This window comes from Pseudophaeobacter sp. 1A16562 (assembly GCF_041008785.1).
GTDB lineage: Bacteria > Pseudomonadota > Alphaproteobacteria > Rhodobacterales > Rhodobacteraceae > Phycobacter > Phycobacter gallaeciensis_A.
Genome location: NZ_JAXGFT010000003.1, coordinates 228830 through 286221, shown reverse-complemented (window position 1 = coordinate 286221; position 57392 = coordinate 228830). Strand labels below are relative to the sequence as shown.

General features: G+C 64.6%; 50 protein-coding genes (2 of these 50 running past the window's edge). 28 read left to right on the top strand and 22 right to left on the bottom strand.

The window, feature by feature from the left end:
• The 8 genes from SM764_RS05735 to SM764_RS05700 form a co-directional block, all read right to left on the bottom strand.
• Positions 1-689: the start of a CocE/NonD family hydrolase gene (locus SM764_RS05735; protein WP_369001249.1), read on the bottom strand. 1297 nt of this gene lie to the left of the window's left edge; 689 of the gene's 1986 nt are visible here — the first part of the coding sequence; the start codon lies at positions 687-689; the stop codon falls past the left edge of the window.
• A 51-nt stretch (positions 690-740) separates the two neighbouring features.
• Positions 741-1844, bottom strand: a complete 1104-nt coding sequence (locus SM764_RS05730; protein ID WP_369001248.1) for a CaiB/BaiF CoA transferase family protein — start codon at positions 1842-1844, stop codon at positions 741-743.
• Between the two features lie 104 nt (positions 1845-1948).
• Positions 1949-2950 (bottom strand): energy transducer TonB, encoded by a 1002-nt coding sequence (locus SM764_RS05725; protein WP_369001247.1) that lies wholly within the window; start codon positions 2948-2950, stop codon positions 1949-1951.
• Entirely contained in the window at positions 2947-3336 is a 390-nt protein-coding gene (locus SM764_RS05720) for an ExbD/TolR family protein (RefSeq protein ID WP_368947809.1), read from the bottom strand. Before SM764_RS05720 ends, SM764_RS05725 begins: the two co-directional genes overlap by 4 nt.
• Entirely contained in the window at positions 3336-3719 is a 384-nt protein-coding gene (locus SM764_RS05715) for an ExbD/TolR family protein (RefSeq protein ID WP_274831591.1), read from the bottom strand. Before SM764_RS05715 ends, SM764_RS05720 begins: the two co-directional genes overlap by 1 nt.
• The gene (locus SM764_RS05710; protein WP_369001246.1) at positions 3709-4359 is read right to left on the bottom strand and encodes a MotA/TolQ/ExbB proton channel family protein; all 651 of its coding nucleotides are present in this window, start codon (positions 4357-4359) and stop codon (positions 3709-3711) included. The genes SM764_RS05715 and SM764_RS05710 overlap by 11 nt, the downstream gene beginning before the upstream one ends.
• Positions 4356-4784: a hypothetical protein gene (locus SM764_RS05705; protein WP_369001245.1), complete on the bottom strand. Its 429-nt coding sequence runs from the start codon at positions 4782-4784 to the stop codon at positions 4356-4358. Before SM764_RS05705 ends, SM764_RS05710 begins: the two co-directional genes overlap by 4 nt.
• 26 nt (positions 4785-4810) lie before the next feature.
• Positions 4811-6841, bottom strand: coding sequence for a TonB-dependent receptor domain-containing protein (locus tag SM764_RS05700; RefSeq protein WP_369001244.1), 2031 nt, complete (start codon positions 6839-6841; stop codon positions 4811-4813).
• A 244-nt stretch (positions 6842-7085) separates the two neighbouring features.
• Between SM764_RS05700 and SM764_RS05695 the strand changes: the two genes are divergently transcribed.
• The 4 genes from SM764_RS05695 to SM764_RS05680 are packed head-to-tail and all read left to right on the top strand — an operon-like array spanning position 7086 to position 10929.
• The gene (locus tag SM764_RS05695) at positions 7086-8156 is read left to right on the top strand and encodes a hemin-degrading factor (protein ID WP_369001243.1); all 1071 of its coding nucleotides are present in this window, start codon (positions 7086-7088) and stop codon (positions 8154-8156) included.
• On the top strand, positions 8156-9028 hold the full coding sequence (locus tag SM764_RS05690) for a heme/hemin ABC transporter substrate-binding protein (protein ID WP_369001242.1): 873 nt from the start codon (positions 8156-8158) through the stop codon (positions 9026-9028). Before SM764_RS05695 ends, SM764_RS05690 begins: the two co-directional genes overlap by 1 nt.
• Complete coding sequence (locus SM764_RS05685; protein ID WP_369001241.1) at positions 9025-10128, top strand: FecCD family ABC transporter permease; 1104 nt, start codon at positions 9025-9027, stop codon at positions 10126-10128. Before SM764_RS05690 ends, SM764_RS05685 begins: the two co-directional genes overlap by 4 nt.
• A gap of 12 nt (positions 10129-10140) precedes the next feature.
• Positions 10141-10929, top strand: a complete 789-nt coding sequence (locus SM764_RS05680) for a heme ABC transporter ATP-binding protein (RefSeq protein WP_369001240.1) — start codon at positions 10141-10143, stop codon at positions 10927-10929.
• A 24-nt stretch (positions 10930-10953) separates the two neighbouring features.
• Here SM764_RS05680 and urtE read toward each other — a convergent pair whose 3' ends face one another.
• From urtE to urtA, 5 genes are all read right to left on the bottom strand, one after another.
• On the bottom strand, positions 10954-11649 hold the full coding sequence (urtE, locus tag SM764_RS05675) for an urea ABC transporter ATP-binding subunit UrtE (RefSeq protein WP_274829482.1): 696 nt from the start codon (positions 11647-11649) through the stop codon (positions 10954-10956).
• Between the two features lie 3 nt (positions 11650-11652).
• Positions 11653-12393, bottom strand: coding sequence for an urea ABC transporter ATP-binding protein UrtD (gene urtD, locus SM764_RS05670; protein WP_274829481.1), 741 nt, complete (start codon positions 12391-12393; stop codon positions 11653-11655).
• Entirely contained in the window at positions 12390-13556 is a 1167-nt protein-coding gene (urtC, locus tag SM764_RS05665) for an urea ABC transporter permease subunit UrtC (RefSeq protein ID WP_369001239.1), read from the bottom strand. The genes urtD and urtC overlap by 4 nt, the downstream gene beginning before the upstream one ends.
• A gap of 3 nt (positions 13557-13559) precedes the next feature.
• Positions 13560-15524, bottom strand: coding sequence for an urea ABC transporter permease subunit UrtB (gene urtB, locus SM764_RS05660; RefSeq protein ID WP_369001238.1), 1965 nt, complete (start codon positions 15522-15524; stop codon positions 13560-13562).
• 126 nt (positions 15525-15650) lie between these two features.
• The gene (urtA, locus tag SM764_RS05655; protein ID WP_369001237.1) at positions 15651-16931 is read right to left on the bottom strand and encodes an urea ABC transporter substrate-binding protein; all 1281 of its coding nucleotides are present in this window, start codon (positions 16929-16931) and stop codon (positions 15651-15653) included.
• A gap of 393 nt (positions 16932-17324) precedes the next feature.
• Between urtA and SM764_RS05650 the strand changes: the two genes are divergently transcribed.
• The 15 genes from SM764_RS05650 to SM764_RS05580 all read left to right on the top strand — a co-directional run bounded on the left by SM764_RS05650 (position 17325) and on the right by SM764_RS05580 (position 30989).
• Complete coding sequence (locus SM764_RS05650; protein ID WP_369001236.1) at positions 17325-18179, top strand: urease accessory protein UreD; 855 nt, start codon at positions 17325-17327, stop codon at positions 18177-18179.
• An 18-nt stretch (positions 18180-18197) separates the two neighbouring features.
• Positions 18198-18500, top strand: a complete 303-nt coding sequence (locus SM764_RS05645) for an urease subunit gamma (protein ID WP_065272254.1) — start codon at positions 18198-18200, stop codon at positions 18498-18500.
• Between the two features lie 20 nt (positions 18501-18520).
• Positions 18521-18694 carry a hypothetical protein gene (locus tag SM764_RS05640; RefSeq protein ID WP_165832673.1) on the top strand — a complete coding sequence of 58 codons (174 nt, stop codon included), beginning with the start codon at positions 18521-18523 and terminating at the stop codon, positions 18692-18694.
• On the top strand, positions 18691-18996 hold the full coding sequence (locus SM764_RS05635; protein WP_274831600.1) for an urease subunit beta: 306 nt from the start codon (positions 18691-18693) through the stop codon (positions 18994-18996). The genes SM764_RS05640 and SM764_RS05635 overlap by 4 nt, the downstream gene beginning before the upstream one ends.
• 236 nt (positions 18997-19232) lie before the next feature.
• Positions 19233-20969, top strand: coding sequence for an urease subunit alpha (gene ureC / locus SM764_RS05630; protein WP_369001235.1), 1737 nt, complete (start codon positions 19233-19235; stop codon positions 20967-20969).
• A 142-nt stretch (positions 20970-21111) separates the two neighbouring features.
• The gene (locus tag SM764_RS05625) at positions 21112-21345 is read left to right on the top strand and encodes a hypothetical protein (protein ID WP_274829475.1); all 234 of its coding nucleotides are present in this window, start codon (positions 21112-21114) and stop codon (positions 21343-21345) included.
• Positions 21346-21388: 43 nt separating this feature from the next.
• Complete coding sequence (gene ureE / locus SM764_RS05620; protein WP_369001234.1) at positions 21389-21991, top strand: urease accessory protein UreE; 603 nt, start codon at positions 21389-21391, stop codon at positions 21989-21991.
• Positions 21981-22628 (top strand): urease accessory protein UreF, encoded by a 648-nt coding sequence (locus tag SM764_RS05615; protein ID WP_274829473.1) that lies wholly within the window; start codon positions 21981-21983, stop codon positions 22626-22628. Before ureE ends, SM764_RS05615 begins: the two co-directional genes overlap by 11 nt.
• The gene (gene ureG / locus SM764_RS05610) at positions 22625-23266 is read left to right on the top strand and encodes an urease accessory protein UreG (RefSeq protein ID WP_065272248.1); all 642 of its coding nucleotides are present in this window, start codon (positions 22625-22627) and stop codon (positions 23264-23266) included. Before SM764_RS05615 ends, ureG begins: the two co-directional genes overlap by 4 nt.
• A 359-nt stretch (positions 23267-23625) precedes the next feature.
• On the top strand, positions 23626-25230 hold the full coding sequence (gene pgi / locus SM764_RS05605) for a glucose-6-phosphate isomerase (protein ID WP_369001233.1): 1605 nt from the start codon (positions 23626-23628) through the stop codon (positions 25228-25230).
• Positions 25231-25278: 48 nt separating this feature from the next.
• Entirely contained in the window at positions 25279-26727 is a 1449-nt protein-coding gene (gene zwf, locus SM764_RS05600; RefSeq protein ID WP_274837946.1) for a glucose-6-phosphate dehydrogenase, read from the top strand.
• 60 nt (positions 26728-26787) lie between these two features.
• Positions 26788-28596, top strand: coding sequence for a phosphogluconate dehydratase (edd, locus tag SM764_RS05595; protein WP_369001232.1), 1809 nt, complete (start codon positions 26788-26790; stop codon positions 28594-28596).
• A 4-nt stretch (positions 28597-28600) separates the two neighbouring features.
• Positions 28601-29248, top strand: coding sequence for a bifunctional 4-hydroxy-2-oxoglutarate aldolase/2-dehydro-3-deoxy-phosphogluconate aldolase (locus SM764_RS05590; protein ID WP_274867769.1), 648 nt, complete (start codon positions 28601-28603; stop codon positions 29246-29248).
• A gap of 191 nt (positions 29249-29439) precedes the next feature.
• Positions 29440-30264 (top strand): sulfite exporter TauE/SafE family protein, encoded by an 825-nt coding sequence (locus SM764_RS05585; RefSeq protein WP_274831608.1) that lies wholly within the window; start codon positions 29440-29442, stop codon positions 30262-30264.
• A 29-nt stretch (positions 30265-30293) separates the two neighbouring features.
• Complete coding sequence (locus SM764_RS05580; RefSeq protein WP_369001231.1) at positions 30294-30989, top strand: FadR/GntR family transcriptional regulator; 696 nt, start codon at positions 30294-30296, stop codon at positions 30987-30989.
• Between the two features lie 10 nt (positions 30990-30999).
• Here SM764_RS05580 and SM764_RS05575 read toward each other — a convergent pair whose 3' ends face one another.
• The 4 genes from SM764_RS05575 to SM764_RS05560 form a co-directional block, all read right to left on the bottom strand.
• Positions 31000-32031, bottom strand: a complete 1032-nt coding sequence (locus SM764_RS05575; RefSeq protein WP_369001230.1) for an aminoglycoside phosphotransferase family protein — start codon at positions 32029-32031, stop codon at positions 31000-31002.
• Positions 32032-32129: 98 nt separating this feature from the next.
• Complete coding sequence (locus tag SM764_RS05570) at positions 32130-32357, bottom strand: DUF2798 domain-containing protein (protein WP_065272240.1); 228 nt, start codon at positions 32355-32357, stop codon at positions 32130-32132.
• Between the two features lie 119 nt (positions 32358-32476).
• Complete coding sequence (locus SM764_RS05565) at positions 32477-33229, bottom strand: hydroxypyruvate isomerase family protein (protein ID WP_274867774.1); 753 nt, start codon at positions 33227-33229, stop codon at positions 32477-32479.
• Between the two features lie 196 nt (positions 33230-33425).
• Entirely contained in the window at positions 33426-34010 is a 585-nt protein-coding gene (locus tag SM764_RS05560; protein ID WP_274829464.1) for a DUF1285 domain-containing protein, read from the bottom strand.
• 64 nt (positions 34011-34074) lie between these two features.
• On the opposite strand from SM764_RS05560, the gene SM764_RS05555 reads away from it, so the two are divergent.
• The 4 genes from SM764_RS05555 to SM764_RS05540 are packed head-to-tail and all read left to right on the top strand — an operon-like array spanning position 34075 to position 40833.
• Complete coding sequence (locus tag SM764_RS05555) at positions 34075-35082, top strand: AAA family ATPase (RefSeq protein WP_274829463.1); 1008 nt, start codon at positions 34075-34077, stop codon at positions 35080-35082.
• Positions 35079-35990, top strand: a complete 912-nt coding sequence (locus tag SM764_RS05550) for a DUF58 domain-containing protein (protein WP_369001229.1) — start codon at positions 35079-35081, stop codon at positions 35988-35990. The genes SM764_RS05555 and SM764_RS05550 overlap by 4 nt, the downstream gene beginning before the upstream one ends.
• Positions 35987-38770, top strand: a complete 2784-nt coding sequence (locus tag SM764_RS05545; protein ID WP_369001228.1) for a DUF4159 domain-containing protein — start codon at positions 35987-35989, stop codon at positions 38768-38770. Before SM764_RS05550 ends, SM764_RS05545 begins: the two co-directional genes overlap by 4 nt.
• Before the next feature lie 11 nt (positions 38771-38781).
• Complete coding sequence (locus SM764_RS05540) at positions 38782-40833, top strand: hypothetical protein (RefSeq protein WP_369001227.1); 2052 nt, start codon at positions 38782-38784, stop codon at positions 40831-40833.
• Positions 40834-40853: 20 nt separating this feature from the next.
• Here the strand turns inward: SM764_RS05540 and pbpC are convergent, their stop codons facing one another.
• Entirely contained in the window at positions 40854-42881 is a 2028-nt protein-coding gene (gene pbpC / locus SM764_RS05535) for a penicillin-binding protein 1C (protein ID WP_490363070.1), read from the bottom strand.
• A gap of 89 nt (positions 42882-42970) precedes the next feature.
• A complete protein-coding gene (locus SM764_RS05530; protein WP_369001226.1) occupies positions 42971-48412 on the bottom strand; it encodes an alpha-2-macroglobulin family protein in 5442 nt (1813 codons plus the stop codon).
• Positions 48413-48556: 144 nt separating this feature from the next.
• On the opposite strand from SM764_RS05530, the gene SM764_RS05525 reads away from it, so the two are divergent.
• Positions 48557-50851, top strand: a complete 2295-nt coding sequence (locus SM764_RS05525) for a response regulator (RefSeq protein WP_368947831.1) — start codon at positions 48557-48559, stop codon at positions 50849-50851.
• Positions 50852-50932: 81 nt separating this feature from the next.
• Here SM764_RS05525 and yaaA read toward each other — a convergent pair whose 3' ends face one another.
• From yaaA to SM764_RS05510, 3 genes are all read right to left on the bottom strand, one after another.
• On the bottom strand, positions 50933-51694 hold the full coding sequence (gene yaaA, locus SM764_RS05520; protein WP_274831616.1) for a peroxide stress protein YaaA: 762 nt from the start codon (positions 51692-51694) through the stop codon (positions 50933-50935).
• Between the two features lie 30 nt (positions 51695-51724).
• On the bottom strand, positions 51725-53785 hold the full coding sequence (recQ, locus tag SM764_RS05515) for a DNA helicase RecQ (RefSeq protein WP_369001225.1): 2061 nt from the start codon (positions 53783-53785) through the stop codon (positions 51725-51727).
• A gap of 159 nt (positions 53786-53944) precedes the next feature.
• Entirely contained in the window at positions 53945-54232 is a 288-nt protein-coding gene (locus SM764_RS05510) for a YggT family protein (RefSeq protein WP_065272230.1), read from the bottom strand.
• Positions 54233-54362: 130 nt separating this feature from the next.
• Between SM764_RS05510 and SM764_RS05505 the strand changes: the two genes are divergently transcribed.
• The 4 genes in view from SM764_RS05505 to SM764_RS05490 are tightly spaced (at most 51 nt apart) and all read left to right on the top strand, a layout consistent with a single transcriptional unit that may run on beyond the window.
• Positions 54363-54923: an acyl-CoA thioesterase gene (locus SM764_RS05505; RefSeq protein ID WP_274831618.1), complete on the top strand. Its 561-nt coding sequence runs from the start codon at positions 54363-54365 to the stop codon at positions 54921-54923.
• 51 nt (positions 54924-54974) lie between these two features.
• Positions 54975-56339, top strand: a complete 1365-nt coding sequence (locus SM764_RS05500; protein WP_065273671.1) for an MFS transporter — start codon at positions 54975-54977, stop codon at positions 56337-56339.
• 5 nt (positions 56340-56344) lie between these two features.
• Positions 56345-57205, top strand: coding sequence for a penicillin-insensitive murein endopeptidase (gene mepA / locus SM764_RS05495; protein ID WP_274831758.1), 861 nt, complete (start codon positions 56345-56347; stop codon positions 57203-57205).
• Positions 57178-57392, top strand: partial view of an esterase-like activity of phytase family protein gene (locus SM764_RS05490; RefSeq protein WP_369001224.1) — the 5' portion only. 709 nt of this gene lie beyond the right edge of the window; the window shows 215 of its 924 coding nt (coding positions 1-215); the start codon lies at positions 57178-57180; its stop codon lies off the right edge, out of view. The genes mepA and SM764_RS05490 overlap by 28 nt, the downstream gene beginning before the upstream one ends.

Sequence of the window (57392 nt, the reverse complement as noted above, 5' to 3'; positions counted from 1 at the left end):
AGCACCGGCGCGGTGATCGCCGACCAGTCCTCGCAGACCGAGCCGTGTTTCCAGAAATCATCGCGGGCGGGATGGCGCAGCCAGTCGGCGGACATGAAAGGCAGCTTCTCGATCCGCTCCAGCCAGGCCGCGCGCCAGTCGGGGCGCAGATCGGGGTCCAGCGGCCGCGTCATATAGGCGAACATCTGGCTGCCCCAGTTGGCATTATCACTGAGCAGACATCCCCCCATGTAGTGGATGTCATCGGCATAGCGGTCTGCGGTGGACGCGACCGAGACCACTGCCTGCAATTCGGGTGGGCGGCGATAGGCCAGCTGCAAGCCGTTGAACCCACCCCAGGAGATGCCGATCATCCCGACCTTACCCGTGCTCCAGGGTTGCGCCGCGATCCAGGCGAGGACCGCCTCGCCGTCGCTCAGCTCCTGTTCGGAATATTCATCGTCGAACAGCCCCTCGCTGTCGCCGCTGCCCGCAATATCGACGCGGATGCAGGCGTAGCCTTCTCCGGCAAAAACGGTGTGGGTGGTTTCGTCCCGGGGCGCGGTGCCGTCGCGTTTGCGATAGGGCAGGTATTCCAGGATCGCCGGGAACGGCCCCTCCCCTTCGGGCAACCAGATCCGCGCCGCCAGACGACGCCCGTCAGCCATCGGAATCCAGGTGTTTTCAATCAGGGTAAAGGGCACGGGCATAGGGGCATCCAATCTTAAAAAAGTTTGGCGCCACCCTGCCTTCGCGCGTCCTTATTTGGCAAGCTTTGGCGCGGATTTTTCCAGCGCCAGTTCGGCATCCGAGAATTTCCAAGGGCCCCGCACGCCGGGCACCCCTTCGGGCGCGATCTGCATACCACGATGCTGGATCTGCGGATCGTCAAAGGCCTGCCCGATGGTGTTGATCGGCCCAGCCGGAACCGTCGCCGCCTCCAGCGTCGCCAGAAGGTCGGCCTGGCTCCATTGCATCAGGGCCGCCTCCAACAGCGCGGTCAGCTCCTGACGGTTCGCCACCCGCAACTGATTGGTCAGGAACCGCGGATCGACCTTCAGATCCCGCAGGCCCAGCGCATCACACAGCCGCTGGAACTGGCCGTCGTTGCCCACCGCCAAAATGATATGGCCATCCTTCACCGCCATCACCTGATAAGGCGCAATATTCGGGTGATCATTGCCCAGCCGCGTCGGGCTGGTGCCGGTGGCGAGATAGTTCATCGCCTGATTGGCCAGCATCGCCGTAGCGCAATCCAAGAGCGACATATCCAGATGCTGCCCCCGACCGGTGGTGTGGCGCTGCTCGACCGCTGCAAGGATCCCGATGGTGCCGTAAAGCCCGGTCACGATATCGGTGATGGCAACGCCCACCTTTTGCGGCTGCCCCTCGGGATCGCCAGTAATCGACATCAGCCCCGACATACCCTGAAGGAGGAAGTCATAGCCCGCGCGGGAGGCATAGGGGCCGTCCTGCCCGAAACCGGTGACCGAGCAATAGATCAGCCGCGGGTTCACCTGTTTCAGGCTGTCGTAATCCAGACCGTATTTCTTGAGACCGCCAACCTTGAAATTCTCGATCAGGATGTCGGCGTCCTTGATCAGCTCGATGACCGTCTGGCGGCCTTCCTCGGTGCGGAAATCTGCGGTGACACAATCCTTGCCGCGGTTGGCCGCATAGTAATAGGCCGCCGTCTTGTCCTCATCCCGCTCGATGAACGGAGGGCCCCAGTGGCGGGTGTCATCGCCTGCTTCGCTTTCGACCTTGATCACCTCGGCGCCCAGATCCGCCAGAGACTGGCCAATCCACGGTCCGGCCAGAATACGGGCGAGTTCAACCACTTTGAGGCCTGAAAGCGGGGTCATGGCGGCTCCTGTTCTTGTCGCTGTTGCGCCTGTGTAGCCCAGCCCTCCGGAGGCAGCAATCGGCGCCGGGGTGTTTTGATCAAATCCCCCCCCGCGCTCCTTTGTCACTTGCCCTTGATCCGCACCATAAAACTGGTGCGCGCACCCGCAGGCGGCTGCGGAAAGGGCGCCGCCCGGCGCACCTGCGCCAGCGCGATATCGTCAAGCCGCCCCGAGCCGGAACTGCGAGCAATCGCGACCTGTGCCAGCGCGCCGCTGGGCGCGATCCGGAAGGCGACGACCGCCTCGCCCCGCACATTGGCGCGGCGCTTGGCCCGCTCGATCCGGCGCAAGATCTGCCCGGGATAGTTGCTCGTCGCCGCATTGCCCTGCTGTCGGGCCTTGCTGCCCGCCTGGCGCGATTGCCCGCCCGGCTGTTTCGCAGCGCCCTCTGCGACACCGCGGGTCGCGTTGGCACTGCTGTTGCCGCGCGGTTGCGCGCTTGGCGTTGTCGGCTCAGGAGGGGTGCGCACCGGCTCTGCCTTTGCCACCTGCGGAGGGCGCAGCGGGCGGGACCTTGGCTTCAGCGACTGTTCGACCGGAGGCGCCTGCTCCATAGGAGGCTGTGATGCCTCAGCCTGTTCAACCGGTTCCTGTTCAACAGCTTCCATAGGTTTTGCCGCCTGCTGCACCGCTGGCTGGGTGGGTGGCAGCGCAGTCGTCGGCGGTGTCGGTGTTACAGCCTTGAGCGGTATGGGATCGCTATGGACCTGCGGCGGCGTGACCTCGATGCCGGGTGTCTGCGCGGCGGTGACAACAGGGACAACAACAGGCTCTAACACTGGGGATTGTGCCTGTGGCTGCACCTGTGGCGTCTCCACCGGCTGGGCCGCCTCGGGCGTCTGTTGCGCGGCGCGGGGCTGCTCCGGCATCACGGCGGCGGGCTGCGGTGCCTCCACCCCCACGGCGAGATTGGCAAAGGCGCTGCCTTCGGCAGCCAGCGCGGTTTCACCGCCCGCCTGCTCCACCGGTGCGGTATCGGTGAACACCACCGCACCAGCATGGGCCACAGCGGCCATGGTCAGCGCCAGAAGCGCGGCGAAGCGGGACTGGGGCACCCGGCTCATTGCAGGGCCCGTTCCGACATCAGGATGACGCGCTTGGCGCCTGCCGCCCGCAGATCATTGCCGATGGTCACCAGCTTCTTCGCCGGTAGGTCCCGGTCCGGCACCACCCGCAGCGCGGCGCGCTGTTCCTCGGGCAGCTCAGCAACAAATGATGCCGCATCTGCTACCGGAGCGCTCCGATAGCTAAGCCGCCCGTCGGCGTGGATCACCAATGTATCCGGCGGCGCGCTGCCCTCCAGATCGGCGGTCTTGATCAGCGTTAGATCGCGGTCCAGCGGCGGCGCCAGGGTGCCTGCGATCATGAAGAAGACCAGCATCAGAAAGACGATATTGATCAGCGCGATGGTCGGCTCGCGCTCGCTCGGGATATGCCGCGTGATCCGCATCAGCCCAGCACCACCGTCTGCAGTCCCTCGACCTGCCGCAGGGCGGTCAGAAGATCCACCAGCCGCTGCGCGCTGGCCGTGTCATCGGGGCTGATCAGCACCAGATGGCCGCCGCCGTCCTGCGGCTGCAGCCGCACCAGATCGGCAATGCGAGCCAGATCCGCCTGTTGTCCGTTCAACATCAGACGTTCGGCGCCAAGGGTCACAAACAGCTTCTGCCGGTCCTGGGTCTTGGCACCCTGCCCGGCCGCCATCAGCTCCACCTCGCCGTATTTGGAGAAGGTCGAAGTCAGCATGAAGAACAGCAGCAGCAGAAAGATCACGTCGATGAGCGAGGTCATCGAAAGACGTCTGCGCCGTTGTCCCTGCAGTTTAACCGCCATGAGAGGCCTCAGCCTGTTCGGCGGGGCAGAACAGCACCCGCAGGGCACGGTTGGCAAAGACCCGTTCGCGCTGCATCCGCGCCGTCAGCCAGCTCAGGACCAGCGAGGTCGGCATCGCCACGGCAAGCCCCGCCGCTGTGGTCAGAAGCGCCACCCAGATGCCACCGGCCAGCAGCGCCGGATCCACCGATGAGCCTGCGGTCTGCAGTTTCTGAAAGGCTTCGATCATGCCGATCACGGTGCCGAAAAGCCCCATCAGCGGCGCCAGTTGCGACACCATATCAAGCGCCCCAAGCCCCCGTTCGAGCCGGGCAAAGCAATCCTCTGCCTCGGCATCGGCACGGTCGGACAGGGCCGCATCCGCCGCAGTTCCGGGACCGGCGGCCAGCGCGAGGCGGAACACCGGCGCGAGATAGGATCGGCTGCTTTCCAGCTGCCGCAGGGCGCCGTCGCGATCGCCATGGTCCCAGGCGGTGACAGCGGCGGACAGATGGGCGTGGCGGCCCACCCGCGCAGTGCGGTATTGCCAGATTTTGTAGAGCACCAGCGCCGCTGTCAGCACCGACACGCAGAGCAGCAGAAGAACCACCGGTCCGCCCAGATCCAGAACCCCAAGCAGCGCATCGTGAAGCCACATCATCCCAGCAACTCCAGATCGGTGCGGCTGCTGAGCGTGATGCCCCTACTGCAGGCGGCCTCTGGCAAATCAGCCCCGCCGGTGCAGGTGGTGGCGCCGTTGATCAGCACCCGACTGATGCCGTCGCAGGCATAGGGAAACTGGAACTGGCGCACCCGCATCCGTCCTGCCGGCAGGTCCTGGAAATCCAGCAGCGTCAGCCGTGCCACCTGTCCTTTTGCATCGAACAGAACGGTCTCATAAACCGCCTGACCGATGTCCTGCGCATGGGTGTTCTGCGCCACAAATGACAGAAGGCAGGCCTCACCGACCTGCTCTGCCGTGCTCAGCTCGATCGACACGGCCGGGTCTGCGGCCCGTGCCATGCTGCCCAGCCCCGCCAGCAGAACTGCTGCCGGGGCCACCCATTTCCTGTTTACGCGTACCATATGGAACCTCTTCAATCTCCGTTGGGTCAGAAGGTTTTCGCCAGGGTCAGCTTGATGTTGCGCCCCGGTGCGGTGCGGGTCGCCAGCGCGGGCGTATAGACACTGTCAAAGGCGTTTTCGATGCCAAGCCGCACCTCGGCGCCGCTCAGCGCGCCTGTCTGCACCCGGTAGGTGGCGCGCAGGTTGCTGACGCCATAGCCCTTGATCAGATCGCCGTTGTAGTCGGTGAAGGATTTGCTGCCGACCAGCTCCCAGCTCAGATCCCAGGCCTCGCCGATCCGCTTACCCAGGGTCAGGCGGGCGCTGTCCGCAGGGGTGTTGCGCCAAACGCCGCTGGCCCCGCCCGCCGAAACCGCGGTGTATTCGCCGACCGCCGCGTTGAAATCGGCATAAAAGCCGTTTTCCATGCTGTAGGTGGCTTCGATCTCGATGCCTTCGCTGTTCACTTCGCGGATCGGGTTGAAATTGCTGTCCACATAAGAGGTGATGTCCCAGAGCTTGCCCTTGAACAGGTTCACCTTGGCCTGCAGGGCATCGCCCGCCGTAAACACGCCGCTGGAGGTATAGGAGGCGCCCAATTCAAAGGTATGGGACCGCTCCGGCTGGGTCATGTAGCGCGGCGAGCCAAGATCATCGATGATCGGCAGGTTCTCGGTATAGGCGCCGCTGCCAAACAGGGCCCAGCCCGAAGCGAATTCATAGCGCGCCGACAGCCCGCCCATCAGCGCCGAGTTGTCATAGGCCGAGGATCCGTCGTGGGCCTCGATATCCTGGGTTTCAAACCGCATGGCCGGGGTTATGGTCCAGTGATCGCCGATGCCGATGTCATCCACCGCGAACAAGGCCAGACGCCGGTCGGTGCCGCCGGGGGCCGAAGGTGCGTTCAGGCGCTCGCGCTGCATCACCTCAACCCCAAGCCGCAGATCGTGTGTCGCCATGCCGGTCACGAAATACATGCTGTTCTTCGCGGTCAGCTTGGTGATCTCGTAATCCTGATCCGCATCGGCCAGGGCAATGACGCCTGGCCCCGACGAGGTGCCCTCCAGCGGGCTGGAACCGGGCACATAGGCGGTATCGATGTGCTGTGTCGAGCGAGTCAGGTTAACGTCCAGATCGATCAGGTCATTGCCAACCGGGTTCCAGCGATAGCGCAGCCCGGCGACCTCGTTGCTGACCTTGCGGTCGACGTTGCCAAAGGAGCCGCCGGTGGTGCCGAAAGTATCGTAGGGGACGTCTTTTTCATCCGTTTCGGAATAGTTGTAGGAGGCAGTGATCGAGTGATCGTTATTGTCGCCAAAGCTGTATTTCACCTTGCCCAGATACGAGGGCATGCGGCTCTCGGTATTGGGCACGACCTGCCCGTTTCCGTCCTTGTAGGCGTCGACATCGCGCAGGGTGTAATTGAACAGGACCTCCAGCCGTTCAGTGGGCTGCCAGGCCAGAGTGGAGGACGTCACGAACCCCTTTGCATTGCTCGAGGCGCCGATGGTCTGGCGAAACCGTAGACCGATCTCACCGCCGGTGAAATCCGCCGCATCCTTTGTATCAAGCTGTACCACGCCGCCGATAATGCCCGAGCCGTATTCGAAACTGCCGATGGTGCCCCGGATCACCGACACGCGTTTGTAGAGCTCGGGATCGGTGAACAGCTGCGTGCCGATCCGGTAGAGCTCCTCTGACCCGGTAGAGGCGCCGTCGATCATGATCTGCACCTTCTGATCGGTGCCATAGCTGCTGGTGGCGCCAAAGCCGCGGATATTCAGGCCCGAGCCCTGCGGGCGGCTGCCGTTCACTAGCGTCACACCGGGCACCGAATCGATCAGCTCGGCCACGGATCCGGCCTGCCGGTCATCCAGCTCTTCCTGCGTGATTACCGTCTGCGGCGTCGCGGTTGCGGTCTGCACCTCGCGCTTGCCCTGCCCCAGTTCAACAGTGCCGAGAAACCCCTCGCCCTGCAGATCCAGCGGCAGATCCTGCGCCTGCGCGCCCGCGTTCATTGTCAGCCCCAGCACTGACACCGTCCCCAACAGCCGCATAGACATACGCTGTTTGCCCATCACATTTTCCTTCGCATCTATTCGTATTCGAACCGAAGGCTTGCGTGGGGGCTGGCACGGTATTTCAGGATTGATCTTTGGCGAAATTCAAAATTCCGCTTGAGCCTGTTAGTAAAGATGATAAAAACAGTCAACATAAATTCCGACCCGCTGATCCCTCAGCCGCCAGCGTGATCTGCCCCGACCGGCAGCCACAGCCAGCCCTTTCCAAACGATATGCAGACCGCCTCCGAAAGGGCCCGACATGACCACTCCGACTCCTGTCTCCGCAGAGCAGATCCGCGCCGAACGTGCTGACCATGCGCAGCTGCGCGACCGCGATTTTGCCGACAAGTTCAACATCACCGAGGCGCAGCTTGTCGCCGCCTTCAGTGGCGCGGGTGTGACCCGCATTGAAGCAAACCCCGATGTCGTCTTTCCCCGGCTGGAAGAGCTGGGCGAGGTCATGGCGCTGACCCGAAACGATTCCTGCGTGATCGAAAAGGTCGGGCGTTACAGCCACTATCAGGGTGGCGTTCACGCCTCTCTGGTGCTGACCGAGGAAATCGACCTGCGCCTGTTCCCGCGCCATTTCGTCACTGCCTTTGCGGTCGAACGGGACGGCAAGAACGGCACCGCCCGCTCGCTGCAGTTCTTTGATGCCGCCGGTGACGCGGTGCACAAGATCCACTTGCGCGAAGCCTCCGACCTGGCGGCCTGGGACCGGATCGTCGCCGATCTGGCGCTGCCGGAACAATCCGACACGCTGGAAGTCACGCCCCGTACCCCGCCCGAGGGCGCCAAATCAGACCCGGACAAGGTCGAGGTCCTGCGCGCCGAATGGGCCAAGATGACCGACACCCACCAGTTCCTGCGCCTGTGCTCAAAGCTGAAGATGAACCGTCTGGGTGCCTATCGCATCGCCGGGGAGCCTCTGGCCCGCAAGCTGCCGACAGACACCGTCACCCCGATGCTGGAGGCCGTGCGCGAGCAGGAAATCGAAGTGATGATCTTTGTCGGCAACCGCGGCTGCATCGAAATCCACGGCGGCCCGGTCCGGAATCTGCGCGAAATGGGGCCCTGGCAGAACATCCTCGACCCCGGTTTCGACCTGCACCTGCGCCTTGATCACGTGGCCGAGGTTTGGGCCGTCAACAAGCCGACCAAGCGGGGCGATGCAGTGTCTTATGAGGCCTTTGATGCCGATGGCACCATCCTGTTCCAGGTCTTTGGCCGCCGCACCGACGACAACGACAGCCGCCCGGCATGGGATGCAATTGTTGCCGCGCTTCCCTCGCTGGAGGCTGAAACCCGGGCCGAGCCGGAGACCGTGTGATGTCTCTGCTCTCCCGTCTTTCCAAAGGCGCTGGCCTGTTCCTGCTCGGCACTCTTGCCGGGCAGATGGCCCTTGCCGCCCCGGCAGAGCGCGTTGTCAGCGTCGGCGGATCGGTCACCGAGATCGTCTATGCTCTGGGTGAAGGCCATCGTCTGGTGGCCCGCGACAGCACCTCCAGCTACCCGGCAGAGGCCGAGGCGCTGCCCAATATCGGTTATGCCCGTGCCCTGTCGCCGGAAGGTGTCCTGTCGGTATCGCCCGATCTGATCATCGCCAGCGCCGGGGCCGGTCCGGTGGAAACGCTGGATGTGCTGAAACAGGCCGACATCGCCTATGCCGAGGTGCCCGAGGTCTACTCACCTGCTGGCGTGATCACGAAGATCGAAACCGTGGCCGCCGCCCTTGGCGCCGAGGACAAGGCCAAGGCCCTGCTGGGTGACATTGCCCCCGATCTGGAGGCGGCCCATTCAGAGGCGCAGGCGCGCGCAGGCGATGCGCCGGTGCGGGTGCTGTTCGTGCTGTCCACGCAAGGCGGGCGGATCATGGCCGGAGGTCGCAACACCGCCGCCGATGGCATCATCCGCCTGTCGGGCGGCATCAACGCCATCGACGCCTTCGAGGGCTACAAACCGATGACGGATGAAGCGGTTTCCGCCACCGCCCCGGATGTGATTTTGGCAATGGACCGGGGCGGCGACCACGGCGTCGCGATGGAGCAGCTAGCCAGCCTGCCTGCGCTGATCCCCACACCAGCGGCACAGAACGGACGGCTGGTGCGCATGGACGGGCAGTCCTTGCTGGGGTTTGGCCCGCGCACCGCTGACACGATCCGGACCCTGTCAGAAGCCTTCTACGAGGGTCACGCGGAATGAGCCTGGCAGCAGAGGCGACAACCCAGAACCGAGGTCAGGCTCAGGGTCGGTCCACCGGGGCGCCGGTGGACCGTCGCCATCAGGCCCGGCGGCTGACGCTGGCGCTCGCGGCTCTGCTGCTGATCACTTCGGTGAGTTCTCTGACCTTTGGCGCGGCGGGCACTTCGGTCTGGTCCGCCCTTGGCGATCTGATCGCGGGGCGCGAGCTGTCACAACTCGACCGGATCATCCTTTTCGACATCCGCCTGCCGCGCCTGTGCCTTGGCATCCTTGTGGGGGCGGCGCTAGCGGTCTCGGGCGCGGTGATGCAGGGGCTGTTCCGCAACCCATTGGCCGATCCCGGTATCGTCGGCGTCAGCGCCGGAGCGGGTCTGGCCGCGATCACCGCCATCGTGCTGGGCAGCCTGCTGCCAGCCGCCTTGCGCGACACATTGGGCAACGGCCTTGTGCCGGTCGCGGCCTTCTTTGGCGGCTGGGGATCGACGCTGATCCTCTATCGCACTGCCACGCGCGGCGGGCAGACCTCGGTTGCGACCATGCTGCTGGCCGGTATCGCCCTTGGCGCGCTGGCCGGGGCGCTGTCGGGCATTCTTGTCTACATGGCCGATGACAACCAACTGCGTGATCTGACCTTCTGGGGCATGGGGTCGCTCGCGGGCGCCACCTGGACCAAGGTTCTCGCCGCCCTGCCGGTGATCGGACTCTCCCTGTGTGCCGCGCCCTTCCTTGCGCGCGGTCTCAACGGGCTGGCGCTGGGAGAGGCCGCCGCCGGGCACATCGGCATCCCTGTGCAGCGGGTGAAGAATATCGCGATCATGGCTGTCGCCGGCGCCACCGGCGCTGCTGTGGCGGTCTCGGGTGGTATCGGCTTCATCGGCATCGTAGTGCCGCATCTGCTGCGCCTTGCCACCGGGCCGGATCACCATCCGCTTTTGCCCAATGCCGCCCTTCTGGGGGCCACGCTTCTATTGGCCGCTGACATGATCGCCCGAGTGATCATTGCCCCGGCAGAGCTACCCATCGGAATCGTCACCGCCGTCCTGGGCGCGCCGGTCTTCCTTTGGATCCTCCTGAAACGTCGCGCGGGTCTGGGACTTTGATTGGACAGAGACATGCAAGCCTTTGACATCACCGTAAAGCTGGGAAACCGAACCGTCCTGCACAGGGTGGATTTTGCCGCTGAACCGGGACGCGTCACCGCCATCGTCGGCCCCAATGGCTCAGGCAAGACCACGCTCTTGCGCGCCATGACCGGCGAGGTCGCGCATACGGGCCGGGTGCTGCTGAACGGGCAGGACACCGCAACGCTCAAACCCTGGGAACTGGCCGCGATCCGCGCGGTGCAGCCGCAAAGCACCAGCATCGCCTTTCCCTTTACCGTGCTGGAGATCGTGCGGCTGGGCCTAAGCGCCGGTCTGTCGGCGGGCGAAACCGACCTGCCGATGCAGGCGCTGGAAGCGGTGGATCTGGGAGGGTTTGCCGGGCGGTATTACCAGGACCTGTCAGGGGGCGAGCAGCAGCGGGTGCAACTGGCCCGGGTTCTGACGCAGGTCTGGCAGCCAGTGGTCGATGGCTCCCCGCGCTGGCTGATCCTGGATGAACCGGTGGCGAGCCTCGATATCGGCCATCAGTTCACGGTGATGGATCTGGCGCGGCGCTATGCGGCGCAGGGCGGCGGCGTGGTTGCGGTGATGCATGATCTGAACCTCACCGCCATGTTCGCCGATCATGTTGTTCTGATGCAGGCGGGCCGCATCGCGGCCACGGGTTCCCCGGCAGAAGTGTTGACGGATCAGGCGCTGGCCGAGGTTTACGGCTGCCCGGTGCCGGTCAATACCACCCCGCCGGGCGGCATGCCCTTCCTGCTGCCACAGGCGCGAAAGGCGCCGGTTTTCGCCTGAGAGCAAGGCCCTGCCAAAATCAGGTCAGACCGAAACCCCCTCCAGCAGGGCGTCACGCTCGACCGCGCCCTTGCGGCCCTCCAGCACCACTTCACCCCGGCGCAGGACCACGAAGCGGTCGGCCAGCTCATAGGCGAAATCGAAGAACTGCTCGACCAGGATGATCGCCATGTCACCCTGCCCGCGCAGCAGTTTGATGACCTCGCCGATCTGCTTGATGATATTGGGCTGGATGCCCTCGGTCGGCTCGTCCAGCACCAGAAGCTTGGGCTTGGTGATCAGGGCGCGGGCAATGGCCAGCTGCTGTTGCTGCCCGCCGGACAGGTCACCGCCGCGCCGGGCGAGGAAATCCTTCAGGATCGGGAACAGCTCGTAAATGTGGTCAGGGATGAAATGTTCTTCCTTCGGCAGGCAGGCAAATCCCGTCTCCAAATTCTCCTTCACCGTCAAGAGCGGGAAGATATCGCGGCCCTGCGGAACATAGGCGATGCCCGCACGCGCCAGCTGATGCGCGGGCACCACGCCGATCTCCTGCCCGTCAAACGTCATGCTGCCACCCGACCGCGGGTGGGTGCCGGTGACCGCCTTCATCAGGCTGGTTTTGCCGACGCCATTACAGCCCATCACGCAGGTCACCTCGCCTAGGTCGGCCTGCATGGAAATGCCGTTCAGGATCCGGCTGCGGCCATAGTGGAGGGTGATATCTTTCAGATCCAGCATCGCTCAGCGCCCCAGATAAACATCGATGACTTCGGGATCGGAGGTCACGTGATCCAATCCCCCTTCTGCCAGCACCGCGCCCTCGTGCAGCACCGTGACCTTGCAATTGAGGCGCCGCACGAACTCCATATCGTGTTCGACGACGACCACCGCGCGGGTCTTGGCCGCCTCCACCAGCAGGTCGGTGGTATGTTCGCGCTCCTCGGGCGTCATGCCCGCCGCAGGTTCATCCACCAACAAAAGCCGCGGCTCCTGCGCCAGAAGCATGCCGATCTCGAGCCACTGCTTCTGGCCGTGGGACAGCTCTCCGGCGATCCGGTCCAGCTGGTCCGCAAGGCCAACCTCTGCCGCCAGTTCCTCGACCCGCGCAGTGTCGGCGTCTGAGGCGCGAAACAGCAAGACGGCGATCACCCAGCGGTCCTTTTTCAGGGCCATCATCAGGTTGTCGCGCACCGACTGGTCCTCGAACACCGTGGGTTTCTGGAACTTGCGCCCGATCCCCTGCCGCGCGATCTGCGCCTCGTCCATATCGAGAAGGGACAGGGATTTCTCGCCCCAGATCACTCGGCCCTCGTCTGGGCGTGTCTTGCCGGTGACGATATCCATGAAGGTGGTCTTGCCAGCGCCGTTGGGACCGATCACCGCGCGCAGCTCGGCCTCGGCGATCTGGAACGACAGGTTGTTGATCGCCTTGAACCCGTCAAAGCTGACGGAGACGCCGGAGACTTCGAGAAGCGTGCTCATGTCCGGTCCTTTCGCTGCAAGAGGTCAAAGAGGCCACCGATGCCCTTGGGGGCGAACAGCGTCACCAGGACGAAGGAGAGGCCGAGGATCACCTGCCACCAGTCGACCCATTTGATGGTGTAAAAGCCGAGCGGGATGTCAGGCGCCTGACCACCGGTGAACCATGTGGACACCAGCGAAACAAAGGCCGCACCGATCACCGCACCATATAGCCGCCCGCGCCCGCCGATGGCGACCCAGACCGCCAGGTAGATCGAGGCAACGGGCGCCATTTCCGCCGGGTTGATGATCCCCGCCTGCGGATAATAAAGCGCGCCCGCGATGGCGGCGATACAGGCAGTCAGGGTAAAGACCGCCAGCTTGAAAGTTTCCACCGGGTAGCCAAGGAAACGCACGCGGGCCTCGTTGTCGCGGATGCCGCGAATGACCGATCCGAACTTGCCCGACACCACCCAGGCCGCCAGCATATAGCCAAGGCCCAAGGCAAGCGCCGAGGCCCAGAAGAACCACATCGAGACCGCCGACTGCGGAGCCTCCACCCCCGGCAGGTTTTGCAGGCCCGACAGACCATTGTTGCCGCGCAGGCCGGAATCGTTCTGAAAGAGGTAAAGCGCCAAGGCCAGCGTCATCGCCTGCGTCAGGATCGAGAGATAGACGCCTGTGACCCGGCTGCGGAAGGCGAGCCAGCCAAAGATGGCCGCCAGAATGCCCGGCACCAGCACCACCAGCATCAGTTGCAGCACCAGACTGTCGGCGAACATCCAGACCATGGGGAATTCGCTGCTGCCGACCACGCCGAAGATCTGGCTGCCGATGCCATCGACCACCTCGGCCTCGGTCGGGGGGATGTCGCCCTGCGCCAATGCCTCGGTGACGATCAGGCGGGTGCGTTCATACATCAGCCACATGCCGATCATGTAGCCGCCAAGCCCGAAGAAGGCGAAATGGCCCAGCGAAAGGATACCGGTGTAGCCCCAGATCAGATCCATCGCGATGGCGATCAGACACAGGCACAGGGTCTTGCCCAGTGTTTTCACAAAACTCGTCGGGATCAGCCCGGCCCCTGGCCCTTCGGCAAACACAGTCACCAAGAGGGTGAACAGCGCAAGGAGAGACAGGAAGACCAGAACGGATGGGTTCTTTGCAATGAATGACTGTCGCATGGATCAATCCCCCGCCGCGCGGCCCTTGAGGGCGATGATCCCTCTGGGGCGGAACTGAATGAAGATGATGATGAAGATGATCATGTAGGTCTGCGCCGCCAGCGTGTTCGAGGGGTTCAACCACTCGATCCCCTTTTGCAGGGAACCGATCATCGCCGCCCCGGCCAGGGTGCCGAAGATATTGCCGACACCGCCCACGACCACGGTCATGAAGCTTTGCACGATGTAATCCTGTCCAAGTTCCGAGGTGACCTTGGCAAAGAGACCAATGGCAACGCCCGCGATCCCGGCAATGCCCGATCCCAGACCAAAGGTCAGCATGTTCACGCGTCCCGGATTGATCCCCATGGAGGACGCCATGCGCGGGTTCTGCGTCACCGCGCGGGTCTCAAGCCCCAGCCGCGTGCGCCGCATGATGAAGAGGAACAGCGCCAGAAAGATCAGCGCCAGTACGAAGATTGCGATGCGGATATAGCTGATCGACACCACGTCGTTGATCATCCAGGCCCCATCTAGCCAACCGGGCGCCGTCAGCGGGCGGGCCTGCGTGCCAAAAATGTTCTTGGCAAGCTGCTGCAGCGCGATGGAAATCCCGAAGGTCGCCAGCAGGGTCTCAAGCGGGCGGTTGTAGAGATGCCGGATCACCAGCCGCTCCATCGCGACACCGGCGGCAAATGTCACCGCAAAAGCCAGCGGGATGGCGACAAGGATCGAAACCGTATGATTGGGAATGATCTGCTGCACCACATAGCCGGTGTAGGCGCCCATCATGATGAATTCGCCATGGGCCATGTTGATGACCCCCATCAGGCCGAATGTGATGGCAAGGCCGATCGCCGCCAGGAAATAGATCGAGGCGAGCGAGACCGCATCCAGCCCCAGATCCACCGCCTGATTGAGCGCAACCTTGGTGCCGATACTCTCAAGCGCCTGTTCGGCGGCATCGGTCACGGCGGCAGAGGGCTCGGCGTAGGTTTCAAAGAACACATAATGGCTGAGGGCGATGGTAATCGCCTCTTCGCCCACGAAAGGGTCCACCTTCCCGTCCGAGGCGAGGCTGTCGTATACCTTTTGCCGGATCATCTCGTTTGAAAGCTGCGCCAGCGGCACGCCCGCGACGCGTCCACCCTCGATATGCTCGGCGAGGGTCTGGCGCAGGGCATCGGCAGTGGTGCGCGCGGGCACGTGGCCAGCGGCAACCAACATGTCATAGGCGTCGTTGCGAGATATGCCATCTTCGCCGGGCGTCAGGGTGCGGGCGATATTGCGGTCCTCGGGCAACCCCTCGGCAACCTCCACAGTAACCGCCACCAGCGGATTGAGGGCGGCACGCACATCGACGCTGAGATCGTTTGAGACACCTTTGATCGCGTGGATCCGCTCTGCCTCATCGGCACCATAGGCGATGGTCAAAAGCCGCTCCAGCCGGGTCTTGCGGGCCTTCAGCACCGGATCCTCCTCCCCCGGGATCGAGGCGCGCAGCGGCGCCAGCAGATCGGCGCCGGGGGCGCGTTCGATGGCCAGCAGCCCCTCGGCTCGGGTGGCAGGGTCAGGGTCGCTCAGCTGGAACTGCACCAGCGCGGTGGCGATCAGCGCCCGCACGCCACTGTTGGGTTTCAGCTGTTTCAATTCTTTCTTGGGATATTCTCCGGCAAGAGTGCCGTCATCCGGGCTGCTGAGGGCATAGGTCCGTTTGGCGACTTCCTCGCCCACAAAGAACAGACCGTCCTCCTTGCGCTGCCAGATGTCCTTGTTCTGCCAGGCCTCCAGAAACCCGCGGGCCTGCGGCAGGCCACTGTCGGCGATCGCGGTGATCACCGGTCCGATGGAGGTGCGGGAACTTTTCTCGATCAGCGCCCGGTTTTCCTGCAGCAGCTGCTGCAGCGGCCCGTCCCCCGCCGGGGTCTGGGCAAGGGCGATCTGACACGCGCAGAACAGCGCGAGGCACGCAAAGAATAGTCGTTTCATATCGTTGAGATCCGCTCTGAAAGATCCGCCTTGCGTGACCCACATGGGCAGGCCGCGCGGCGTGTCTGCCGAGGCGGGAACCCAACAAGGGCCCCCGCCGCGACTCTGTCTTCAAGGGTAAGAAGATCAGTAGTTCGAAAGCGTCTGAACGCAGGTCTCGGTTTCGGTGTTGTACATACCGCAGCCCAGATCTTTCCAGTCGGACTTCAGAACCGCCGATTCCGGCAGGAAGTCGGTCCATGCATCGCCCGGCACCGGATCGGTGGCGGAAATGATGTCGAACTGGCCGTCCTCCTGGATTTCACCGATCAGCACCGGCTTGGCCAGATGGTGGTTCGGCAGCATCACGGCGGTGCCGCCGGTCAGGTTCGGGAATTCCTGCCCGTACATGGCGGCGCGCACGGCATCGACATCAGCGCTGCCTGCTTCGGTCACGGCGTTCGCCCACATGTTAAAGCCGATATAATGCGCTTCCATCGGGTCATTGGTGACGCGCTCTTCGCCCATCAGCTCTTTCCACTTGGCGACGAAGGCTTCGTTGGCTTCGGTGTCTGCCGACTGGAAGTAGTTCCAGGCCGCAAGGTGGCCGACCAGGTTCGAGGTATCCAGACCCGAGAGTTCTTCCTCACCCACCGAGAAGGCCACGACCGGGATGTCATCGGCGGAAATGCCTGCTGCTGCCAGTTCCTTGTAGAAGCCGATGTTGGCGTCGCCGTTGATGGTGGAGATCACACCGACCTTCTTACCGTCGGCGCCAAGCGCCACCACGTCGGCGACGATCTTGGACCAGTCGGAATGACCAAAGGGCGTGTAGTTCACGAAGATATCGCTGTCGGCGATGCCTTTGCCCTTGAGATAGCTTTCAAGGATGTTGTTGGTCGTGCGCGGGTAGACATAGTCGGTGCCCAGCAGCGCGAATTTCTCGACGCCCAGTTCCTCAAGGAAATAATCCGTGGCCGGGATCGCCTGCTGGTTCGGCGCAGCGCCGGTGTAGAAGACGTTTTTCGAGCTTTCCTCGCCCTCGTACTGGACGGGGTAGAACAGAAGGCCGTTCAGCTCTTCGATAACCGGCAGCACCGATTTCCGGCTCACGGAGGTCCAGTTGCCAAAAATCACGTCCACATTATGCACGGTCAGCAGCTCACGCGCCTTTTCGGCAAACAGCGGCCAGTCGGAAGCGGGGTCAACAACGACCGCTTCCAGCTCGCAGCCCAGAAGGCCGCCTTTTTCGTTTTGATCGGCCACCAGCATCAGCATGGTGTCCTTCAGCGTGGTTTCGGAAATCGCCATGGTGCCGGACAGCGAGTGCAGAACGCCCACCTTGATGGTGCAATCCTCGGCAAGACCGGCGCTTGCGCTCAGGCCCAGTGCCAGCACGCTGGCCGCAGTTTTATTCAAGAAACTCATACTTCCCTCCAGACAGGGTCAGGCCCGTGCCATCTCTTCCCTTGCGAAAGAAGGGCGGCAGCACTAGGTCAGCCCCGCAACTGTTGTTGCAAATCGTGTGGCGGTCTAACCGAGGTCCAATTCGTATGGCCGCCACACTCCCACAGCCGATGCAGGTCTTGCGCCTCGGCCTCACTCAGGCTTCTGCACCGCGGCAAACTTGGCAAACGCTAGCCGCGGCGCATCCCTGCGGAATCCCCAAATGCACAAAAAGCAGGCGACCTTTTGCGGGATCGCCCATTTTTTGATCCTGAATGCTGGCGCTCCGCCCTTTTAGCGCCTGCAAAATGGTCATTGCGCCCAGCAAAGCGCACTCTTTGGGGCAGACGACAGCGTTCCGCCATGCGTCAGGGAGTGTCAAAGATCACCGAGGCCGCCATCATATCGCGCCAGACCGCCACCCCGGTTCCGACCGCACAACCGCGCGCCGTGGGCCGCGCGCGGGTCTCGGTCCACCACAAGGACGGCGCGGTGCGCCTGAAGGATCTGCATCAGGCCGGGGCGATGAAGCTGCTGTTTCCACAGGGCCGCCCGCACCCCGAGGCGGTGATGGTCAATACGGCAGGCGGAATCACCGGCGGTGATCGGTTTTCGGTTGCGGCCGCCGCGCTGGACAACAGCCGCCTAACGGTCACCACCCAGGCCGCCGAACGCGCCTATCGCGCCCAGCCGGACGAGACCGGACGCATGGAGACCCGGCTTGAGGTCGCTGCAGGCGCCCGCCTCAACTGGCTGCCGCAGGAAACCATTTTGTTCAACGGCAGCCGCTTTGCCCGCCGCCTGCGCGTGGATCTGGCCGCCGACGCCCGCTTTTTGATGGTCGAACCCGTGGTGTTTGGCCGTCTCGCCATGGGCGAGGCGCTGACCTCGGCCCGGTTCAGCGACCGGGTAGAGATCCACCGCGACGGTCAGATGATCTTTTATGACGGGGTCGAGCTGCGCGATGACATCGCCGCCACCCTGGACCGCCCTGCCGTGGCCGGGGGCGCCCGCGCCATGGCAGCGCTGGTCCTGGCCCATCCCCGCGCCGAAAGCTGGCTGGAGCCGCTGCGCGCGATGCTGCCGGGCACCGGTGGCGTGTCGCTGCTGGCCAAGGATCTGCTGGTCCTGCGGCTGCTGGCAGCGGATGGCTTCGACCTGCGCCAAACCCTTGTTCCCATTCTGGACCGCTTGCTGCCCGATGGCCTGCCGCGTGCCTGGAGACTGTGACAGAGAGACTGTGAGCCGATGAACCTGACCCCCCGTGAAAAAGACAAGCTGCTGGTGGCCATGGCCGCCGAAGTTGCCCGCAAGCGCCTGGCGCGCGGCGTCAAGCTGAACCACCCCGAAGCCATCGCCCTGATCACCGATGCGGTGGTCGAAGGGGCCCGCGACGGGCGCCCGGTCGCCGAGATGATGGAGGCCGGCGCCGCCGTCGTCTCACGCGATCAATGCATGGAGGGCGTGCCCGAGATGATTCACGAGGTTCAGGTCGAAGCAACCTTTCCCGATGGCACCAAGCTGGTGACCGTCCACAACCCGATCCGATAACACCCGACAGGAGAAACAGCATGAAACACCTGCCCGCTCTCGCATCCGCCATCGCGCTCACCGCTGGTCCGGCTCTGGCCCATGGCGGGGCACACCTGCATCCGCACGGCTCGGAAAGCTGGCTGCCCGTGATCCTGGCCGCACTCACCGTTGGCGGCGCTGCCGCTCTGGCCTACGTGCGGTCGCGCAAATGATCCCCGGTGAGCTGTTTCCTGCAGCGGGGGAGCTGACCCTGAACGATGGCACCGAAGCGGTGACGCTGATGGTTGCCAATACCGGGGACCGCCCGGTGCAGGTCGGCAGCCACTACCATTTCGCCGAAACCAATCCAGCGCTGGACTTTGACCGCGCCGCTGCCCGGGGCATGCGTCTGGATATCGCTGCCGGCACCGCCGTGCGGTTCGAGCCGGGCCAGCGCCGCGATGTGGCACTGATCCCGATCAGCGGTGCGCGCCGGATCTATGGTTTCAACCAAGAGATCATGGGGGATCTGTGATGCAGGAGGAAGGGCCTCGGCTGAACTTGGGTGGGCGCTGCTTCACCCGCATCTTCCCGCTCCCGCGCGTCAGACCGCAGGTCTCGCGTTGTCCGAAACGTCGCAAACGCGCCCTCCCGTGGGGAGGGTCGGGCGCGGCCCGGCCTTGCGACCGGGCAGTCCCGTCAGCTCCTGAGATACGAGATTAACCGAGTCACCGCAGCGCGTGACCACCCGACCGGATAGGAACACCCATCATGCCCGCAAAACTTTCCCGCGCCGATTATGCCGCCATGTATGGCCCCACCACCGGGGACCGGCTGCGGCTGGCAGATACCGACCTGATCATCGAGGTAGAGCGTGACCTGATCACCGAAAGCGCGGGCGAGAATGCGCCGCGCTATGGGGAAGAGGTGAAATTCGGCGGCGGCAAGGTGATCCGCGACGGCATGGGACAATCCCAGGCCACCCGCGCGGCGGGCGCCGTGGACACGGTGATCACCAATGCGCTGATCGTCGATCACACCGGCATCTACAAGGCAGACGTCGGCCTGCGGGACGGGCGTATTCACAAGATCGGCAAGGCCGGCAATCCGGACACCCAGCCCGGCGTCGATATCATCGTCGGCCCCGGCACCGAGGTGATCGCAGGCGAAGGGCGGATCCTGACGGCGGGCGGTTTTGACAGCCACATCCATTACATCTGCCCGCAGCAGATCGAGGACGCGCTGCATTCCGGCCTCACCACCATGCTCGGCGGCGGCACCGGGCCGGCCCACGGGACATTGGCCACCACCTGCACCCCCGGTGCCTGGCACCTGGGCCGCATGATGCAGGCCGCGGATGCCTTTCCGATGAACCTGGCCTTTGCGGGCAAGGGCAACGCCTCGCAGCCCACGGCGCTGGAAGAACAGGTGCTGGCCGGGGCCTGCGCCCTGAAACTGCACGAAGACTGGGGCACCACGCCGGCCGCCATCGATTGCTGCCTTGGCGTGGCAGATGCCATGGATGTGCAGGTGATGATCCACACCGATACGCTGAATGAGTCCGGTTTCGTCGAACATACCGTCGCCGCCATGAAGGGCCGTACGATCCACGCCTTCCACACTGAAGGCGCCGGCGGTGGCCATGCGCCGGATATCATCAAGATCTGCGGCGAAGAGCATGTGCTGCCCTCTTCGACCAATCCGACGCGACCCTTCACCGTCAATACCATCGAAGAACACCTCGACATGCTGATGGTCTGTCACCACCTCGACAAATCCATCCCCGAAGACGTCGCCTTTGCCGAAAGCCGCATCCGCCGCGAGACTATCGCCGCCGAGGATATCCTGCACGACATGGGCGCCTTTTCGATCATCGCCTCCGACAGCCAGGCCATGGGCCGGGTGGGCGAGGTGCTAATCCGCACCTGGCAGACCGCCGACAAGATGAAGAAGCAGCGCGGCCGCCTGCCCGAGGAGACCGGCGACAACGATAATTTCCGCGTCCGCCGCTATATCGCCAAATACACCATCAACCCGGCCATCGCCCATGGGATCAGCCACGAAATCGGCAGCATCGAGGAAGGCAAGCGCGCCGATCTGGTGCTGTGGAACCCAGCGTTCTTTGGGGTGAAGCCTGAGATGGTACTGATGGCAGGCACCATCGTCTGCGCCCAGATGGGCGATCCCAACGCCTCGATCCCGACACCGCAGCCGGTCTATTCGCGGCCCATGTGGGGCGCCTATGGGCGGTCGGTGGAAAACTCCGCCGTGACCTTTGTGTCCGAAGCCGCCCAGGCCAGCGGGCTGCGCGAAAAGCTGGGACTGGCAAAGCAGACCGTTGCCGTCACCGGCACCCGCGATATCGGCAAATCCGATCTGCGGCTCAACGCGGCCACGCCAAAGATCGAGGTGAACCCGGAGACCTACGAAGTGCGCGCCGACGGCGAATTGCTGACCTGCGCCCCCGCAACCGAGCTGCCGATGGCACAACGCTACTTTTTGTACTAAGGAGCGCAAAAAATGAGCATTTTCAGAACGTTGCACAGAGCGCATGGCAGCCATTCCAACTGGGGCCTAGCTAGGTCAGCATTCATGCCCTACCTTGGGTGTCACTGGGAGGAGATCACAACTCAAAAAGGAGTGACCTCCAATGGCATATGCCGCACAACACACCACCGCCTCCGCCAGCGAGAAATCCGTTCTGGCGATTCTGGCAGCACCCTTCGTCGCCTTTGGTCGCGTGATGATCGCGCTGGGCGAAGCCAACACCCGCAGCCAGAAAGTTCAGCGCCTGATGGCCATGAGCGATGCAGAGCTGGCAGAGCGTGGCCTGACCCGCGACAAGATCGTTCATCACGTCTTCTCGGACGTCTACTACATCTGATTCCCGGTACCGCCGGTCTCCAATCGCCGCGCCGGGGGCTGTCATGACCGCCCCCGCGCAGCTGCCCAGCCTGATCGCCCGCCAGTATCACGGTCACAGCCATCAGCCAGAGCCCCGGGACCGGGTGGTTCTGGATTACGAGGCACGGTTCCTGCGCCGCAAGGTTCTGAGCACCGAAACCGGGGCCCGGCTGCTGGTGGACCTGCCGCAGACGACCTCACTGGATCACGGCGGGGTTCTGATTCTCGAAGACGGCGGAGAGATCGCCGTCACCGCCGCCCCCGAGGCGCTGCTGGAAGTGACAGCAGGCAACACGAGCGGCGCGGAACTGGTCCGGCTTGCCTGGCATATCGGCAACCGCCACACCCCCTGTCAGATCCAGCCCGAGCGCCTGCTGATTCAGCGCGATCACGTCATCCGCGCCATGCTGGAACGCCTTGGCGCCAATGTGCGCGAGGTTGAAGAGCCCTTCACGCCCGAAGGCGGCGCCTATGGGCACGGGCGCACCCATTCTCACGATCACGGTCATACGCATGATCATGGACATTCCCACGATCACAGCCACGGGCATGAGCATGAGCATGATCACGGGCACAGCCATTCCCATAGCCACGATCACGCAGGCGGGCAGGCCCATGAGCATTGAACCCGGCGCCGTCCTTCTGATGCAGTGGCTCTCCCCGGCCTACCCGGTGGGCGCTTTTGCCTATTCGCACGGGCTGGAGGCCGCCTGCACCACCGGCCAGGTTACCGACGGGACCGGACTGGCGGACTGGCTGGGCGATCTGCTGCTCTACGGCAGCGGGCGCAGCGATCCGATCATTCTGTCAGCTGCTTACCGCGCAGCGGATGATGTGGCCCTGTCCGAGGTGGACATGCAGGCGCGGGCCTTTGCCCCATCGCGCGAACGCCTGGCCGAAAGCCTCAATCAGGGGCGTGCCTTTTGCCAGACCACATCCGGTGTCTGGGGCGATACCCTGCCTGACCTCACCTATCCCAGCGCCATTGGCCGTGCGGCGCGCCTGCACGGGCTGTCGCTGGACCTGACGGCGCATATGTTCGTGCATGCCTTTGTCTCGAACCTTGTGGCGGCCGGGCAGCGGCTGTTGCCAGTGGGCCAGTTGCAAGGTCAGCAGATCCTGACGGATCTCGGCCCGCTGATCCGGGAGGCCGCACAGAACGCCTGCGAGACGGATCTGGCGGCGCTGGCCGGGGCCAGCTTCGCCTCGGACATCGCCTCGATGACCCATGAAACCCAATACTCAAGGATCTTCCGCTCATGAGCAGTTTCAACGGACCTTTGCGCGTTGGCATCGGCGGCCCGGTCGGCGCGGGAAAAACCACGCTGACGGCGCAGCTGGCGCGTGCGCTGTCGCCGCATCACTCGATCGGGGTGATCACCAATGACATCTACACGCAGGAAGACGCCGAGGCGCTGATGCGCATGCAGGTGCTGCCGCAGGACCGGGTGATCGGCGTCGAAACCGGCGGTTGCCCGCATACGGCGATCCGCGAGGATGCCTCGATCAACTTGGCCGCCGTCGCCGAAATGCAGGAGCGCCACGCGGATCTGGAAATCGTGCTGATCGAGAGCGGCGGCGACAATCTGTCGGCGACCTTCAGCCCCGAGCTGGCCGATGTGACGCTTTATGTGATCGATGTGGCCGCAGGCGAGGAAATCCCTCGCAAGGGCGGCCCCGCCATCACCCGCTCGGACCTCTTGGTGATCAACAAGACCGACCTTGCGCCCTATGTGGGGGCCTCGCTTGAGGTGATGGAGCGGGACGCCGCGCGGATGCGGGGGGCGTTGCCCTTCGTCTTTGCCAGCCTGCGCCATGACAAGGGCGTGGCGGATATCGTCGCGCATCTGTGCAGCATCGGCGGCGTCCAGTCACCGCTGCTGTTGCAAGAAACCGCATGATCCGGGCGCGCAGGACAGAAGCTCCCGCGCCTGACCTCGCCTTTGAAAAAGGCGCGTTCCGTCTTGGGCCGGGCGCCGCACTTTTGCGCGGCGCCCGGCCCAACTGCGAGGAGGTATTCAAAAATACCCCGCAGCAGGCGGGAGCATCCGCCGCGCCACCTGCAACACAAAGAGACCGATCCGATCTGCCGAATTGACGCAGCCACGGTGGCCTGAGATAACCCGTCCAAACCTATTGCGTGCGGACATATTTACGACTATCAACGTTAGCGCTAACGATTTGTACAATTCGCATATCCGGGACCGCGCCAAGAACAAGATCAGACTCTAATCAGACCACTTGCAAGGAACCTGTTGGAATGAGTGATATCTGGGCACAGCTGGCCCGACACAGAGCCGAAACCGCCAATACGCCGTTGCTGTCGCTGTTCGATGACGCGGGCCGGTTCGATGCTTTCTCTGCCGACAGTGATGACCTTCTCCTCGACTATTCCAAAACCTCGCTGGACCAAACGGCCCTGTCCCTGCTGATCGATCTCGCAAAGGAAACCGGTCTGCCGGATCATATCGACGCCATGTTCCGCGGCGAGCGGATCAACGCGACCGAGGGCCGGGCAGTTCTGCACACCGCCCTGCGCGCACCCACGGATCAGCAGATCCTGGTGGATGGCATAGATGTGGTGCCTCAGGTGCAGGACACTCTGCGCCGGATGGAAGCCTTTGCCGGAGCGCTGCGCAGCGGCGAGACGAAAACCGCGACGGGCGCGGCCTTTACCGATGTGGTCAATATCGGCATTGGGGGCTCCGACCTTGGCCCGGTGATGGCGACGCTGGCCCTTGCGCCTTATCACGATGGACCGCGCTGCCATTTCGTCTCCAACGTCGATGGCGCCCATATTGCCGATACGCTGAAGGATCTCGATCCTGAAACGACGCTGATCGTCATCGCCTCCAAGACCTTCACCACCACCGAAACCATGGCCAATGCCGAAACCTCGCTCAGATGGCTGCGCGCGGCACTGGGGGATGGCGCCACCGCGCATCTGGCGGCGGTCTCCTCGGCGCAGGACAAGACCGCCGCCTTCGGCATCCCGCCCGAGCGTGTGTTTGGCTTTGCCGATTGGGTTGGCGGGCGCTACTCCATGTGGGGACCGGTCGGCCTGCCGATCCTGATCGCCGTCGGCCCTGACAATTTCCGCGCCCTTCTGAGCGGCGCCGCAGCCATGGATGCGCATTTTCAGACTGCCCCGCTGACGCAAAACCTGCCGGTCCTGCTGGGGCTGATCGGGATCTGGCACAACAATATCTGCGGCTATGACAGCCGCGCGGTGCTGCCCTATGACCAGCGCCTGTCGCGCCTGCCCGCCTACCTTCAGCAGCTCGACATGGAAAGCAACGGCAAGGGTGTGACCCTTGATGGCGAACCGCTGACCCGCCATTCTGGCCCCGTGGTCTGGGGCGAGCCGGGCACTAACGGCCAGCATGCTTTCTATCAGCTACTGCATCAGGGCACCCGCGTGGTGCCTGCGGAATTCCTGATCGCCGCCGAGGGGCACGAGCCCGAGCTTGCCCATCAGCACCGGATGCTGGTGGCCAATTGCTTGGCCCAGTCCGAGGCGCTGATGCGCGGCCGCAGCCCGGAGGAAGCGCGCCAACTGGCCGCCGAACGTGGCTTCGAAGGCGCCGAGCTCAAACGGATGACAGCGCATCTGACCTTTCCCGGCAACCGCCCGTCGGTCACCATCGCTTACCCCCGGCTGACGCCCTTTGTGCTGGGGCAGATCATCGCCCTCTTTGAACACCGGGTCTTCACCGAAGGTGCGATCTGGGGGATCAACTCCTTTGATCAATGGGGCGTGGAACTGGGCAAGGAACTGGCGCTCAGCCTGATGCCGATTCTCGACGGCGCCGCCCCCACCGGCAAGGACGGCTCGACCCGGGGCTTGCTGGCAAAACTGACCTGAAGACCGGTCCGACATCAACCTGACCCGCTGCAAGGATCTGACAGACACATGGTTTCCCGCGTTATCCCCGTTCAGCCGTTCGACCTGGTCCTGTTTGGTGCCACCGGAGATCTGGCCCGCCGCAAGATCCTGCCGAGCCTGTTTCACCGCTTCCAGATCGGCCAGTTCAGCGACGATACCCGCATCATCGGCTCTTCGCGCGCCGATCTGGACCGGCCCGAGTTTCAAGAGCTGACCGCCGCCGCGATCCGCGAATTTGGCCAGCCCGGCGAGACCAACGAGGCGGATATCGCCGCCTTTATCAAGCTTCTGGATTATGTCGCGGTGGATGCGCGCGGCGATGGCGGCTGGGCCGAACTGGGCCAGCACCTGCGCGCTGATGTCACCCGCGCCTTCTACCTGTCGGTCGCCCCCAGCCTATTCACCGATATCGCAGACCGGCTCAGCGCTAGCGGTATGGTCACAGCCGAGAGCCGCATCGTGCTGGAAAAACCCTTTGGTCACGATCTGGCCTCAGCGCGGGAGCTGAACCAGGCGCTGCGGGCGCATTTTCAGGAAGATCAGATCTACCGGATCGACCATTATCTGGGCAAGGAAACCGTGCAGAACCTAATGGCGCTGCGCTTTGCCAACTCCCTCTTCGAACCGCTATGGAATTCCTCCCATATCGACCACGTGCAGATCACCGTCGCCGAAAGCATCGGGGTCGAGGGGCGCGGCGAATATTACGACAGGTCCGGCGCCATGCGGGACATGGTGCAGAACCACCTGATGCAGCTGCTGTGCCTCACCGCGATGGAGCCGCCAGCGCGCTTCACCCCGAACGCGGTGCGCGACGAGAAGGTCAAGGTGATCGAGGCGCTGGACCCGGTGGCCCCGGATGATATCGCCCGCGGCCAGTATCGCGGCCGCAACGGCGACAGCTACCGCGAGCATGCGGGCAATCCCGACAGCACCACCGAAAGCTTCATCGCGATGAAGGTGCAGGTGGCGAACTGGCGTTGGGCCGGAACGCCCTTTTACCTGCGCACCGGCAAATGCCTGCGCGAACGGGTCTCCGAAATCGCTGTCTATTTCCGCGACCCGCCGCACAATATCTTCGAAGGCGCCGCAGGGGTGCACGGCAACGTGCTGGTGATCCGCCTGCAACCGGATGAAGGCATCACCCTGCGCACCACCATCAAGGATCCCGGCCCCGGCGGCATGCGCCTGACCGGCGCCAACCTCGACATGACCTTTGCCGACAGCCTACCCGATGCGGGCCGTCCGCAGGACGCTTATGAACGGCTGATCATGGATGTGATCCGAGGAAACCAGACCCTGTTCATGCGCGGGGACGAGGTCGAAGCCGCCTGGGCCTGGGCCGATCCGATCATCGCCAGCTGGGCTGAAAGCGAAACCACGCCGCAGCGCTATGATCAGGGTGGCTCCGGCCCCGAGGATTCGCTGCTGCTGATGCACCGGGACGGGCGCCGATGGCGTAGTATCGGAGATTGACGTCCCCGACGCCACCGCCCCACAGCCCGCCCCGCGCAAGCCATTCGAAAGGCATCTGACATGAGCTTGAACCAAACACTCAAAGAGGTCACCGAACGGATCATCGCCCGCAGTGCGGAGACCCGCAGCGCCTATCTGGCGCGTATGCGCGCTGCACAAGGCAAGGGTCCGGCGCGGGCACATCTGTCCTGTTCCGGTCAGGCCCATGCCTATGCGGCGACAGGTTCGGATCAGGGCACGCTGGCCAGTGGCAGCGCCGGACATCTCGGGATCGTCACCGCCTATAACGATATGCTGTCGGCGCATCAGCCGTTTGAAACCTACCCCACGCTGATCCGCGATGCGGTCCGCGTCAGCGGGGGCACCGCGCAGGTCGCGGGCGGCGTGCCTGCCATGTGCGATGGCGTCACCCAGGGCGAGGCAGGCATGGAGCTGAGCCTGTTTTCCCGCGACACCATTGCACTCGCGACCGGCGTCGCGCTGAGCCACAATGTGTTTGATGCGGCGGTCTATCTTGGCGTCTGCGACAAGATCGTGCCGGGTCTGGTGATCGGCGCGCAAACCTTCGGCCATCTGCCTGCGGTGTTCCTGCCCGCCGGGCCGATGACCAGCGGGCTGGCGAATGACGACAAGGCCAAGATCCGCCAGAAGTACGCCGCCGGAGAGATCGGCCGCGATGAACTTCTGAAGGCCGAGATGGCCGCCTACCATGGCCCCGGCACCTGCACCTTCTACGGCACTGCCAACACCAACCAGATGCTGATGGAGTTCATGGGGCTGCACCTGCCCGGCTCCTCCTTCGTCAATCCCGGCACCCCCCTGCGCGAGGCGCTGACGGTGGAGGGCGCAAAACGGGCGCTGTCGCTCAGCGCGCTTGGCAACAATTATACGCCGGTCTGCGATGTCCTGGACGAAAAGGCTTATGCCAACGGCATCGTCGGGCTGATGGCCACCGGTGGGTCGACCAACCTGCTGATCCATCTGATCGCCATGGCCCGCGCCGGGGGCGTGATCCTTGACTGGCAGGACTTTGCGGATCTGTCGGATGTGGTGCCGCTCCTGGCGCGGGTCTATCCCAACGGTCTGGCCGACGTGAACCATTTCCACGCGGCGGGCGGGCTTGGCTATATGATCGGGGAACTGCTGAACGCGGGCTTCCTGCACCCTGACACCAAGACCATCGCAGGTGCCGGGCTGGAACAGTACACGCAAGAACCCTTCCTGACCGAGGATGGCCTGACCTTCCGCCCTGGCACCACAACTTCGCTGAACGATGCGATCCTGCGCCCTGCAAAGGCTCCGTTCCAGCAGACCGGCGGGCTGAAACGGCTGACCGGCAGCCTGGGAACGGCGGTGATCAAGGTCTCTGCCGTGGCCGAGGAACACCACGTGATCGAGGCCCCCGCCCGCGTCTTCCACGATCAGGAGGAGGCCAAGGCCGCCTTCAAGGCAGGCGAGTTCACCGGCGATGTGATCGTCGTTGTGCGCTTCCAGGGCCCCAAGGCAAACGGCATGCCGGAGCTGCACAGCCTGACGCCCATGTTGGGCATTCTGCAGGGCAAGGGGCACAAGGTGGCGCTAGTCACCGACGGGCGCATGTCCGGGGCTTCGGGCAAGGTGCCCGCCGCCATCCACGTGGTGCCTGAGGCGCTGGACGGCGGCCCCATCGCCAAGATCAGGGACGGCGATGTGCTGCGGCTCGATGCCACCACGGGCACGCTCGACGTGCTCACCCCCGGCGCGCAGGACCGCGAGGCCGCTATGGCGGATCTGTCTGCCTATCAGCACGGCACCGGGCGCGAGCTGTTTTCCCTGTTCCGCCAGGCCGTCACATCCGCCGATACCGGCGCCAGCGTTTTCGGAGACTGATCCCATGTCAATTTCACCAAAGGCGGCCAGCGCCCGTACCCGCGAGATCTGCCAGATGGCACCGATCGTTCCTGTGCTCGTGGTGCACGACGCCGCCCACGCCCGCCCGCTGGCCGAAGCGCTGGTGGCAGGTGGGCTGCCCGCGCTGGAGGTGACCCTGCGCACCCCGGCGGCCCTTGATGCCATCCTCGAGATGGCTCAGGTGCCCGGCGGCGTGGTTGGCGCAGGCACATTGGTCACCCCCGATGACGTTGCAGCAGCGGTCGAGGCTGGCGCGCAATTTGGCGTCTCGCCCGGCGCCACCGATCAGCTTCTGGACGCCTGTGAGGCCGCAGGCCTGCCGATGCTGCCCGGCGCCGCCACCGCCTCCGAAGCGATGCGCCTGCTGGAGCGCGGCTATGACATGCTGAAATTCTTCCCCGCCGAAGCCTCGGGCGGGGCGCCCGCGCTGAAAGCCATCGGCGCGCCGCTACCGCAGATCTCGTTCTGCCCCACCGGCGGCGTCAGCCCCGGCAATGCCCGCACCTACCTGTCGCTGCCCAATGTGGTCTGCGCCGGGGGCAGCTGGGTCGCCCCGGCAGACCTGATCGAGGCGGGCGACTGGGCCGGGATCACCGAACTGGCCCGCGCCGCGCGGCAACTGGCAGGCTGAGCTCCAGAACACCCACCGACAAAACAAGGGACCGAGAGCACCGGCCTTGACAGCCGGGGCCCGTTCCGCGATGTATCGCAACCAATTCAGAATTGGTTGCGCTCCTCATCTTGTCATATGATGACAGGGGCGCGGCCGGACTTCCGACAGCACCCGCCCTGTAGCGTTCACCACCCGAAAGACGATCTCTCATGTTTGAACTCGAAACCCTCCTCCCTCTGGTCGCCGTTGCAGCCGGCTCTGGCATCATCGGTGGTGTCCTTGCCGGCCTTCTTGGCGTTGGCGGCGGCATCGTCATCGTGCCCGCGCTTTACTTCGCCCTGTCGCTGACCGGGATGGAACCCGCGCTGACCATGCAGGTGGCGGTGGGCACCTCGCTGTCGACCATCGTCTTTACCTCGCTGTCCTCGGGCTATGGCCACTACAAGAAGGGCGCCATCGACATGGCGCTGCTGCGGCTCTGGGCACCGTCGATCCTTGTGGGCGTTGTCATCGGCGGCGTGCTGGGCGGTATCGTTTCGGGGCAGGTGCTGATCGCGGTTTTTGCCACGGTGGCGGTGATCGTCGCGCTCGACATGATCCTGCGCAAGGCGCAAGACAGCGACACTCCGCGCAGCTTTTCCAAACCGGTCTGGGCCGGGCTTGGCGTCGTGGCCGGGTCGATTTCGGCGATGATGGGTATCGGCGGCGGCACCGTTTGCGTACCGATGCTGAACTTCCTTGGCTATGACATCCGCAAGGCCGTGGGCACCTCTGCCGCAATCGGCTTTATTATCGGGGTGCCGGGCGCGCTGATCTACATGGCGACCGGTTTCGGCTCCGAAGGTCTCCCGCCCTTCTCGCTCGGTTATGTGAACCTTCTGCTTGCGGCGGTGATCATCCCGCTCAGCACGACCTTTGCCCGGGTTGGCGTCAAACTGGCCCATAGCATCCCGCGCCGGGCGCTGCGCCTGTCCTTTGGGCTGTTCCTGCTGATTACCTCCGCCCGGATGTTCAAAGACCTGTTTCTGGGTTGATCCGAGGCTGAACAGAGGCTGATCCTGCCATGAAACCGCCGCCTGCCCCGCCTTCGGATACCGAGATCGCTGCGCGTCTGCGCCGGGAGATCGCCGAAGGCGCACCGCTGAAAGATGGCCGCCTACCGCCCGAACGGGAACTGGCACAGCGCCACGGTATCAGCCGGGCGCGGCTGCGGCGGGTGCTCGATCTACTGGCCGCCGATGGCACCATCTTCCGGCGCCGGGGACAGGGCACATTTGTGCTACCGCCCCCGGCCACCGATGCCGCGCGCCTGAAACCGCTGGCCCGACGGGTGACTCCGGCCGAGGTGATCGAGGTGCGCCTGTCACTGGAACCCCGCCTTGCGGCGCTGGCCGCGACCCGCGCCACCCCGCAGGAGCGCGCGCAATTCGCCCAGATTGCTGCGGCCACCCAATCGGCAGAAGATCAGCGCAGCTATGATGCGGCAGATGATATCTTTCACTACAAGATCGCAGAAATGGCCCATAACGCGCTGTTCCTGACCATGTACGAGGCGATCCGCAGCGTGCGTCAGGAGGCCAGCTGGATCCGCCCGCGGGCCGAAACCTATTCTGGCGCGGTATTCGAGATGCTGGCGCAGCAACACCAGGCGCTGGCCACCGCGATCATCGAAGGCGATGAACCGCGCGCGGCAGAGACAATGAAGACCCACCTGCACAGCGTATCAGAAACCCTGTCGCGGGCCGATACGGCACCCTGATCCGGGGCGTTTATCCAGCCTTTGCCAGCGCCGGACCAGCACCGCGCCAGCCCGGCAGCGTCTGATCCAGATATGCGATCACTTCGGTCAGCCCGGCAGCGTCCAGCGCCACCTGCACCTGGCGCAAGACGCGGGGCAGGAAGTGCAGGTAGCCGGGTTTACCGTCGCGCTGATGCAGGCGCAGGAACACACCGGCAATACGGGTATGGCGCTGCGCTCCCAGCAGGTGATAGCGCCGGGTGATCGCATCAGCGCCCCCGGCGGCCTCCGGCGCGGCGGCGATGTAGCGTTCAAGCATTGCCTGCTCCAGCCCCGGTTCCAGATCGCGGCGCGCATCCTGCAATAGCGATACAAGATCGTATTCCGCAGGACCGGTCACGCCGTCCTGAAAATCCAGCAGTCCGCAGCGGCGCACTCCGTCGCGGTCGCTGAGCTCCATCAGGTTGTCGACGTGAAAATCGCGCAGCACCAATGTGCGCGGACCAGACAGCGACAGGGTCAGCGGCTCCCGCCACAGATCGCGGAACTCCGCGTCGAACGCCTGCGGTTCGATGTCCGGGCGCAGCGTCGGCGCGAACCAGTGGGAGAAGATCGACAATTCCTCCAGCAGGGTCGCCAGATCATACGCTGGCACCTGCACCGATGCGGCCTGCGGATGATGGTGCAGGTGCAACAGAGCATCCACCGCGAGGGCATAGAGCATGCTCTCGTCCCGCCCGGCAGCCAGCTGCACGCTATAGGTCTGGGTCCCGAAGTCTTCGATCAGGGCCAGGCCGGTGTCCGGATCGGCGCCATAGACCTGCGGCGCGCTCAGGCCCAGTTCTGTCAGATGCCGTGCGAGAGACACGAAACCGGCAAACCCCGCCGGATCACTCGGATCCTGCATCAGCATCCTGCCGCGCCCGTCCAGCCGCATATACCGCCGCGCCGAAGCATCGCCGGGCAAGGGCAACAGGGTTGCATCCGCCTCTCCCTGCTTGGCCAGAAAGTCGGCGATGGTGGGATCCTGCTGAACGGAGGCAGAGGGCGGGGAAGACATCATAGGCAGGGCACCTTGCAGCAACAAAGGACGTGGGCCACAGGTCTGGAGGATTTTCGCCGCCCCGTCCAGCCATGCCGCCCGGTATGCGCGGTCAGCCCCTAGCCCTGTTTCACAAGCCCGTTCACAAAGCGCCGCACCAGCGGCGCCACCACCAGCACCACGCAGAAGGCCACAGGCCAGCTATAGAGCCAGGAGGTCAGCCAGGTATCAAAGGCCTGCGCGCTGAAACCGCGCGTCCTGAGCGTTGCCACCATAATCACGATGCCCGACATTATCCCGGACAACAGGAAGCCAAACAGAACAGGCGCGAAACGGGCGGGCAGCATGGAAGACTCCTTGTTCACATTCCGGCAGGAATATGTGGCAGGGAGCAACCAATTGCCAGACCGGGGCGCGGGATCGTAATCCCGCGTGAACGCACCTGGAGAATTCTGGTCAAAAACGCTCAGAGCATCCAGCCGAGACTGTCTTCGGTGCGCAGGGTCGAAGGCGTGTATTCCGCGCTGACCCAGCCCTTGTAGCCGCTGTCGTCGATGGCGGCGAAAAGCTCTTCGAAGTCGACGGGACCGGTGCCCGGCTCACAGCGCCCGGGTGCGGCGCCGATCTGCACGTGCACCACATGCTCCTTGAAGGTCTCCCAGACCTTCAGCGCATCGCCGTGGATCATCTGGGCGTGATAGGCATCGTACTGCAGCCCCACGTTCGGGCGGTTCACCGCTTGCAGAACCTCAGCCGCCAGATTGTAGTCGTTCAGGAAGTAATTCGGCTGGTCCCCGACATTCAGCGGTTCGATGGTGAACTGCTGCGTCGGCGCGCGATCCGCGGCCCACTGCAGGTTCTGGATAAAGGTCTGTTTCGCCAGATCCCCCGTCGCATAACCGGCCATGATGTGAATTGCGCCGGGGCGCAGGATCTCGGCGTAGCGCAGCACCCGGCGGATATCGCGCTGATACCGTTCCCCGCCGCCCGGCAGCGCCGCATAGCCGGGCATACCGCCAGTGTAATTCGGCGGCGGCGCGTTCATCAGCAACAGTTCCAGCCCGTTCGACACCAGCGCCCGCTGGGTTTCCTTGGCCGCCAGTTCATAGGGAAACAGGATCTCAACCGCGTCGAACCCGGCCTTGGCCGCCGCTGCGAACCGTTCAAGATAGGGCAACTCAGCAAAGAGCATTGAGATATTCGCGGCAAACCTTGGCATCGGAGCTCCTGTCGTTTGCCGCAGATTTAAGGCCTCGCAGACTCGGCGCCAAGGGCGGGAAAACGGTGCATTAAACGCAACCGCCACAATATTGCCACAAAATCGACTCTATTTTACCCAAAATGCCAGAACCTGCTAACGATAGCTTAATTCGCTCCCTGCGACGCGCCGGAAAGGCGGGAGTTCTGGAGCGGTTTCAGCCTTGATCCAGCTCTGCCGATGGGATGACCGGGAAGAATTCCCCAGATGACCACAGGCCGAACCACCCGTCATGATGGCTACCCAGTTCGACCAGCCGGTAAAAGCTCTTGCGATCGATCAGCGCCTCAAGCCCGGCCCGGATCATCACGTAAGGCGACGGCTCGCCAGTCTCGGGATCCCGCACCACCCGGATCGGATGATCCGGCCCCGCCACGGCGCTGTCGCCGACATGGGTGGTGAAGGTCAGCACCTGATCCTCTCCCGCGCCAGAGGCTTCGAAATCGACTGCCACGAAAGGCGCATCATCGACGGTGATTCCGACTTTTTCGACCGGCGTCACCAGGAAATACTTGTCGCCTTCGCGTTTCAGGATTGATGAAAAAAGCCGCACCAGCTCAAACCTGCCGATGGGAGTGCCAAGGTAGAACCACGTCCCGTCCCGGGCGATGCGCATGTCCAGATCGCCGCAAAACGGCGGGTTCCACAGGTGGACCGGCGGCAAACCCTTGCCTTTCTTGGCCGCAGTGGCTGCGGCTGCTATGCCGTCGGCTGTCGGTGTCACGATGTTTTGTCCGCTCATTGTTTTTGCCATTTCCGTTGGGCGAGATACACTAAGACCATATATGCGCCGTGAAAGGAAAGTCATGTCCGAACCCGATGATCTGCTGGCCGACATCGAAGCGCTCGAAGCCAAGCTGCAACAGGCGCGGGAGTCGATCACCCGCCGTTTTATCGGCCAGGAGCGGGTCGTGGACCTGACCCTTGCCACTCTTTTGTGCGGCGGTCACGGGCTGCTGGTCGGACTGCCCGGCCTCGGCAAGACCCGGCTGGTGGAAACCCTGTCGACGGTGATGGGGCTGGATGGCAACCGGATTCAGTTCACCCCTGACCTGATGCCGGCGGATATCCTTGGCTCGGAGGTGCTGGACACCGCCGCCGATGGCAGCCGCGCCTTCCGTTTCGTGCCGGGGCCGGTGTTCTGTCAGCTCTTGATGGCGGATGAGATCAACCGTGCCAGCCCCCGGACCCAATCGGCGCTGCTGCAGGCGATGCAGGAACGCACGGTGACCGTCGCGGGTGAAGACCGGCCGCTTGGCACACCCTTTCACGTGCTGGCCACCCAGAACCCGATCGAGCAGGAAGGCACCTACCCCCTGCCCGAAGCGCAGCTCGACCGCTTTCTGTTCCAGATCGACGTGCAATACCCCGACCGCAAGACCGAGCGGGACATCCTGCTGGCCACCACTGGTGCAAGCGAGGCCGAGGCGCATCAGGTCTTTACCGCCGATGAGCTGATTGCGGCCCAAAACCTGCTGCGGCGCATGCCGGTGGGCGACTCGGTGGTCGAGATGATCCTGGACCTGGTCCGCGCCTTCCGCCCCGAAGAACCGGGCGCCTCGCAGCGCGTCGTCGATACGGTCGCCTGGGGTCCGGGGCCGCGCGCGGCGCAGGCCCTGATGCTGGCGGTGCGCGCCCGCGCCCTGCTGCAGGCCCGGCTGGCGCCCAATGCCGAGGATGTGATCGATATGGCCCGGCCGGTTCTGACCCACCGGATGCAGCTCAACTTCTCGGCCCGCGCGCGGGGTGACAGCCTGGCCGATCTGATCGACAGCACCGCTGCCGAGCTGACCCGCACCGGAGCCGCCGCGTGACCCAACCCGCCGCCTCTGACGCGTCTTCTCCCGTCGCCCCGGCCGCAGATCTGCGCCACCGGGCCGAAGGGGAGGCCAGCGCCCTGCCGCCGCTTCTGGTCGATGCGCAGATGCTGGCAGGTGCTGTCCTTTTGGGGGAACACGGGCGGCGGCGCGCCGGAACCGGCGATGATTTCTGGCAATACCGTCCCCTGCAACAGGGCGACAGCCGCCGCATGATCGACCATCGGCGTTCGGCCCGGGGCGATGTGCAATTCGTGCGCGAACGGGAATGGCAGATCGCCCAGACGGTGCATGTCTGGACCGATCTTGGTGCCTCGATGCGGTTTTCCTCCAGCCCCGCATTGCCGCAAAAGATCGACCGCGCGCGCCTGCTGGCGCTGGCAGTCTCGGTCCTGATGCTGCGCGGCGGCGAACGCGTGGGCCTCACTGGCGGCAGGCTACCCCCGCGCAGCGGCAAGGCACAGATCCTGCGTCTGGCCGAGATGCTGAGCCGCGAGGACGACGCCGATTACGCACCGCCCGAGCACCGCGCCATGGTGCCCCATGCCCGCGCCCTGTTCATCTCGGATTTCCTTGGCCCCTTTGACGAATTGCAGCTGGCGCTGAGCAAGGCCGCCGACCGCGGCGTGCGCGGGGTGCTGTTGCAGGTTCTGGACCCAAGCGAGGAAAGCTTTCCCTTTGCCGGGCGTACCCGGTTTCACAGCATGACCGGCGGGCTGGTGCATGAAACGCTGAAGGCCTCGGCTCTGCGTGATCGCTATCTGGACCGCATGGCCGAACGGCGAGACGCGCTGGAAGCGCTGTGCCGCACCGCAGGCTGGCGGCTGGGTCTGCATCACACAGGTGACAGCGCCCAGGCTGCTCTGATGTGGCTCTATCACGCGCTGGAAAGGTCCTCCGCATGACCCTGATTGCCGGTATCGGATTTGCCTATCCCTGGCTGCTGCTGGGCCTGCTGGCTCTGCCGATCCTGTGGCTGTTGCTGCGCGCTGTGCCGCCTGCACCGCGGCGGCAGGCCTTTCCCGCCGTGACCTTGCTTTTGGGCCTTGGCGATGACGAAAGCCTGTCCGACCGCACCCCATGGTGGCTGCTGCTGCTGCGGATGCTGGCGCTGGCGGCAGCGATCATCGGTCTGGCCGGTCCGGTGCTGAACCCGGAAGAGCGCGACAGCGGCAGCGGACCGCTGCTGGTGGTGCTGGATGCCACCTGGGCCGGGGCTGATGGCTGGGAGGAGACCCGCGATCAAATCACCGCGCGGCTGGAGGAAGCCGGGCGCAGCGACCGCACCGTCGCCGTCCTGCGGCTGAGCGATCCGCAACCGCTACAGTTCCTTGCCGCCAGCGACTGGGCTCGGCAGGTCGCCGGCCTCACCCCCAATCCCTGGCAACCGGCCCCGGATCAGGTGGATCAGGCACTCACGCATATTGCCGAAGCCACAGAAGGCTTTGACACGCTCTGGTTCAGCGACGGATTGGACTATCCCGGGCGGGAGCAGCTGACCGAGGCGCTGGCGGCCCGCGGCGCCCTGCAGGTGCTGGAGCAGCCCGGCGCCGCCTTTGCGCTGGCACCGCCCAGCTATGCCGATGGCGCGCTGGAACTGACGGTGGAGCGTAGCCTGCCCGGCCCGGCACGGGATATGCTAGTGCAGGCCCGGGGCCGCGATCCCGGCGGCACCCTGCGCAGCCTCGCTCAGGCCACCGCCCGTTTCGAGGCAGGCGCCACAAACGCCAGCGTCCGCCTGTCCCTGCCGTCCGAACTACGCGCCCGGATTACCCGGTTTGAACTTGCAGGCCAGCGCAGCGCCGGGGCCGTGGCCCTTGCCGATGACGGGCTGCGCCGCCGCGAGGTCGCGCTGATCGCCTCGGAAAGCGAAGACGAGGGCCTCGCGCTGCTGTCGCCGCTGCACTACCTCCGTCAGGCACTGGCGCCCACGGCGGACCTGCTGGAAGGCGCGCTCAGCGATCTGCTGCCCGCCAACCCCGATGTGATCATCCTCGCCGATGTCGCCCGCCTGCCCCCGGCGCAGGAACAAGCGGTGATCGACTGGGTCGAAGAGGGCGGGCTGCTGGTGCGCTTCGCCGGCCCCCGTCTGGCCGCCAGCGATACCGCCCGCAGCGAGGAAGAACCGTTGATGCCGGTGCGCCTGCGGCTTGGCGGACGCAGCATCGGCGGCGCCATGAGCTGGGGTGAGCCAAAGACGCTGGCGCCTTTTGAGGATGACTCTCCCTTTGCCGGGCTGCGCACGCCAGAGGAAGTCACCGTATCAGCGCAGGTGGTAGCCCAGCCCGACCCCTCCCTTGCCGACCGGGTGATCGCCGCCCTTGGTGATGGCACCCCGCTGGTCACCCGCAAGCCGCTGGGACAGGGGCAGGTGGTGCTGTTCCATGTCACCGCCAATGCCGAATGGAGCAGCCTGCCGCTCTCTGGCCTGTTCGTGCAGATGCTGGAACGGCTGGCGGTCTCCTCCGCCGTCGGCACGCCCGAGGCAACCAGCCTGGAAGGCACGGTCTGGCGGCCTGTTTCGGTGCTGGATGGATTTGGGCGCAGCCGCGAGGCAGGCACCCTGCCCGGCGTGCAAGGCCCCGATCTGGTTGCCGCCCCAGCAGGCCCGGCCCTGCAGCCCGGCCTGTATGATGGTGGCAATCAGACCCTCGCACGCAACGTTCTGCGCGCGGGCGACAGCCTGACGGCGGCGTCCTGGCCTGCCTCGGTTCCGGTTTCCGGCTACAGCGCGGCGCAGGAGCGCCCGCTTGGCGGCGCCTTGCTGGGGCTTGCCCTTGTGCTGCTGGCGCTTGATGTACTGGCAACCCTGCTGGTCTCTGGCCAGCTGGCGCAACTGCGGCGCAGCACCTCCCTTGTGCCCTTGCTCGCGGCGGCGCTTGCGCTTGGCGCGATATCACCACGTCCGACCCAAGCGCAGGAAAGTGGCGCCGCCGATCCGGTCGCGCTGGCCGCCGAGCTGACGCTGGCGCATGTGCTGACCGGCAATGCAGAGGTAGACCGTATCGCCCGAGCCGGTCTGCAGGGCCTTTCGGACACGCTGTTCTTCCGCACCTCAGTCGAGCCATCAACACCCGCCAGTGTTGATCTAGAACGGGACGAGCTGGCGTTCTTCCCGCTGCTTTACTGGCCGGTGACGGCGGACCAGAAAATGCCCTCGGCCGCGGCATATACAAGGCTCAACGCCTACCTGCGCAGCGGTGGTATGATCCTTTTTGACACCCGCGATTCCGATCTGGCTGCCGTCGGCGCCACCAGCCCCGAAGCGCGCCGCCTGCAACAGCTGGCGCTGGGGCTGGATATTCCGCCGCTGGAGCCGCTGCCGCCGGACCACGTGCTGACCCGCACTTTCTACCTGCTACAGGACTTTCCCGGCCGCCATCCGCGCGGCCCGCTTTGGGTCGAAGCCGCACCGCCCGATGCCGAGCAGGACGAAGGCATCCCCTTCCGCACGCTTAACGACGGGGTGACCCCGGTAGTGATCGGTGGCAACGATTGGGCCTCGGCCTGGGCGGTGGACAGCAATGGCCGCCCGCTGCGCCCAGTCGGGCGCGGCTATGCCGGTGAACGTCAGCGCGAGCTGTCGCTGCGCTTTGGCGTCAATCTGGTGATGCATGTGCTGACGGGCAATTACAAATCCGATCAGGTCCATGTTCCGGCACTGCTGGAACGGCTGGGGCAATAGGGGCCACGACGATGACGCAGACGATCCTGTTCGATCCCCTACTGCCCTGGCCCGTGATCTGGGCGCTCACCGCCGTGACGGTGCTGGGCCTAGCGCTGGCCATCTGGGCGCGGATGCGCGGCTGGCTGCTGCGCGCGGGCGCCGCCCTTGGCCTGCTGGCAATGCTCGCTGGGCCAGTGGTGCAGAACGAAAACACCGCCCCCTTAAGCGATATCGTGGTGGTGGTCGCCGATAAAACCGCCAGCCAGAGCCTGCCTGCCCGGCCCGAGCAGATGGCCGAGGCCGAAGAAGAGCTGAGACAGGCGCTAGAGGCCCGCCCCAATACCGAAACGCGCTGGATCACCCTGCCGGATGCCGCCGATGACAGCGGCACCGCCCTGATGCAGGCGGTTTCCGATGCGCTGGCCGATGCACCGCGTGGCCGGATCGCCGGGATCATCGCCCTGTCGGACGGTCAGATCCACGATGCCGATCAGGCCCCCGACCTGCCTGCGCCGCTGCACCTGTTGCTGACCGGCAAAGACAGCGACTGGGACCGCCGCCTTGTGGTGCGCAACGCGCCCGCCTTTGGCATCATCGGAGAACCCGTCACCCTGACGCTGCGGATCGAGGATCAGGGCGCCGCGCCCGACGCCGCCGCAACCGCGCCGCTGGAAATTGCGATCGATGGGGCCGAACCGAAACGGTTTACCCTGCCGGTCGGTGTCGATTTCGAACTGCCCATCGCCCTGCCGCATGGCGGGCGCAACGTGATCGAATTCTCGGTACCCGAAGCTGCCGGAGAGCTGACCGCCCGCAACAACACGGCGCTGATCCAGATCAACGGCGTGCGGGACCGCCTGCGTGTGTTGCTGGTGTCAGGAGAGCCGCACCCCGGCGGGCGCACATGGCGCAACCTGCTGAAATCGGATAGCTCGGTGGACCTGGTGCATTTCACCATTCTGCGCCCGCCGGAAAAGCAGGACGGGGTGCCGGTGGATGAGCTGAGCCTCATCGCCTTTCCCACGCGCGAATTGTTTCTGGAAAAGATCGACGATTTCGATCTGATCATCTTTGACCGCTACAAACGGCGCGGCATCCTGCCTGCGATCTATCTCGACAATGTGGCCGATTACGTGGCCAAGGGCGGCGCCGTGCTGATCGCGGCGGGGCCGGATTTCGCCAGCGCCGCCAGCATCTACCGCAGCCCCCTGTCGGCGGTCCTGCCCGCCAGCCCCACGGCGCGGGTCTTTGAACAGCCCTATCTGCCCCAGGTCACCGATCTTGGCGCCCGCCACCCTGTCACCTCGGGACTGAAACGGGAGAGCACAGACGGGACGTGGGGCCGCTGGCTGCGCCAGATCGATCTGCAGGAACCGCAGGGACATGTTCTGATGGAGGGGGTCGAGGACCGGCCGCTGCTGGTGTTGAACCGCGAAGGCGAGGGACGCGTGGCGCTGTTGGCCTCGGATCATGCCTGGCTCTGGAGCCGGGGCTATGAAGGCGGCGGGCCGCAGCTGGAACTGCTGCGCCGCCTGGCCCACTGGATGATGAAAGAGCCGGAGCTGGAGGAAGAGGTTCTGACCGCCGAGGCCACCGGCCAGAAGATGCAGATCACCCGGCGCACGCTGCAGGACAGCATCGGCGCCGTCACCATCACCGCGCCGGATGGGTCCGAGACGGTACTGGACCTGCAGGAACGGGCCCCCGGTGTCTGGCAGGGCAGCTATACGGGCGCCGAGATCGGCCTGTACCACCTCAGCGAAGGCGAGGCCTCTGCCGTCATCGGGCTGGGTCCGGCGGCGCCCCGGGAGTTCGGCGAAACCGTCGCCACCGGCGAGGTGCTGCGCCCGGTGGTCGCCACAGCGCGGGGCGGTATCCTGCGGCTGGAGGACGGTCTGCCGCGCCTGCGCGATGTGCGCGAGGGGCGCCCGGCCGCCGGACGTGGCTGGATCGGTCTGACCCCGCGCGAGGCCTATGAAACCCTGTCGGTGTCACAGCATCCGCTGCTGCCTGCCTGGCTGGTGCTGCTGGTTATTGCCGCGCTGATCACCGCAGGCTGGCTGCGCGAGGGACGCGGCTGACCCGGGCCGCAGATCTGCTATCAGTCGATTTCGATCGCGGCCCGGGCCGAGCGGCCCGCCGCATCGACCACCACCAGATCGGAAAAACCAAGGCCGGGACTGGGGATTTCGAACTCCCGCGCCTGCTGCCCCTGCAGCACCGGTTTTCCATCCGCCAGCACCACGAAAGGCGCAGTGCCGCCGCGCAATTTGACCGGCAGCCCGCCGCCCTCCAGCGCCAGCCGGGCGCCATTCGGGGGGAACAGCATCTGCGGCGCATTCTCTGCCGGTTCGAATACCGCGTCCCGTGCCCGGAAGCGGCGCAGCGGCGCGGGCAATTCCGCCGCCGACAGGATCAGGGTCGAGGCGGGCGGCGGTGGCAGCGCGTCAAAATCGGGTTTCAGCAGACCAAAGGCCTCGAACAGCATCGGCGCTGCCAGATCACCGCCAAAGGCCCCCGGCACCGGGGTGCCATCCGCCCGGCCCATCCAGACGCCGATCACATGGCGCCCATCCCAGCCCAGCGCCCAGGCATCGCGGTGGCCATAGGACGTGCCGGTCTTATAGGCCAGAACACCGGCCCGTGCCCCGGGTGGCGGCGCCAGCCCGCGCAGCACATCGCCCAGCTGCCAGGCCGCAACGTCCGATATCATCCGGGGGCGATCCTGCTGCGACGCCCCCCGCAGCACCCGCAGCGCCGGTCCCTGCCCGCCCGCGGCCAGCCCGGTATAGATCTGCACCAAATCCTGCAGCGAGGTGCCAAGCCCGCCAAGGCTGATCGCCAGCCCCGGTTTGCCACCGCCGGGCAATCGGGGGCTGGCACCGCCCCGGCGCAGGGCCGCCATCAGATGCGCCGCCCCCAGCTCGCGGGTCAGCTTTACCACCGGGATATTCAGGGACAGCTGCAACGCCTCGCGCACCCGCAGATCGCCACGAAAGACTCCATCGAAATTCTGCGGCGCGTAGCCGTCGAAATCCACCGGACCGTCATGGATCAGCGTCTCGGGGTGCACCAGCCCGCGATCAAAGGCCAGCCCGTAGACCAGCGGTTTCAGCGTCGAGCCCGGAGAGCGCAGCGCCTGTGTCATATCGACAAATCCCTGCCGCCCCTGATCGGCGTACCCGGGGGATCCGACCGAGGCGAGCACCTCTCCGCTCCGGTGGTCCACTACCATCAGCGCCGCCGAGAGCCGCGCGCCGCTGCGCCGCGCCGCCTCCTGTACCAACTGCTCCATCCGCTGTTGCAGATCGGCCTGCACCGTCAGGGACAGGCGCCGGGCGCCGGGATTTGCGGACAGGGCGCGGTCAGCCAGATGCGGTGCCAGCCAGGGCATCGCAGCCATCTGCCGGGGCAGGCGCGCCTGGGTTGCGATCTTGGCGCTTTCGCTGTCCAGAACACCATCAGCAACCATCCGCGACAGCACCTGCGCGCGGGCTTGTCGTGCGGCCTCGGGCGCCCGATCCGGGCGGCGGCTTTCCGGGGATTGCGGCAGCGCCACCAGCAACGCCGCCTCTGCAGCCGTCAACCTTCGCGGTTCCTTGCCCAGCCAGACGTAACTGGCGGCCCGCAGCCCTTCGATATTGCCGCCATAGGGCGCATGGGTGAGATAGAGCCTCAGGATCTCAGCCTTGCTGAGGCGTCGCTCCAGCGCCAAGGCCACCCGGATCTGCCGCAGCTTGCCGGACCAGCGCCCGGTCGAGCCATCCTCCAGCAGACGCGCCAGCTGCATCGTCAGCGTCGAGCCGCCCGAAACCACCCGGCCATGCCACAGCGCCTGCCCACCCGCACGCATCAGTGCCAGAACATCCACCCCCGGATGCGACCAGAATCGGCGGTCCTCATAGGCGATCAGCATCTCGGTGAACCGGGGATCCACCTGATCGAGCTGCAGCGCCATGCGCCAGATGCCATCCCCAACCGGGTAGACCCGCAGCAGGCGGTCCTCGCGGTCCATTACCTCGACCGAGGTTTCGGCAAGGGTCAGCGGCAACTCGGTATCGGCGACCCAATCGTCGAACAGACGCCAGCCGATGCCCAGCAGCAGTGCAAGCGCGGCAACGGCCCACAGACCCCGCCGCCAGAAGGTCGGACCACGGGCATATTCACCGCGCGCTGACCGAGTGGTAAGCGCGCGCAAGTATGCCCGCCAGCCGCCGGTCACCGGACCTGCACGCGGCCTGCGGCGGTGCGGGCGCGGTAGGCCGGACGGTACATATCCTCGACCGAGGCTGCCGGGTGATGGAAGCTGCCCGGCGTCACAGCCCGCGTGACATAGGCCAGCGTAACGGTTTCGGTGCCGCCGATATCTACCGCTGCCAAGAAGCGGTCAGAGCGGAACTCTGCATGGGTTGCCTGATCCAGCTTCAGCCAATCGAGATCGCGCAGATCGCCCGAGCGCAACAGGTTCGGATTGTCGATCTCAAACCCCGCCGGAAGCGGATCATCCACCATCAGCCGGGCACCGGTGCCTTCATGCGGCACCACGCTCAGCACGGTCACGAAACGCGCCCCGGTTTCCAAGCTCAGCTCTGCGATTGGTTCGCCCTCCAGCGTGTAATAGCTGCGGTTCAGCGTGTAGCCATAGCCGCCCGCCTCGGGCGCGACTACGGGCACGCCAAGAGTGGTCAGGGTGATCTCGGTGCTGCGTCCCGAAACTGCTGAAATGGATTTCCCCGTGGCTGCGGCGCTGCCATCCAGCACCTCGACGAAAGGTCCGGCAACGCTTTGACCATTGACCAGAAGACCGCTGTCTTCGGGGCTGGAGACCAACGCCTGCGCCGCCAGCAGAGTCCATGCGGCCTCCTGCGTGGACATCCGGCTGCCATCCTCGGTCACCCGGGCCATCAGGTATTCCTGACTGACCGCTGCGCTTCCGGCCTCACTTGCCAGCGCCAGGACCGCGGCGGCATCACGGCGATGGGTGCCGTAGTCAACCCGCCAGACCGGGGTTTCCGCGCCGCTGCGCCCCAGCATCTGCGCCGCCCGCCCGAACATGCGGTCGGCGCGGGGCTGATCGCCATAGGCCGCCAGCGCAGCGCCCAGCTGCGCCGCCGCCAGCGGGGTGGCGAAATCGCCTGCCTTCACATCGGCATAATAGCGCAGATCGCCCATGGCGGCGGCCCCTTCGCGGGCCAGCACCATCAGCGCATAGGCAATGTCCTCGCCTCCATTGTCGAAATCGGGGGCGTAGTTGATCCGGTTGCGCAGGTTGTCCATCGCCTGGGCAAAGGCTTGATCGGGCACCGCATAGCCCTGCGCCCGGGCGCGGGACAGGAAATCGCTGGCATAGGCATCAAGCCAGAAATCACCGCTTTCGGCGCGCCACAGGCCAAAGGCACCGTTGCTGGCCTGCCGCGTCAGCACCTTGCGGATCGCCGCATCAATGCGCGCCTTCACAGCCGGTCCATTGCCCAGACCCGCCGCCTCGGCCACCGAAGAGAGATAGAGCAGCGGCATCGCCGTCGAGGTCACCTGCTCGGTGCAGCCATAGGGGTAGCGATCCAGCTGCGCCAGAAGACCTGGCACGTCGAACTTGGCCAGAGGCCCGGCAGAAAGCACCGCCCGCGCCGAGCCGGGCCGCAGTCCGGCAAAGACATCGGCGCTGAACTGGAAACTGTCGCCGCCCGATAGCCGGAAGCGTCGGGTCTGCGCCACGACGGGGTCATTGGCCCGCACCGGCATTCGCAGCCGCTGCACCAACGGCAGCCCAGCGGGCGTCGTAAGGGTTAGCTCGATCTCGGGATCGCCCACAGCCTGCGCCGTCAGCGGCAATTCGAGCACCGCCTTGCCCTGCTCGGCCAGCGTTACCGCGCCCGGAAGGGGGCCAAGCTCCAGCCCCGTGCCGATGGCACGCGCCGACAGGGCCATCTCGCCCGCCGGTCCATCCGCATGCACGATCTCGATCCGGGCGCGACTGCTGTCGCCCGGCGCAAGGAAACGCGGCACGGTCGCGGTCACCACCACCGGATCGCGCACCAGCATGTCTGCCTTGGCCTGCCCGACCGCACGCTTTGACCAAGCCACTGCCATCAGCCGCACGGTGCCGTTGAAGGCAGGCAGATCGATTGGGAACAGCGCCTCACCATTGGAGTCCAGCTGCAAGGGGCCAGAGAAGACCGCCACAAGATCCTGCGTCGGCGGTGGCGATTGCATGCGCATGCCGTTATCCGCATCACCGCCCGACCGCACCTGCCCCATCGCGCCATTTCCGGGATCAATCAGCCGCCCGTAAAGATCGCGCAGCTCCATCCCCAGCCGCCGCTGGCCGTGGTAATGCGCAGAGGGATCGGGGCTTTTGAAACCGGTGAGGTTGAGAATGCCGAGATCAACAGCGGCAACCGTTAGCCAGACCTCTTCCCCCGCTGCGGCCCCATCGACCCGGACCCGGGCCATTTCGGTGCCGCGCGGACGGGCGACCTCAGGCACATTGATAGCAACCGACAGCTCCTGCCCCGGCTGGCTCACACTGGCATGCGCCAGACCCAGCGCCCGCGCCGGTGTCCGGCTGGCCTTGCCGGTGACGGGCTGCAGCACGGTTGCCGTCACATAGGCGCCGCTGCCCCAGGCTTCGGTCACCGTGAGGGGGATCGTGCTTTCGCCTGCGGGCACTTCGACGGCCATGCGGTCAATCAGATGGTTGGACACCACCGAGATCAGCGCGGTGCCCCCAGCCCGGGGTACGATACGCAGACGGGCAGTATCGCCGGGCTGATAGCTTTCCGCATCCAGCGACAGCTCCAGCCGGTCCGGGGTCGCGGCGCTATCCGCCGGGGCATACCAACCTGCATAGAAATCAAGCGCCGCCGTCACCGGCGTGCCATCCAGACGTTCGATGACCAGCTCATAACGGCCCCACTCCACCGGCTCGGACAGGTTCACCGGTTCCTGCCCCAGCGTTGTCTCGCCGGTGGCGATGCGGGTGCGGCGGGTGGTCGGCTCCCAGTTCCAGTTGCCGTAAAGCTGATACCACTGATAGCGCGTTTCGACCCGGTTCAGGGTCCATTTCACCTGCATCGGCAGGGGGGTGAGGTCAGGGTTGAGGGCGATCACCTCGAACCCGGCTTCGCTGCCCTCGCCCACCACATCATCGAACAGGGGACGAATGCCGATCACCGGGGTTGCGGGCCGCACCGGCAAGGTCAGCTCGCGCTCGACCGGGCGGGCGGCGCCATCCATGACGCGGGTCACGATGGTCGCCTGCATCGGTTTGCCCATCGTCGCCGCCGCTGGCAGCGACACCACGACCGAGGCCTGCCCCGCCGCATCCGTTTTATCGCCGCCAAAGTAAGAGCGCTGCGGGCTGCCGGGCGCATCATAGCGGCCAAAGCGATACCCCGGCCAAGCCGCAACCGTGTCGCTGGCGCTGAGCCGCAGATCGCCGTCGATGGTCAGCCCCGACCCCGGCGCGCCAAACAGATAGCGGGCCGAAATATCAAGCTGCGCCGCCTCGCCCGGCACCAGTGCCGCAGCATTCGCGACAGTCTGTGTGAAGTCGATCCGTTCGGGCAGGAAATCCTCGACCAGGAGCTGCCGGGTGGCCAGCGCAGGGGCCTTGGGATCCGTTTTCAGGTCCAGACGCCAAGTGCCGCGCGGCGCAGACTGACCGATTGGTAGGTTGAACACATGCCCCCCGGCCTGTCCGCCGTCTGATACCTGACGACTGTACTCCACCCCATCGGGGCGGTGCAGGATTGCGGTCACCGGCAGGTCGGTGATGGCGCGGGCACCGCTGTCGCGGGTCAGGGCGGTGACATGGATCACCTCCCCGGCCCTGTAGGCACCACGATCCGTCGCCAGGAAGACATCCACCGGCCCCGGCGCGGGACGACCTTCGACCCCGCGATCCGACAGATCGAACGCTGCATCCTTCAAAGATAGAAAGGAAAAATCTTCTTCCCCCTGCTGCGCCATGACCAGTGCCGGGGCAGCGGCGCCGCGCCCGCGCGACAGGCCTGGATCAAACCGGACATAGCCAGTGGCATCGGTCCGCGCCGTGGCCAGCACCGCGTTTGCATTTGAAATCAGCGTCACTTCGACATCCGCACGCGGCTTGGCGTCGGTGAGACCCTGCACCTGAACATGCAGCCCGTCCGCGCCGGACATGGTGCTGAGGCCCAAGTCCGTCAGCACAAACCATTGGGTCGCGCCGGGGTCCTCATACGGGTCGGCGCCGGGCACACGGGCCGTCAGCGCATAAATCCCTACCGGTCGGTCATCCAACACATCGACAAGCGGAATCCGGGTGGTCATGTCCTGGTTCAGCGAATCCTGAACGCTGGCCGTACCGGTCCAGACCTCCTGCCCGATGTCCGAGGCAAAGTATTCATCCTGCCAATGGGACAGCGGGCGGCCGAAATAACCTTCCTGCAAGGTGCGCAGCAGGTTGCGGTCGCTGACCTGCCGCAGTTGCAGCGCGACTTCGCGCAGGTTCACGGTCTCCACCGGCAGCGCCACCTGATCAGATTTCGCCAGTACATAGGCCCGGCCTGGGAAACGGACCGATGGAGTTCTGTCGCGCACGTAATGGGTCAGTTCGACCTCTTTGCTCAGGACCTCACCACTGGCCGCAGGCAGACCGCGCCGCAAAGCGATTCGGTAACGCTCGCCATGTTCGGCGCCATCAAGGCAAAGCTGGCGACCATTTGCCTCGGCAGCCAGTTCGGCCCCGGCCCCTTTGACGTAATCGCCATAATCCACACCGCTGCGAGCCAGATCTTCGGAGAACTCCACGCAGATACGCGGCGTGGCGCTGTCGCTTTCCACCGTGCTGTCGGTGACGCGGAAGCCATATTTTCCGATAGCCTCATCCAGCAGCGCCGCAGTGTCGGCGCGGGGCGCAAGATCCTGCGCCAGACGCAGCACCGAAAGCATGTCGCGGCCACGCCCCAGACTTTCCAGCGCCCGCCCGGCCGTCACCAAAGCCTCGGCCTGCAAAGGCGCAGACTCGGCCCGCAGGTATCCGTTCAACGCCGCAGCCAGCGCCTGCTGACGTTTGGCGTTCTTGTTCTGCTTGCTCTGGTCTGCGATTCGCAGCCACAGGGCGGAAACCTCGGTCCACAGGGCCGGATCATCGTTCACAGCGACTGCCGCGCTGAGCCAGCCAAGCGCGCTTTGCACCCCGCCTGACCGCGCCTGACCGCGCCCGGCGCGGATCATATCCTCCAGGGTTTCACCGCGAGATGGGTAGCGCAGACCAATCTCCCGGGCCTGCCGCAATGCCGCCTGCATATCGGCGGGGCGCAGACGGTCCAGCCGCCCTGCCCGTTGGGAGGCCGCCGCCTGCTGCGCCGCAGATATTGGGCGTTTCAGCGCCGAAATCGCACCGGTGTAGGGCGTAGCCTCTTTCATTTCGGACTTTGGAAAACAGGCGTTTGCCTTGTTGTTATAAGAAAATCCGGCGCAGGCCTGCTGCGCGCTGCAGGCCCTTTGGCAGGCGTTCAGATCCGTATCGAAAAGGGCCTGCAGATCGGATCCGTAATAGTCAGTATCCGCAAAGGACTGGTACCGCACCTGTGGCAAAACGCGATCCGGCCCCGCCTGCACCGACGCTGCAAAAAAACCGAGAAATGAAAGCAAAACAATAAGAAACCGATCCAACATGGCACCCTCCGAACTGAGGTTAAGCTTGCACGCACTTAACGCCATAGCAAGGTTTCCCGTCGTAACACCAATCATGGCCAATTTGCCGCCCGAGTTCAGGCTCGGAGTAAACACGCCATTTAATTGAGGATGGAGCTAGCAGGGATGAACCTTGCCGAGAAACTCGCTGAGGAACGCCGGGCACGCCTGGCGGCAGAGCGGCTGCTTGAACTGAAGCAGGCCGAGCTGACCGCAGCGAATCGCAAACTCGGGCGTCACGCGCTGGCTCTGACCCGGCAGATCGGCGTGACCCAGGCCGAAGTCGCCAACGTACGCGACGAAAACGCCAAGGTGAAATCCGACCTCAGCATGGCCAACGAAAAGATCGAAAAGGCCGAACGTCGGCTGTGGCATTCGATCCAGGCCTTTCAGGACGGCTTTGCCTTCTTTGATTCCGACAGCAAGCTGATCGGCGCCAACACTGCCTATCTGAACATCTTTGACGGGCTGGAGGAAATCACCCCCGGAGTCTCCTATGTGCGGATCCTTCAGATCCTGACAGACGAAGGTCTGGTCAATACCGAAGAGCTCAAGCCGGATCACTGGCGGTCGATGATGACCGATCGCTGGATGTCCCTGAAACCAGAACCCATCGTGATCCGGATGTGGGACGACCGTTATCTGCGGCTGTTCGATCAGCGCGGACAGGGCGGCGATGTGGTCAGCCTTGCGCTCGATATCACCTCCTCGGTCCGTTACGAGGAAGAGCTGCGGGCCGCCCGCGAACGCGCCGAATCCGCCAACCGCGCCAAATCCGCCTTCCTCGCCAATATGTCCCACGAGATCCGTACGCCGATGAATGGCGTCATCGGCATGGCCGAACTTCTCAGCGACACCGAGCTGAGCGAGGAGCAGCGTCTTTACGCCAATACGATCAAGAACTCAGGCGAGGCGCTGTTGGTCATCATCAACGACGTGCTCGATTATTCCAAGATCGAAGCGGACAAGCTGGCACTGCACCCCGAGGCCTTTGACCTGGAGCGCAGCATCCACGAGGTGGTCATGCTGCTGCAACCCACGGCCCGGGACAAAGGCCTGGCGATGCTGGTGGATTACGACATCTTCCTACCGACCCGTTTCATCGGAGACCCCGGCCGTATTCGTCAGGTTCTGACCAACCTGGCCGGCAATGCGCTCAAGTTCACCAAGGAAGGTCATGTCACCCTCCGGGTCACCGGTGTAACCAACCCGGACGAGAACCTGTGCTGGATTCATGTCACCATCGAAGACACCGGCATCGGCATTCCTGCGGAGAAGATCGAGCACATCTTTGGCGAGTTCAACCAGGTCGAGGATGAGCGCAACCGCAAATTCGAAGGCACCGGTCTGGGCCTTGCCATCTCCAAACGTCTGATCGGCATGATGCGCGGCGAGATCTGGGTCGAAAGCGAGGAAGGCCAGGGATCCTGTTTCGGTTTCCGCCTGCCGCTTCCGATTCCGCAAGGGGCGCATACCTCGGTTCCCGAGATGACACCCGGCCTGAAGCGGATCCTGCTGGTCGACGATCTGCAGCTCAACTGCGAAATTCTGCAACGCCAGCTGAAACTGCGCGGCATCGATGTGACCACCGCCCATACCATCGCTGACGCCATGGATGCGATGGCCGCGGACATCGATCTGGTGATCTGTGAACATGGCCTGCCTAGCGGTGGCGGCGTGCAACTGGCCCGTGATCTGCGCAACGGCAAATGGAACGACGTGCCCCTCCTACTGCTCAGCTCCAACCCGCACACGGTGCAGGACGCCGACGTAGAAGAGCTGAAGCTATATATTCTGCAAAAGCCCACGCCGCGGGATGAGCTGTTTGAAAAGCTAAACGAGATCGCGGCCGCCCTGCCTGGAGCGCAGCCTGCAGCGCCGGACGCGGAACCGGGTGCCGCCCCCGGGGAGTTGACCCTGGAAGAGGCCTATGCCGCCGACAACGCCAAGGTGGTGTCCCCCGACGGTGAAGGTGCTGTTCTGGACCAATCCGAAGATCTGGCCTCGGCCCCCCGGCAGATGCGGGTTCTGGCAGCCGAGGACAACAAGACCAACCAGCTGGTGTTCCGCAAGATGGTCAAACATATCAATATCGACCTGCGCTTTGCCAATAACGGGGTCGAGGCCGTGGCGGCCTATCAGGACTTCGAACCGGATCTGATCTTCATGGACATTTCCATGCCGGTGATGGATGGCAAGCAGGCCACCATGGAAATCCGCAAGATCGAAGAGGAAACAGGCCGTCACGTGCCCATCGTCGCCCTGACTGCGCATGCCATGGCTGGCGATTCCGAAGGCATCCTGGCGGCGGGCCTGGATCATTATCTGACCAAACCTCTGCGCAAGGCGCTGATCCTCGAACGTATCGGTGAATACGCCCCGCAGGATGCCCAGCCGATCGATCTAAGCCCAGCCGCCTGATCCACCTCCACGACAGCGCCATGTGCAGATACCTTGTAGCTGCGAACGGCTCTGGGGCGGCACAAATGGGGCTGGCGGAGCTCAGCCGCGCAGGAACACCGGCTTGTCCGGCTCCGACAGCTCCGGTTTGTAGACGTAACCTCCGGTGTCGAAATCCTTCAGCGCCTCGGCATCGTTCAAACGGTGCTGGATGATATAGCGCGCCATCGCGCCGCGAGCCCGTTTGGCATAAAAACTGACGACCTTTGGCGTGTCGTTCTTCATCTCCATGAAGACAGGCGTGATCACCTTCGGCTTCAGCGCTTTCAGATCCACCGCGCCGAAATACTCCTGGCTGGCGCAGTTCACCAGAATATCGCTGCCTGTTTCTTCGGCCTGGCGGTTCAGGGCTTCGGCGATCTGGCTGCCCCAGTACTCATAAAGGTTCTTGCCGCGTTCGTTTTTCAGCCGCGATCCCATCTCTAGCCGGTAGGGCTGCATCCCGTCCATCGGCCGCAGCACCCCGTACAGCCCCGACAGAATGCGGAAATGATCCTGGGCCCAGGCCATTTCCTCGGCATCCAGCGAGGCGGCCTCAAGCCCCTGATAGGTATCGCCAGCAAACGCCAACGCGGCGGGGCGCAGGCTATCGGTGGCCGGCTTTTCCTCAAAGCTACGGAAGCGGTCGTAGTTCAGCTTGGCCAGATCCTCGCTGATATGCATCAGCTTCATCAGCTCGGCCACCGACAGCTCCCGCGCCACGGCGTTGAGACGCACCGCGTCCTCCTGAAAGGCAGGCGCGGTCATTTCCATGTCGCGCTCTTCCCAGTCCAGTTTTTTCGCAGGGGAAACCACTACCAGCATCTGTCATCCTCGCTCTGTTCTGGGCCAGACTTAGCCCGCGCCGCGCAAGACGTCCAGAAACGCCGCCGCGAAACGTTCCGCGCGGCGCTCTCCCAGCAGCCGTTCCAGCCCCGCCTCATCGCCCGGGCGCATCTGGGCCACCTTGGCCAGCAGCGACGCCGAGCAGCTGAGTGGTTTCAGCGTGCCGCATTCCCCCCGCGCCAGCTGCCCCTGCGCCTCCATCAGCGCATCGTACAAAGACCCCGCCCCGTCCCGTGTCGCCAGTTTGCGCCGCTGCGGGTGCATCTGTTCCACTGCGCCGGTGATCACGCTCAGGAATTCATCGCCATAGCGGTCCAGCTTCTTGGCGCCGACACCGCTGATGCGGGCCATCTGATCCAGCGTTTCGGGCCGCTGTTCAGCCATCTCGATCAGGGTGCGATCCGGGAAGATCACATAGGCAGGCACCTTCTGCGCCTCGGCCAGCGCCCGGCGCTTTGCCTTCAGCGCCGACAAGAGCGGCGCGTCCTCGTCCGAGACCAGCGCCTTCACGGCCGGGCGCCTGTCAGCGGTCTTGATGGTATCCTTGCGCAACTCGATCCCGGCCTCGCCGCGCAGCACCGGCAGGGCCGCATCGGTCATACGCAGCGCGCCGTGGCGCTCGGGGTCCGGGCGCACCAGATCGTGCCCCATCATCTGCCGGAACACCGCCTGCCACTGGCCCTTGGCGTATTCCTTGCCGCAGCCAAAGACCGACAGCTCATCATGGCGTTTGGCCCGCACCCGGTCGGTTTCGGTCCCGCGCAGGATGTCGATCAGATGCCCAGCGCCATAGGTTTCCTGCGTGCGCAGGATCGCCGACAGCGCCTTGCGCACCGCCGTGGTGCCGTCAAAGACCTCCACCGGGTTGTCGCAAAGATCGCAGTTGCCGCAGGGCTCTGCCGTTTCGCCGAAATAGGACAGAAGGTTTTGACGGCGGCATTTCAGCGCCTCGGCCAGCCCCAGCAGGGCGTTCAGCCGCGCATGATCCGCAGCGCGGCGTTCCGGCGGCGCCATGCCTTCGTCGATCTGGCTGCGGCGCAGGCGGATGTCCTCGGGCCCGAACAGGGTCAGGGTTTCCGCAGGCGCGCCATCGCGGCCCGCGCGGCCGATTTCCTGATAATAGGCCTCGATGCTTTTGGGCAGATCCGCATGGGCAACCCAGCGGATGTCGGGCTTGTCGATGCCCATGCCAAAGGCCACCGTCGCCACCACGATCAACCCGTCCTCGCGGGCAAAGCGGGTTTCCACGATGCGCCGGTCCTCGGCCTCCATGCCACCGTGGTAGTGACAGGCCACATGCCCCTCTTCGCGCAGCGCGGCGGCCAGCGCCTCGGTCTTGGCCCTTGTGCCGCAATAGACGATGCCGGACTGCCCCTTGCGGGCGGCAGCAAAGCCGAGGATCTGACGGCGCGGGCTGTCCTTGGTGCCAAAGGCCAGATGGATATTGGGCCGGTCGAAGCCGCGCAGGAAGGCGCGCGGCGCCTGTCCATCGAACAGCTTCTGAACGATCTCTTCCTGGGTTTCCTGATCCGCCGTCGCGGTAAAAGCCGCCAGTGGCACGCCCAGCGCCTGGCGCAGCTCGCCGATGCGCAGGTAATCGGGGCGGAAATCATGGCCCCACTGGCTGACGCAATGCGCCTCATCCACCGCGATCAACGAAACACCGATACGCCGCAGCATCCCCATCGCCGCCCCCGAAGCGAGCCGTTCCGGCGCCATGTACAAAAGCTTCAGCCGCCCCGCCTCGATCGCCTCCCAGACGGCCTCGGTCTCTTCCTCGGTATTGCCCGAGGTGAGCGCACCGGCGGCAACCCCAGCTTCCTGCAAGGCGCGCACCTGATCACGCATCAGAGCGATCAGCGGCGAGATCACCACCGTGACCCCATCGCGTATCAGGGCAGGCAATTGGAAGCACAGGGATTTACCGCCACCCGTCGGCATGATGGCCAGAACGTTTTCGCCTGCGGTCACCGCATCGACGATCTCTTCCTGTCCGGGGCGGAAGGCATCAAAACCGAAAATATCGCGCAGCAGCGGGGTCGCCTGTGGCAGGTCTGTCGTCTGCGTCATCAAAGGGAGGGCCTCAAGGGAGTGTCTGCTCGGATTTGGCACACAATCCCACAGGAGGAATCGGGCGGCAAGAGGCCGCCCAGTTAAATCACCGGTCTATTCCGCGAACATGGCGCACCGAACAGGCGCTGCCCGGCCTCACGGCCAGGCCAGACTGGATCAGTAAAACATCATCATGTTGTTCTGGATGATGATGCGCAGCGCATAGACCGCGATCAGCACCAGAAGCGGCGCCAGATCGATCCCCTGCATATTGGGCAGCAGGCGGCGGATCGGCGCGTAAAGAGGCTCAAGGATGCGGTTGAGACCATACCAGATCTGCGCCACGAACTGCTGGTTCAGGTTCAAGACCTGGAAATTGATCAGCCAGCTCATGATCACATGCGCGATGATGAAGAACCAGACGATGTCCAGGATCAAAAGCAGAATTTGAAACAGCGATAACATCCTATTCCCCTATGTTAGCCAGCGTAACAGGTAAGCAGCCGGGTGCAGATGCGCAAGGCTTCCGCGAGGTTGCGGTTGACGGGCGGTAAATGGGTGGCAACACGGGCACATCGCAAAGGAAAGACTGCCCATGTTTCCCATCGTCCGCTTGCTGAAAGATCTGTTTGTCGCCAGCCGCATGGACCCCCTGCCGCTCACGGCCGTGCATCGCTCCAGCCATATCTGCTGGCCCTGGGATCTGGATATCTGGCTGGAGCTGAACAACGGCCGCGCGATGACGCTGTATGATTTGGGGCGCACCATGCTGGCGCAGCGCGTCGGGCTGATCGGCGCATTGCGCCAGAACCGCTGGGGGATGACTGTGGCGGGCACCTCGGTGCGCTTCCGCCGCCGTATCCGGGGCTTTGAACGCTTCGAGATGCGCAGCCGCGCCGTGGCCTGGGATGACAAGTTCATCTATCTGGAGCAATCCATGTGGAAAAAGAACGGCGAATGCGCCAGCCACGTGATGCTGCGCACCGCCGTCACGGACGCCAAGGGCATCGTCCCTCCGACAAAGGTGCTGGCGGCCGTCGGTCAGGGGGACGCCGAAACCCCGACAATGCCCGAGTGGATCGCAGCCTGGTGTCAGGCTGATGCCACACGCCCCTGGCCACCGATGGCAGAGACGCAGGATGGGCTTGCTTCGTAATGTCAGCACCTGTCTTATCGGCAACAACAAAAGGTCGGGGGGATGGGCGACATGGCTGAGGTGTCACAGAAAAAGCGGATCTGGGGGTGGTGGTTCTTTGATTGGGCCAGCCAGCCCTATCACACGCTGCTTGTAACCTTTGTCTTTGGCCCCTTCTTTGCCGCCGTTGCCGCGCAGCATTTTCTGGGCCAGGGGCTGGCCGAGGAAGCCGCCAAGGCGCAGGCACAGACCATCTGGTCCATCGGCATGACCGTGACCGGGCTGCTCATCGGCTTTGGTGCGCCATTTCTGGGCGCACTGGCGGATATTTCGGGGCGAAAGATGCCCTGGATCATGGTGTTTTCCATGATGTACCTGATCGGCGCCTGGGGACTTTGGTACATGGATCCGGCAGGCAGCAACCTGTGGTGGATGCTGATCAGCTTCGGCTTTGGCTTTATCGGCGCTGAATTCGCCCTGATCTTCGTCAACGCGCAATTGCCGTCGATGGGCAGCAAGGAAGAGGTCGGCGCCATCTCCGGCTCCGGTTTCGCCTTTGGTTATCTTGGCGGGGTGATCGCGCTCTTTATCATGCTGCTGCTGTTCGTGGAGCAAGGCAACGGCAAGACCCTGATCGGTCTTGATCCCATTCTGGGGCTTGATGCCGAAGCAAAAGAGGGGACCCGCGCCGTCGGCCCGGTGACCGCCATCTGGTTCGCCGTCTTCATGGTTCCCTATTTCCTGTGGGTGCATGACAACCACGCCACCGGTCAGCGTGGCAGCATGGGCCGGGCGGTTCGGATGGTAATCAATCTGGTGGCCGGGCTGCGCCACCGCGCCAGCCTGACCAGTTACCTCGTCTCCTCGATGCTTTACCGAGATGCGCTCAATGGGCTTTATGCCTTTGGCGGTGTCTATGCGAGCCTGGTTCTGGACTGGTCGATCACCAATATCGGTATCTTCGGTATCATCGCCGCGATCTCGGCGGCCCTGTTCAGTTGGCTGGGCGGCAAGGCGGACAAACGCCATGGTCCCAAGCCGGTGATCATTGTCGCCATTCTGGTGCTGACGCTGGTCTGCATTACCGTGGTCTCCATGTCGCGGGAGCAGTTCTTTGGCGTCGCACTATCCGAAGGTTCCTCCCTGCCCGATGCCGTATTTTTTGGCTGCGGCGTTCTGATTGGCGGCTTCGGCGGAATCCTGCAATCCGCCAGCCGCAGCCTGATGGTGCGCCACACGGATCTCGCCAAAGCCACGGAAAGCTTTGGACTTTATGGGCTTTCCGGGCGCGCGACTGCTTTCCTCGCGCCCGCGCTCATCGGCATTGCAACCACAATCACCGGCAGCGCCCGACTTGGTATCACTCCCGTCATCGGACTTTTTGTTCTAGGCTTGATTCTGTTGAAATGGGTTGAGGCCGAGGGAGACCAGACGTGAGACTGCTGTTTGCAACGCTTGTCGCGATTGCCGGGCTGATCGGGCCAGTTGCGGCGGAAACCCCGGCCAAGCAACTGTTCGGCGCCAAGGCGGTCGGATCCCAGCAACGGCCTGCACCGCTTGGCTCTTATGCCAAGGGCTGCGTCGCGGGGGCCGTGCAACTGCCGGAAACCGGCCCGACATGGCAGGCCATGCGCCTGTCGCGCAACCGCAACTGGGGCCACCCCGAGACCGTCGATTTCATCCGTGACCTTAGCACATTCGCGGCCCGGCAACCGGGCTGGAAGGGGCTTTATATCGGTGACATCAGCCAGCCGCGCGGCGGCCCGATGCTGTCCGGCCACCGCAGTCACCAGATTGGCCTTGATATCGACATCTGGATGCGTCCGCCGGACCGGCTGAACCTCAGCCGCGCCCAGCGCGAAAAGGTCTCCTCGATCTCCATGCGCCGGGCCAAGGGCGCCTTTGTGAACAGTGACTGGACCCGTCAGCACCACGAGATCCTCAAGGCCGCCGCCAGCGACAAACGCGTGGCGCGGATCTTTGTCTTTCCCGGCGCCAAGGTTCAGATGTGCAAGGATGCCAAGGGCGACCGGCGCTGGTTGCGCAAGATCCGCCCCTGGTGGGGCCATCACTATCATTTCCACGTGCGGCTCAACTGTCCACGCGGCGCACGCGGCTGCGTCGATCAGAACCCGCCCCCGCGCGGCGATGGCTGCGCCGATGCGCAGAAATGGGTCGATGACATCCTGAACCCGCCGCCGCCCAAGCCGCGCGATCCCAATGCGCCAAAGCCCAAGCCGCGCCGCGACTACACGATGAAGGATCTGCCCCGGCAATGCGCCGCAGTCCTGCAATCAGATTAAGCCTTGCCCTCATGGCTGCAGCTGCGCTGGCCGTGGCGACCTACGCAGGCGCCCGCGCCGGGCGGGTGTCGGCTGAGGCGCGGCTGATCGGCAGCTATACCTGGGCGCCCCCGGTGCAGCCCGAAAAACCCTGGTTCGGCGGCTTTTCCGGCATCGAGATGGGCAAGGACGGCCGCTCCATGATCCT

What these genes read in the sequence shown, in the direction of transcription:
- SM764_RS05730 (WP_369001248.1), bottom strand. Translation starts at nt 1,844, where the DNA reads ATGACCCCGCTTTCAGGCCTCAAAGTGGTTGAACTCGCCCGTATTCTG.
- SM764_RS05725 (WP_369001247.1), bottom strand. Translation starts at nt 2,950, where the DNA reads ATGAGCCGGGTGCCCCAGTCCCGCTTCGCCGCGCTTCTGGCGCTGACC.
- SM764_RS05720 (WP_368947809.1), bottom strand. Translation starts at nt 3,336, where the DNA reads ATGCGGATCACGCGGCATATCCCGAGCGAGCGCGAGCCGACCATCGCG.
- SM764_RS05715 (WP_274831591.1), bottom strand. Translation starts at nt 3,719, where the DNA reads ATGGCGGTTAAACTGCAGGGACAACGGCGCAGACGTCTTTCGATGACC.
- SM764_RS05710 (WP_369001246.1), bottom strand. Translation starts at nt 4,359, where the DNA reads ATGATGTGGCTTCACGATGCGCTGCTTGGGGTTCTGGATCTGGGCGGA.
- SM764_RS05705 (WP_369001245.1), bottom strand. Translation starts at nt 4,784, where the DNA reads ATGGTACGCGTAAACAGGAAATGGGTGGCCCCGGCAGCAGTTCTGCTG.
- SM764_RS05700 (WP_369001244.1), bottom strand. Translation starts at nt 6,841, where the DNA reads ATGGGCAAACAGCGTATGTCTATGCGGCTGTTGGGGACGGTGTCAGTG.
- SM764_RS05695 (WP_369001243.1), top strand. Translation starts at nt 7,086, where the DNA reads ATGACCACTCCGACTCCTGTCTCCGCAGAGCAGATCCGCGCCGAACGT.
- SM764_RS05690 (WP_369001242.1), top strand. Translation starts at nt 8,156, where the DNA reads ATGTCTCTGCTCTCCCGTCTTTCCAAAGGCGCTGGCCTGTTCCTGCTC.
- SM764_RS05685 (WP_369001241.1), top strand. Translation starts at nt 9,025, where the DNA reads ATGAGCCTGGCAGCAGAGGCGACAACCCAGAACCGAGGTCAGGCTCAG.
- SM764_RS05680 (WP_369001240.1), top strand. Translation starts at nt 10,141, where the DNA reads ATGCAAGCCTTTGACATCACCGTAAAGCTGGGAAACCGAACCGTCCTG.
- urtE (WP_274829482.1), bottom strand. Translation starts at nt 11,649, where the DNA reads ATGCTGGATCTGAAAGATATCACCCTCCACTATGGCCGCAGCCGGATC.
- urtD (WP_274829481.1), bottom strand. Translation starts at nt 12,393, where the DNA reads ATGAGCACGCTTCTCGAAGTCTCCGGCGTCTCCGTCAGCTTTGACGGG.
- urtC (WP_369001239.1), bottom strand. Translation starts at nt 13,556, where the DNA reads ATGCGACAGTCATTCATTGCAAAGAACCCATCCGTTCTGGTCTTCCTG.
- urtB (WP_369001238.1), bottom strand. Translation starts at nt 15,524, where the DNA reads ATGAAACGACTATTCTTTGCGTGCCTCGCGCTGTTCTGCGCGTGTCAG.
- urtA (WP_369001237.1), bottom strand. Translation starts at nt 16,931, where the DNA reads ATGAGTTTCTTGAATAAAACTGCGGCCAGCGTGCTGGCACTGGGCCTG.
- SM764_RS05645 (WP_065272254.1), top strand. Translation starts at nt 18,198, where the DNA reads ATGAACCTGACCCCCCGTGAAAAAGACAAGCTGCTGGTGGCCATGGCC.
- SM764_RS05640 (WP_165832673.1), top strand. Translation starts at nt 18,521, where the DNA reads ATGAAACACCTGCCCGCTCTCGCATCCGCCATCGCGCTCACCGCTGGT.
- SM764_RS05635 (WP_274831600.1), top strand. Translation starts at nt 18,691, where the DNA reads ATGATCCCCGGTGAGCTGTTTCCTGCAGCGGGGGAGCTGACCCTGAAC.
- ureC (WP_369001235.1), top strand. Translation starts at nt 19,233, where the DNA reads ATGCCCGCAAAACTTTCCCGCGCCGATTATGCCGCCATGTATGGCCCC.
- SM764_RS05625 (WP_274829475.1), top strand. Translation starts at nt 21,112, where the DNA reads ATGGCATATGCCGCACAACACACCACCGCCTCCGCCAGCGAGAAATCC.
- ureE (WP_369001234.1), top strand. Translation starts at nt 21,389, where the DNA reads ATGACCGCCCCCGCGCAGCTGCCCAGCCTGATCGCCCGCCAGTATCAC.
- SM764_RS05615 (WP_274829473.1), top strand. Translation starts at nt 21,981, where the DNA reads ATGAGCATTGAACCCGGCGCCGTCCTTCTGATGCAGTGGCTCTCCCCG.
- ureG (WP_065272248.1), top strand. Translation starts at nt 22,625, where the DNA reads ATGAGCAGTTTCAACGGACCTTTGCGCGTTGGCATCGGCGGCCCGGTC.
- pgi (WP_369001233.1), top strand. Translation starts at nt 23,626, where the DNA reads ATGAGTGATATCTGGGCACAGCTGGCCCGACACAGAGCCGAAACCGCC.
- zwf (WP_274837946.1), top strand. Translation starts at nt 25,279, where the DNA reads ATGGTTTCCCGCGTTATCCCCGTTCAGCCGTTCGACCTGGTCCTGTTT.
- edd (WP_369001232.1), top strand. Translation starts at nt 26,788, where the DNA reads ATGAGCTTGAACCAAACACTCAAAGAGGTCACCGAACGGATCATCGCC.
- SM764_RS05590 (WP_274867769.1), top strand. Translation starts at nt 28,601, where the DNA reads ATGTCAATTTCACCAAAGGCGGCCAGCGCCCGTACCCGCGAGATCTGC.
- SM764_RS05585 (WP_274831608.1), top strand. Translation starts at nt 29,440, where the DNA reads ATGTTTGAACTCGAAACCCTCCTCCCTCTGGTCGCCGTTGCAGCCGGC.
- SM764_RS05580 (WP_369001231.1), top strand. Translation starts at nt 30,294, where the DNA reads ATGAAACCGCCGCCTGCCCCGCCTTCGGATACCGAGATCGCTGCGCGT.
- SM764_RS05575 (WP_369001230.1), bottom strand. Translation starts at nt 32,031, where the DNA reads ATGATGTCTTCCCCGCCCTCTGCCTCCGTTCAGCAGGATCCCACCATC.
- SM764_RS05570 (WP_065272240.1), bottom strand. Translation starts at nt 32,357, where the DNA reads ATGCTGCCCGCCCGTTTCGCGCCTGTTCTGTTTGGCTTCCTGTTGTCC.
- SM764_RS05565 (WP_274867774.1), bottom strand. Translation starts at nt 33,229, where the DNA reads ATGCCAAGGTTTGCCGCGAATATCTCAATGCTCTTTGCTGAGTTGCCC.
- SM764_RS05560 (WP_274829464.1), bottom strand. Translation starts at nt 34,010, where the DNA reads ATGAGCGGACAAAACATCGTGACACCGACAGCCGACGGCATAGCAGCC.
- SM764_RS05555 (WP_274829463.1), top strand. Translation starts at nt 34,075, where the DNA reads ATGTCCGAACCCGATGATCTGCTGGCCGACATCGAAGCGCTCGAAGCC.
- SM764_RS05545 (WP_369001228.1), top strand. Translation starts at nt 35,987, where the DNA reads ATGACCCTGATTGCCGGTATCGGATTTGCCTATCCCTGGCTGCTGCTG.
- SM764_RS05540 (WP_369001227.1), top strand. Translation starts at nt 38,782, where the DNA reads ATGACGCAGACGATCCTGTTCGATCCCCTACTGCCCTGGCCCGTGATC.
- SM764_RS05530 (WP_369001226.1), bottom strand. Translation starts at nt 48,412, where the DNA reads ATGTTGGATCGGTTTCTTATTGTTTTGCTTTCATTTCTCGGTTTTTTT.
- SM764_RS05525 (WP_368947831.1), top strand. Translation starts at nt 48,557, where the DNA reads ATGAACCTTGCCGAGAAACTCGCTGAGGAACGCCGGGCACGCCTGGCG.
- yaaA (WP_274831616.1), bottom strand. Translation starts at nt 51,694, where the DNA reads ATGCTGGTAGTGGTTTCCCCTGCGAAAAAACTGGACTGGGAAGAGCGC.
- recQ (WP_369001225.1), bottom strand. Translation starts at nt 53,785, where the DNA reads ATGACGCAGACGACAGACCTGCCACAGGCGACCCCGCTGCTGCGCGAT.
- SM764_RS05510 (WP_065272230.1), bottom strand. Translation starts at nt 54,232, where the DNA reads ATGTTATCGCTGTTTCAAATTCTGCTTTTGATCCTGGACATCGTCTGG.
- SM764_RS05505 (WP_274831618.1), top strand. Translation starts at nt 54,363, where the DNA reads ATGTTTCCCATCGTCCGCTTGCTGAAAGATCTGTTTGTCGCCAGCCGC.
- SM764_RS05500 (WP_065273671.1), top strand. Translation starts at nt 54,975, where the DNA reads ATGGCTGAGGTGTCACAGAAAAAGCGGATCTGGGGGTGGTGGTTCTTT.